Source organism: Stenotrophomonas sp. Steno-C17 (assembly GCF_056393165.1).
The window spans coordinates 1-55,829 of record NZ_JBWJPD010000010.1 but is presented as its reverse complement, the minus strand read 5'-3'; the positions used below and the strand labels follow the sequence as shown (position 1 = coordinate 55,829).

The following is a 55,829-nucleotide window of genomic DNA, read 5'->3' as shown; positions in this document are numbered from 1 at the left end:
CGGTACAAGCTGACGCGCGGCCTGCCATACCGGATTGAATGCATCCGGTGGATGCCGATGGCGGCCAGCGGCCGGCGCTCGCCGGCCGTGCCCCGCATCCGATTCACGCCGCCCTACTGCACGCGCCCCTTCACCTGCTCCTGCTGCTGCTCCTGCACGCGCTGGTTGAACTGGGCATCCAGTTCCGCGCTCTGCCGGGTGCTGGCTTCCACCGACTGCGACACCGCCTGCTGACGGTCCACGAAGGCGCGCTGCGCGGCCGGGTCGCCGACGTTGCCCTGCACCGCGAACAGGCCACTGCCATCCGGACGGGCGACCACATGGTCGATCTGGCGCATGCCGGCCACTTTGCTTTCGTAGGCCAGCTGGCCGGCGGCGCGCTCGGTTTCCTGTGCATTGGCGAACAGCGGGCACAGCCCGGCCTGCGCGCGCTGCTGCTGCAGCGCCTGCAGTTTTTCCAGTGCCTGGTTGAAACGCGGGTGCTCGGCGTGGCCGGCGTCACGCATGCTGGCTGCGGCCACGGCGGCGGCCGGTTCAGTGCGTACCGGGGCGGCCGATTGCGCGCCCGCCTTCACTGCCGCCGGGTCGGCCAGCCGCGCCAGGGTAAGACGACCGGCCTTGCCATCGTCGTCCAGGCCGTTGTGCGCCTGGAACTGCTTGACCGCCGCCAGCGTGTCCTTGCCGAAGATGCCATCAACGCCCAGCGCCTTGCCGTCGGCTGCGGTGTAGCCCAACGCCGCCAGCTTGCCCTGCAACGCCTTGACCTCGTCGCCGCGCTCGCCCTTCACCAGCATGCCATCGGCCATCGGCGCCGGTGGCGCGCTGCGTGCGGCCTGCGCGGCATCGGGGCCCTGCGCGTGGACCTTGCCGCCCAGGGTGATGCGGTCGTTGAGCATGTCGCCCAGGTAACGGCGGAACTGCTCAGGCTCCACTTCGATGTGCGCGTGCACCGCCTTGGTGCCTGCGTTGGACTGCTTCACCAGCGGCGCGCCGTACTCGACGAAGTCGCCGTTCTTGTACGGCGAGGAACCGACTGCGCCGTGCAGGACCTGGCCGACCAGTTCGCGCCGCGGATCGCCAGCCGGGTGGCTGTAGATGGCGATGCCGTTGGTGGGGTCCTTCAGGAACTGCACGTAGCCGGCCACCGGGTTGGGAATCATCACGTCGCGGTTGGCCAGGCGGTCGGTCAGGATCAGGTCCTTGCGCACCAGCGGAATGCCGTTCCTGTCGCCGCTGGTGCGGATGTTCTCCATTTCGCCTTCCACCATGCCCGACTGGCGGTCGGCCTTGCTGGCATCGCCGGTGCGCACGGCTTCGGCGTTGGTGTTGGGATGGTGGATCTTCAGCAGGCGGTAGGCCGCTTCCCCGCTCATGCCATGTTCCAGCGTGCGATTGCTGGTGACGTTGCCATACGGCTCGACCACGGTGATGCGGCCACCGCCCGGCGCGGCAGCGGCAGCCACGGCGTCGGCGGGCGCCTGCGCGTGGCTGCGCTCGGCCGCCGGCGCACGCGTCGGGCTAGCCGCGCCCAGCGCGGCCAGCGTATCGCGGCCGGCCTTGCCGTCTTCCTCAAGGCCATGTGCTTTCTGGAACTGGCGCACCGCGTGTTCGGTGTTGCCGCCGAAATCGCCATCCGGGTTCAGCGCCTTGCCGTCCTTGCCGGTGTAGCCAGCCTGCGCCAGCTTCTGCTGCAGGGCCTGCACTTCGGCACCCCGTTCGCCCTGCACCAGCACGCCGTCGGCCATCGCGGCGCGCGCGGCATGGCCGCCGCGTACGCGATGCAGCGGCTCGCCGAAGGCCTGTTCGTAGGTCTTGCCCTGGTAGTCCTGCGGGTGGCGGTTGACCTGCTCGTAGCGCGCCAGCCCGACCAGATCGGCCTTCTCGTTGAGCGTGCGTTCGCGTAGCGCATTCCATTGCGTGGGTGAACTTTCGAAATGCCGCTGCACGTTGTCGTGCTTGTAGTCCTGCACCGCGCGCACGATCTGTTAGTCGCTAAGCTCGGACAGCTTGTAATCGGCACCATAGGCCGCCTTCAGGCCGTTGACGAAGACCCCGCGGGTCATGTTGCGGTACTGCACCGACGTGCTCCACAGGGCATCCTGCACGGCCGGGCCTCGGCCCTGCAGATCCACACCCGCGTGCTTCAGACGGCCCAGCTGCTTGTCGTAGTACTGGTGCTGGATGAAGTCGTGCTGGTCGCGGGCGAAAGCGCCCTTGTCCCGTTCGGCGACGTCCTTCCAGCGATCGTTGAACGCCTGCGTGGCCGGCGTCAGCCCACGGAATTGGGCGCCGTAGCGCGAGCCCGCCAGGTATTCGTCCACCCCGCCCACGGCGCTGGCGAACTGGTAGGTGCCATAGGACACGCCGCCATGGTCACCCCTGCCGGAAGAGATCCAGCCGGGGCCGCGATTGCTGGTTTCGTAGCTGGCAGAGGTCTGACCACGATGCCAGCCGTCCATCGCCTTCTTTGCGTCGGTCACCACGTCCATGCTGCAGGTCTCCTTACGGTAGGCGGTTCGATGGGTTCAGTTCAGGGCTGATCGGTTGCCGCGTTCAACTGGTCCACGCGGTTGGCCACGCGGTTGATGCGGCAGGACTGCGCGTCCAGCATCTGGCCCTGGCCTTCGGTGCGCGGATCCCAGCTGCAGTAGCGGTCGGTATCGGCCCACCAGGCGGCCTGCACGTCCATCCAGTCATCCTTGGCCTTGCTGTCCGGGCGGGCCACCTGCTTTGCAACGATCTCGGCCAGCCGGTCTTCCTGGTAGCGCAGTTCTTCATCGCCGCAGGCCTGCAGCGCGGGCGTCACGCCGTCGGAGGCATCCACGCAGGCGGTGTACTGCGGGCGCAGCGTGGCCTTGTTGTACGAGTCATCCGGGCGCGGGGCCGGGAAGTCCTCCTCATCGGCGTCGGCCGCCGTGGCCGCGGCGGGCGCCGTCTGCGCCGTCTGCGCGGTCGGCCCGGGCGCGCTGCCTGCCTCCGCAGCGAGCGCTGGCGCGGCAGGCGCAGCCGGCGCTGCCGCGTCCGCCGTGGTGTCCTTGCAGGCGGCCAGGCCGAGGCCGGCGAGCAGCGCCAGCACAAGCACGCCACGGTTGCCAGGCAACGCGCGAAGGATGGCCGGGAAAAGGTTCATTGCCTGCATTGCTCATCTCTCCTGGAAACGGGACTGCAGAAGGCGTGGTGCCTTCGCTTACGGTTCGATCGGGTGGCCGCCTTCGGCCGCGGCCGCAACCGGCGCCAGGGTGAGCGCCTGCAGCTCGACGGCACGATTGGCGTAACGGTTGAGACGGCACGACTGCGCGTCCAGCATCGGCCCGACACGGTCACTGGCGGGCGCGCACCGCTTGTCGGTGTCCTCACCCCAGTAGGCCTGCTCATCCATCCAGCGATCCTTGGCCGGCCCGTCCGGGCCCGCCATCAATCGCGATACCTGTGCCACCAGCTGTTGCTCCTGGTAGGCGAACTCGGTGGCATCGCACGCCTCGAGCTTGTCATTCATGCCACGCGCATCCTGCACACAGCGGGTGAACGCTGCGCGCAGCGGTGCCTGTGTGAACGAGGTATCGGGCGGTCGGCTCTGCACCAGCAAGGCCTCGGCACGGTTGGCCACGCGCATCAGGCGGCACTCCTGCGCCCGCTGCATCACCTCCACATCCGCATCGGCGGCCGCAGTGCAGTAGCGATCAGTATCGCGGCGCCAATCGGCCTCGGTCGCCAGGAACGCTGCTTTGCCCGCGTCATCCAGCCCGGCCACGACCGTGCGGCTCGCTTGCTGCAGACGCTGCTGCTGGTAGGCCAGTTCTTCTTTGCCGCAGGCCTGCAGGATGCCCGCATCCTCGACGCCATCCACGCAGTAGCCGTACGCCGGGCGCACGCGACCTTCGCTGTAGGAGGCATCGGGATAGTGCGGCGCTTCGTGCGCGGACGGCGCGGGCGTCGCGGCGGGTGCGGCCGTTGCGTCGGCCGATGCCGTGGACGAGGACGAGGACGCCTGGCAGGCGCCCAGTGCCGCGCACAGCAGCAACGCTGCCCAGCGTCGGCCCGGCAGCACCTGTTCGTTGCCCATGCGGAGTGTCGTTGCCTGCATCACCTGCGTCTCCCTGCGAGTGGACGGCAGCTGCCGTACCAGGCGGGGCCGTCCATCGGCCCCATCACCCGGCCATGCTAAGGCAGCCCTCGCGGCCCGTGCCTGACTGGATTCATGTTGCGTGAAGGCGGTCGCAGATCCCCGTTCCAAGGGCAGCCGTCGCGGCGATCGTCCCGCGTTGACGACCCGCCCCGCGGCCAGCCGGTATAGTTCGGCGCTCGCCATGGAATGGATGCGTAGAACAGATGAAGCAGCACACGCGGATGAGCATGCCCCTGACCGCCCTGATGATGGCCGCCCTGGCCATCGGCACGGCCAGTGCGGCGCCGGCCAGCAGCGGCCTCAGCCCCACCTTCACCGCCTGCCGTGACAGCGCGCAGGGTGCGATTGAACAGGCGGCGTGCCTGTCGGCGGAAAGCACTCGCCAGGACCAGCGCTTGAACCAGGCCTACACCCAGCTGCAGGCCCGCCTGAGCGGCGACAACCGCACAAAGCTGGTGGATGCACAGCGCGCATGGCTGCAATCGCGCAGCCGCGACAGCGAGCTGGATACCGCCCTGTATGACGCCACGCAGGTCGGAAATTTGCAGGGCGAACTGAACGATGTGCTGCGCCTGAGCGCGCGGGCCGACCAGCTGCAGACGTACCTGCAACTGCTGGACTGAGCCGGCAGGGGCCGGGCGCCCAGCCTGGCGCCCGGCCTTCAATCGCTCAGCGTGCCCGCGGACGCCCGGAGTCGCCCCCGCGCGCGCGGCCGCGCCATTCGTAGTTCGTCTGCTTCCAGCCGCCCCCATCGGCAGCGACCCACAGCAGGGTCCAGGTCTCGACCAGGCCCCCCGGCCGTTCATGGGTCAGCGTGACCTGATCGCCGGGCACCGCGGAACCGGACAGCGGAACCGGCGAGCCCGCCGCCCAGCGTGCCCGGTAGGTCGCCCCATCCTGGCGCAGGCACAGGGTCAGCGTTGCCGGGTCCATCATGCGGCGATTGGCGTCGGGCACACCGTCCAGCCAGGCCAGGATCGCCGTCGCCTCGGGTGTTCCCGCACGGTGATGCGAAAGGTGTTCGACGGTGGTGGTCGTGGCGGCGGCGTCGGGCGCGGCGGCAACCGCGGCCGGCGCTGTGGCCAGGCCGAGGGCCAACAGCAGGGGAAGCGATCCGGCGTAGGCCTTGCGTGCAGTCATGGGTCGTCCTTGAGAGTGTGCGGTGTGGCACACGCCGATCATGGAAGGGGCGGCGGCGGGTTTCAATCAGGAAACCTGCATTGGGCTGCCGCCCCTGCCGTGGTCAGTGGCCGCCGCCGCGACCGCCCACCTGTTCGATCAAGGTCTGGCTGGCGGCATTGAGGCCCACCACGGTCACCCGTGCCCCGTGCGCCGCCAGTTTTTCCTGCGCGCGTTCCAGCGCGGCCACGGCGGTCAGGTCCCACAGATGGGCCTCGCGCAGGTCGATCTGCACCTTCGGCGCCACGTGCTGGTAGTCGAACGCGGCACCGAGCTGGCCGGCCGAGGCGAAGAACACCTGGCCACGCACGCGGTAGACCTGTTCGTCGCCCACGGTTTCACGCTGCACGTCCAGCATGCGGCCGACCTTGCGGGCGAAGAACAGCGCCGACAGCAGCACGCCGCTGAGCACGCCCTTGGCCAGGTCATGCGTGGCCACGGTGACCACCACGGTCAGCAGCATCACCGCCGAGGAACTGCGCGGGTGGGTGCGCAGGTCGCGCAGCGAGCGCCAGCTGAAGGTGCCGATGCTGACCATGATCATCACCGCCACCAGCGCGGCCATGGGAATCTGCCGCACCAGATCGCTGCCGTACACCACCAGTACCAGCAGCAGCACGCCGGCCACCAGGCAGGACAGGCGGCCGCGCCCACCGGAGGTCACGTTGATGACCGACTGGCCGATCATCGCGCAGCCGGCCATGCCACCGAGGAAGCCGGTGATCGTATTGGCCATGCCCTGGCCGACGCACTCGCGGTTGCGCTCACTGGGCGTTTCGGTGATGTCTTCGACGATCTGCAGGGTCATCATCGATTCCAGCAACCCGACCACGGCCAGCGTGGCCGACACCGGCAGCAGGATGCGCAGGGTTTCCCAGGTAAAGGGCACATCGGGAATCAGGAAGTGCGGCAGGCTGTCGGGCAACTGGCCCATGTCGCCCACGCTGCGCACGTCGATGCCGAAGCCGATGACCGCGGCGGTAAGCACCACGATCGCCACCAGCGGCGACGGCACCGCACGGGTGATGCGCGGCAGCAGGTAGATGATCGCCAGCGCCGCCGCGCACAGCACGTACACGGTGGGGCCGCGGCCGATCAGTTCCGGCATCTGCGCCAGTAAGATCAGGATGGCCAGTGCGTTGACGAAGCCGGTGATGACCGAGCGCGACACGAAGCGCATCAGCGAGCCCAGCTTGAACACGCCGGCCAGCACCTGCAGCAGCCCGGCCAGGATGCTGGCGGCGAACAGGTACTGCAGGCCGTGGTCCTTCACCAGATCGACCATGACCAGGGCCATGGCGCCGGTGGCGGCGGAGATCATGCCGGGGCGGCCACCGGCAATGGCGGTGACCACGGCGATCGAGAACGCCGCGTACAGGCCGACCTTGGGGTCGACGCCGGCGATGAGCGAGAAGGCGATGGCCTCGGGAATCAGGGCCAGGGCGACGACCATGCCGGACAGCAGGTCACCACGGATGTTGCCGAGCCATTGCTGGCGCAGGGGATAGGACGTTTGCATGGGAAAACTCCGCGCGCACGGGCATGGGGCCACGTGGCGCTGTCGATCGGGAGCGGTCAATAACGAGCAGTCAGTCACGAGCAGTCGACTGACAGTCGACTCTACCGGGGGGTAGGTACGTGGGAGGGGCGCAGTCTACGGGAAGCGGCGCGGAGGGGATAGCGCGGGCGTGGCCCGGCCCTACAATCGAACCATGGCCACCGACCGCCCACATTTCTTCGATCCCAGCAGCGAACAGGGCGTGCTGCGCCTGTCCATCGCCGCCTCGCTGCTGCTGGCCGCTGCCGCCGTGGTGTTCGGGCTGCTGGCCAATTCCTCGCTGATCATCTTCGACGGCATCTACGGCCTGATCGACGTGGTGATGACCTGGCTGTCGCTGCTGGTGACCCGGCTGATTGCCCTGTCCACCAGCACCGATGCACTGCAGTCGCGGCTCAACCAGCGCTTCACCATGGGCTTCTGGCACCTGGAACCGATCGTGCTGGGGGTCAGTGGCACGCTGATGATCGGCGCGGCGCTGTACGCGCTGGTCAACGCGGTGGATGCGCTGATGTCCGGCGGGCGGCATATCGCGCTGGGCCCGGCCATCATTTTCGCCGGCCTGTCCATCGTGGCCGAAGGCGCCCTGGCGTGGTTCATCGTGCGCGCCAACCGCCGCATCGGCTCGGAATTCATCGCGCTGGACGCGAAGAACTGGGTGATCGCGGCCAGCATGTCGGCCTGCTACCTGGTCGCGTTCCTGGGCGGGGTGCTGGTGCGCGGCACGTCGCTGGCATGGGTCGGGCCGTACATCGATCCGGCCATCCTTGCCTTCGTCTGCGTGCTGGTGATGGTCGCCCCGCTGGGCACGGTACGGCGGGCGCTGGCCGGCATCCTGCTGGTCACCCCGCCGGAACTGCAGGCGCACGTGGATGCGGTGGCGCGTGATGTGGTGGCCCGGCATGGCTTCGTCGAACACCGCAGCTACGTGGCCCAGGTGGGGCGTGGCGAGCAGATCGAGCTGTTCTTCGTGGTGCGCGAGGATGACCCGCCACGGCCGCTGGTGGAATGGGACCAGCTGCGCGATGAGATCGGCGATGCGCTGGGCGAGGCCTCGCCGGACCGCTGGCTGACCATCATGTTCACCACCGACCGGGAATGGACGATCTAGCACCACCGGACGATCTATCAATATTTGCGGACGCACTGTCACCCATCGTCCACGCAGAACGGGCAAAGTAGCTCCATCGCAACACCCACCCACTGACCAGGAGCATCCCATGTCCATCGAAAAGGTTCTGTACACCGCCCAGGCCACCTCCACCGGCGGCCGTGAAGGCCGTTCGGTCTCGTCCGACAACGTGCTGGACATCCAGCTGTCGACCCCGCGCGAACTGGGCGGCGCCGGCGGCCCCGGCACCAACCCGGAACAGCTGTTCGCCGCCGGTTATTCGGCCTGCTTCCTGGGCGCACTGAAGTTCGTGGCCGGCCAGGCCAAGGTCGCCCTGCCCGCCGACACCACCGTGACCGGCAAGGTCGGCATCGGCCAGATCCCGACCGGTTTCGGCATTGAAGCCGAACTGACCATCAACGTGCCGGGCGTGCCGCGCGAGCAGGTGGAAGAACTGGTGCAGAAGGCGCACATCGTCTGCCCGTACTCCAATGCCACCCGCGGCAACATCGACGTGACCCTGATCGTTGCCTGATGCAACGAAGGGGTCGGATCCCTTTGCCACCGGCAAAGGGCTCTGACCCCAGCGCAGGACCTCAGGGGTCAGAGCCCTTTCGCGTTGCGAAAGGGCTCTGACCCCAAAAAAATGGGCGGATGCCGGTCGAAACCGGGCATCCGCCCATCCCACCTCGGGTGGGCCCCGGCACAGGGCCGGGGACGCATTCGCTTATTTATCGCTGGTGATCAGCTGCACCACGCTGGAGAAATCCAGCTTGCCGCGGCCGGCCTGGTGGTTCATCGAGTACAGGTTGCGGGCCACTTCGCCCAGCGGGATCGAGGCGCCGACGCTCATCGCCGCCTCCACGGCCAGGCCCATGTCCTTCAGCATCAGATCGCTGCCGAAGCCGCCGCTGTAGCCGCGCGAGGCCGGCGCATTTTCCAGCACGCCCGGCCACGGGTTGCACACTTCGGTGGCCCAGCTGCGGCCGGTGCTGACAGCCATCATCTGCGACAGCACCTTCGGGTCCAGCCCGTGCGCCACACCCAGCGCGATGGCTTCGCCGGTCACCGCCATGATCACGCCCAGCGCCATGTTGTTGCACAGCTTGGCGACCTGGCCGGCGCCACTGGCACCCACGTGGAAGATGTTCTTGCCCATCGCCTGCAGCACCGGACGCGCGCGTTCCAGCGCGTCCTCTTCACCCCCGACGATGAAGGTCAGGGTGCCGGCCTGGGCACCGGCGGTACCGCCGGACACCGGTGCATCGATCATCTGCAGGCCGCGCGCGGCAGCCGCTTCGGAGACCTTGCGGGCGCTGGCCGGGGCAATGGTGCTGCAGTCGATGACCAGCGCACCGGCCGGGATCGCGGCGAGGATGCCGTCATCGCCCAGGTACACGCCTTCGACGTGGCGGCTGGCCGGCAGCATCGAGATCACGACCTCGGCATCGGCCAGGGTCTCGCGCGCCGACGCGGCGGCACTGGCGCCGGCATCCACTGCGGCCTGCACGGCGGCGGGCACCAGATCGAATACACGCACGCTGTGGCCGTTCCTGACCAGATTGGCGGCCATCGGGCCACCCATGTTGCCCAACCCGATGAATGCAATGCGGCTCATGCAAGGCTCCTTTCAGCAAGGGGAGTGCCCAGGTCGGCCAGCGGATGTGCGGCCTCGGACCAGGGCGAAACAAAGAAGGTGTCGGCCCACGCGGCGGTGGCCTCGGCCAGGGCGGCCGGGTTCCACTGCGGATTGCGGTCCTTGTCGATCAGCAGCGCGCGGATGCCTTCGGCGAAATCGCCATGGGCAGCGCAATGCAGCGCGGTGATGTATTCCAGACGGTACACGCTGGCCAGATCCTGGCCGGCGCTGCGCCGCTGCAGTTCAAAAGCCAGCCGCGCCGAACCGGGCGCACCGGCAGCCAGCGTCTTCTGCGCCGCCTGCAGCCAGGCATCGTCGCTCTGCAGGTGCGCGATGCGGTCGATGATCGCCACCAGCTCATCACCTTCGCACAGCGCATCGACCTGCGCGGCGTTGGCCAGCAGCGGGCCGATGGCCGCATCGCTGGCGTGCGACTGCAGCAGCTGGCTCAGGCGTTCGTGGTTGTGCGCAGCATCGGCGGACCAGGCCACCTGCAGCAGTGCGTCGAACACCGCAGAACGGCGTTCCTCGGCCACGTGCACATCGGCCAGGCCTGCGTAGATGGCATCACCGGGGTTCAGCAGCGCACCGGTCAGGGCCAGGAACAGGCCGCCCTTGCCCGGCACGCGCGGCAGCAGCCAGCTGCCGCCCACATCGGGGAACAGACCGACGGTGATTTCCGGGAAAGCCAGCTTGGAGCGCTCGCTGACCACGCGGTGGCTGGCGCCGGACATCAAGCCGATGCCACCGCCCATCACGATGCCGTGGCCCCAGCACAGGATCGGCTTGGCATAGGTATGGATGAGGTAATCGACGCGGTACTCGACGTCGAAGAACTCGGCGGCGTAGGCGTTGTCTCGGATATCGCTGCGGCCTTCTTCGCGGAAGGCGACCATGGCCTTGTACAGGCTGTGCAGGTCGCCGCCGGCGCAGAAGGCCTTCTCGCCGGCGCCCTGCAGCACCACCATGGCGATGCCATCGTCGTCGGCCCAGGCATTCAACTGCTTCAGCAGCAGGTGCGCCATCGGCAGCGAGAAACCGTTGAGCGTGCGCGGCGCGTTCAGCGTGGCGATGCCGATGCGCGTGCCGTTGCCGGCCACGCGCTCTTCGAACAGCACCGGTGCGTCGTCGGCAACGGTGTCGGTGCTCATGCGTTCTTCCACTGCGCGGCGCGCTTTTCCAGGAAGGCGGTCACGCCCTCGACCTGGTCGGCGGTGTCGAACAGGTCGACGAAGGCCTCGCGCTCGGCCACCAGCGCCGAGGCGTGGGTGCCGGTGCGGGTGGACTGCACCAGGGTCTTGCAGGCGGCAATGCTGGTCGGGCTCTGCTTGCCGGCCTTCTTTGCCCATTCCAGCGCCAGCGCCTTGGCTTCGCCCTTGCCGACCTTTTCTTCGGCCAGGCCGATGCGCAATGCGGTCTCGGCGTTGATGCGCTCGCCGAGCAGGATCATGCGCTTGGCCCAGCCCTCGCCAACCAGGCGCGGCAGGTTCTGGGTGCCACCGGCACACGGCAGCAGGCCGACGGTGGCCTCTGGCAGCGCGACCTGGGCGTGGTCTTCGATGATGCGCAGGTCGCAGGCCAGCGCGCATTCCAAGCCACCGCCCATGGCGTAGCCGTTGATGGCGGCGATCGACACGCCACGGAACGCTGACAGGGCTTCGAAGGCTTCACCGAAACGGCGTGCCGCTTCGCGTGCAGCGGCCTTGTCGCCGGATGCGAACTGGTTGAGATCGGCGCCCGCGGAGAAGAACTTCTCGCCGTCACCGGTGATCACCAGCGCGTAGATATCGCGGTCTGCGTTGAGCGCGCCCACCAGGTCGCGCAGCGCCGACAGACTGTGCACGGTCCAGGTGTGCGCAGGCGGGTTGTGCAGGGTGACCACGGCGGTGTGGCCATCGACCTCGACCTTCAGGCCCACGTGTTCCTGGGTACGCCAATCCTTCATCGCAGTTCCTCTTCGGTGTTGAGCAGGTGGCGGGCCACGATCACCCGCATGATCTCGTTGGTGCCTTCCAGGATCTGGTGCACGCGGCTGTCGCGCAGCAGGCGCTCGATCGGGTATTCGCGGATATAGCCGTAGCCGCCGTGGATCTGCAGCGCTTCGTTGCAGATCCTGAAACCGGCATCGGTGGCAAAGCGCTTGGCCATTGCGCACCAGACATTGGCATCGCTGGCACCGGCATCAAGCTTGCGCGCGGCCGAATGCACCATCTGCCGCGCGGCCACCAGCTCGATGGCCATGTCGGCCAGCTTGAACTGCAGCGCCTGGAAATCGGCCAGCGCCTTGCCGAACTGGCGGCGCTCGCCCATGTAGCGGCGTGCGGCATCCAGCGCGCCCTGCGCGGCACCCAGCGAACAGGCGGCGATGTTGATGCGGCCGCCGTCCAGACCCTTCATCGCCAGCTTGAAGCCGCCGCCTTCCTCTCCCAGAAGGTGGCTGACCGGCACGCGCACGTTTTCGAAGGTGATGCCGCGGGTGGGCTGGCTGTTCCAGCCCATCTTCTCTTCCTTGCGGCCATAGCTGATGCCCGGCAGGTCGGCCGGCACCGCGATGGCACTGACGCCGCCGGCACCGGCACCGCCAGTACGCGCCATCACCACCAGCAGTTCGGTGGCACCGGCGCCGGAGATGAACGCCTTGGACCCGTTCAGCACATAGTCGTCGCCGTCGCGCACGGCGGTGGTCTTCAGCGAGGCCGCATCGGAACCGGCACCCGGCTCGGTCAGGCAGTACGAGGCCAGCTTGCTGCCCGAAGACAGATCGGTGCCCCAGGCATCGCGCAGTGCGTCCTGGCCCCACTTGGACACCATCCACGAGGCCATGTTGTGGATGCTGATGTAGGCCGCGGTCGACGGATCGACGTTGGCGAGCTCCTCGATGACGACGGCGGCGTCCAGGCGGCTCAGGCCGCTGCCGCCGACTTCCGGGTCCATGTACAGACCGCAGAAGCCCAGTTCACCGGCCTTGGCGATCGCCTCGCGCGGAAAGATGCCCTCCGCATCCCATCGCGCGGCGTGCGGTGCCAGTTCGGCTTGTGCGAAGTCACGCGCGGCTTCGCGGTACGCCTGCTGCGCTTCTTCCTGGTCCGTCGTCATCGAGTGGCTCATGGCTGCTCCCGCCCTTACTTCAGGCTGATGGTGGTGTTGACGCCGTGGCTCAGCGTCTCGTCATCGAACCAGCGTGCGGTGACGGTCTTGGTCTGGGTGTAGAACAGCACCACCTGCTTGCCGTACGGGCCCAGGTCGCCCAGCTTGGACGCGCGCGAACCGGTGAACGAGAACAGTGGCACCGGCACCGGAATCGGCACGTTGATGCCGACCTGACCCACGTCGATGTCTTCCTGGAACTTGCGCGCGGCCGCGCCGGACTGGGTGAACAGTGCGGTGCCGTTGCCGTTGGGATTGCCGTTGACCATCGCGATGGCGTCTTCCAGCGTTTCCGCTTCCAGGATCACCAGCACCGGCCCGAAGATCTCTTCCTGGTAAATGCGCATGTCGGTGGTGACACCGGCAAAGATGGTCGGGCCGACGAAGTTGCCCTTCTCGAAACCGTCGACCTGCGGCTTGCGGCCGTCCAGCACCAGCTTGGCACCCTGCTCCACGCCCGAGGCGATCAGGCCTTCCACGCGCTCGCGGGCGCTGCAGGAAATGACCGGGCCGACATCGGTGCCGGCCACGGTGCCGCCGCTGACCTTCAGGGTCTGCGCCTTGGCCACCAGGTCCTGCACCCAACCGCGTGCCTCACCCACCAGCACCAGGGTGGAGGCGGCCATGCAGCGCTGGCCGGCCGCACCGAAGGCGGCGCCGACCATGGCGTTGAGGGTCTGTTCCTTGTTGGCGTCCGGCAGCACCACGGCGTGGTTCTTGGCGCCCATCATGCACTGCACGCGCTTGCCGGCCAGCGAGGCACGGTTGTACACGTGGGTGCCGACGCGGGTGGAACCGACGAACGAAACGGCCTTGATGTCCGGGTGGTCGCAGATCGCGTTGACCACTTCTTCGCCACCGTGGACGACGTTCAGCACGCCCTTCGGAATGCCGGCTTCCAGCGCCAGTTCGACCAGGCGCATGGTCACCATCGGGTCCTGCTCGGACGGCTTGAGGATGAAGGTGTTGCCGGTGGCGATGGCCATCGGGAACATCCACAGCGGAATCATCGCCGGGAAGTTGAACGGAGTGATGCCGGCGCACACGCCCAGCGGCTGCATGATCGTGTAGGTATCCACGCCATTGGCCACGTTGTTGGCCAGCTCACCCAGCTGCAGGTTGCCGATGGCGGCGGCGTGCTCGACCACTTCCAGGCCGCGGAACACATCGCCTTCCGCGTCCGGCAGGGTCTTGCCCTGTTCGGCGGTGAGGATGTGGGCCAGCTCGCTCATGTTTTCGCGGATCAGCTGCTGGTACTTCAGGAAGATGCGCGCACGGGTGCCGATCGGGGTCTTGCGCCAGGTCTTGAAGGCTTCCTTGGCGGCGGCCACGGCGGCATCCACTTCGCTGGTGGTGGCGAACGGCACCTGCGCCAGCACGTCCTGGGTGGCCGGGTTGACCACGTCCTGCCAGTGGGAGGTGGCCGATTCGATGAACTGGCCATCGATCAGCATGCGGATACGGGGCGCTGCAACAGTCATGACGACAATCCCACGGGCTCGAAAGATGCTTGGCATTATTCACAGCACCCACCTCGATTTCCGGCCTTAATCCGCTTAATCTGGCCAACACGCCAGACGATTCCTGTTAATTCTGTGAATTTCCAGCCTCCCCAACGCCAACTGGGCCTGCGCCTGCTACGGCTGCGCGAGCAGCGTGGCTTCAGCCAGATCGAACTGGCGCGGGCGCTGGGGCTGTCGGCCAGCTACCTGAACCAGATCGAGCGCAACAAGCGCCCCCTCACGGCCGCCGTGCAGCAGAAGCTGGGCGAGGTATTGGGCGACGTTTCTTCCCTGTTCGACGACGATGAGCCCGCAGCGCTGCAGGAATCGCTGGGGGAAACCCTGCGCGACCTGGGCCTGGCCGACGTCAGTGCCACCGAGCTGCGGACGCTGGCTGGCAATCTGCCGCAGGTCAGCCGCGCCCTGCTGGATCTGCACCGCCGCCATCTGGCCCTGCGCGAGCATGCCGCTGCCCTGGAGTTCCAGCTGGGCGAGCCTGGCGCCGGCAGCACCCTGCCCGCCGGCGACCAGGTGCGCGAGTTCTTCAACCGCATGCACAACCACATCCCCGAACTGGACGAGCTGGCCGAACAGCTGTTCGCCGAATGGGGCTTGGCACCGGGGCACGTAGCGCCGCGCCTGCGCCAGCTGCTGGCCGACCGCCACGGCGTGCTGGTGGAAGTGGCCGCGCTGCAGGCCGGGCGCGAAAAGCGCCAGTACGACGCCGGCACCCGCACGCTGTGGCTGCCGGACTATCTGGAGCCGGGCCAGCACGCGTTCCAGATGGCGGCCGAGCTGGCCCTGCGCGGCTACCTGCCGCAGATCGATGCGGTGGTGGCGCGCGCCGGCTTCCACGATGACGCGCGCATCGCCCAGGCACGGATCGGCCTTTCCAACTACTTCGCCGGCGCGCTGGTGATGCCCTACCTGCGCTTCCTGCGTGCGGCCGAAGCCAGCAGCTACGACATCGAGCTGCTGGCGCATCAGTTCGGCGTGGGTTTCGAGGCGGTGTGCCATCGATTGAGCACGCTGGCGCGGCGCAGTGCCCCGGGGCTGCCGTTCTTCTTCATCCGCGTGGACCGGGCGGGCAACGTGTCCAAGCGCCACTCGGCCACCGATTTCCATTTCTCGCAGGTGGGCGGTTCGTGCCCGCTGTGGATCGTCTACGAGGCGTTCAACCAGCCTGGGCGCATCCTCACGCAGACCGCGCGCATGCCCGATGGGCGGCGCCACTTCTGGCTGGCGCGGCAGGTCAGCAGCGGGCCGGTGGGGCATGGCCAGCCGCGCAAGACCTTCGCGGTGGCGCTGGGCTGCGACCTGCAGCATGCCGAGCGGCTGGTGTACTCGCTGGGGCTGGATGTGCAGAGCCCGGGCAATTCGGTATCGATCGGGCCGGGCTGCCGGGTGTGCCCGCGCGAGGACTGCATGCAGCGCGCGTTCGTACAGTTGCCGGGGCGGTAGGTATTTCTGCAGGGCTGCGCCCTGCACCCCTTGTAGAGTCGAGCCATGCTCGACTGAAGCAACGTCAAAAGCGGGCATTCCGTGTTTGGGCGGGGCGGTGTCGGATTGCGGGGACGCCGTTAACCCCTCCATGGGGGCTTGGCCGCGGCATCCATGCCGCGGACACCCCGCAATCCGACACCGCCCCACCCCTGACAGGTTCCTGCGATCTGATGGAGCAACACCGGGTCAGATCCCGTTGCGACGCAACGGGCTCTGACCCCATCCGGATGTCGCCATGGGTAGGTGCCCACTTTGTTGGACACGTTCTGGCCGTGCGCGGAATGCATCCACGCGTGGCGTGGATCTACTAATCCCAGTACACGGTCAGCACGCGGTGCCCTTCCGAGGGCACGGGGGCGTCGATGTGCTGGCCGTAGGGCCAGCCTTCGCCCACGCCGTCGCATTCCAGGCCCTGCAGCCAACCTTCTACGGTCCCGACGTCGGCGCGGGTCAGCACGTGCACGTTCTCGGCAGCAGGCCATTCGCTGTCGTCTTCCAAGGCGCTGCCCCAATCCTGGTGCAGACCCACGTACACGCCTTCGACTTCAGGCTTTTCGGCAATCGCGGCCAAGCGCGCGTACAGCTCGGCGATCGGCGGGCGGCCGTATCCCCATTGGTTGGGCGCGATGCATTCTTCGAAGTCGTTGCCTTCGAAGTAGGCGGCCAGTGGCACCACCGGCAGGTGCTCCGGGTCGCGGGCATCGAGGCGTTCAAGCAGATCCAGCAGTTCCTGGCGGGCAGACATCCACAGCTCCTTGCAGCATGAAGCACGATTGTATCGATCGCGCTCAGTAGATCGGCGTCACCTTCATCTGCGGCAGCGGGCGCGGTGCGCCGTCGGTCAGGTCCGGGCCCAGGTCTTCCCAGGTGCGGCCCTGTTCCACCATCAACCCCCACAACTGCTGCGACGCCTGGCGTTTGTCTTCCGACCCCAGCTTGTACGACGGCGGCACCGGTTCGCCGCGGGCAACCATGGAATACGCCGCGCGGTAGGCCAACACCTGCTGCGCCGGATCGTCGGTGCGCGCTACTTCCAACGTGTAGCGCTGGTAGGCAGATGCCAGGTTGCGCCAGCGGATCCAGTAGTGGTTCTCGAATGAGAACGTACAGAAGCGCGCGCCGGCCAGGCTGCCCTTGTCGGCAATGCGGGTCAGCACGTCCTGCGGCATGTCCAGGTTCATGCCACCTTCGTCGCCCTGCAGGCTGACGTGCACGATGCGGTCGCGGTAACCGGGCGCGCGCGCCTGCAGCAGATCACGCCAGTTCTGCATGGTGGCGACCACGGCGAACAGGAAACGGCCCAGTTCACCGGCAGCCAGGGGCGTGGCAATGGACTGGTAATGGCGCTGCCAGCCATGGCGGTTGCCGGTAGGCAGGAACACCGATTTTTCCAGCGAGGCCCGCGTACTTTCGCCATGGCTGACATCCTCGGCGTGCTGCGGGTAGACCAGGTTGATGGCGAACGTGGGCCAGCGCGGCAGCGCCGCGTCGAACAGATGGATCGGGAAGTTGCTGCTGATGCCGCCATCGGAAAACCAGCACACGCGGAAAGCGGTGATGACCGGGCCACACGCCTGCCCGGCGCTGGTCAGCCCTTCCATGCTGTCGGCCACGTTGTGGTCCTGCGTGGCCGGCGCTGCCGCCGGTTCGCAGCGGCGCTCGCGGCGGGCCGGTTCGTGCAGCGGTACCGCGCTGATCAGCAGCGGGAAGCTGAGGCTCATGCGCGTGGCCACCAGCACCGGCAACTGCGCGCCCTGCGGCAGATGGTAGTACTGGCGCCCGTCCACCTGCAGCGGCGCACCGGCCTGCTGCACCAGCCATTCCACCACGCTGGCCGGGAACAACTGGGCGAATTCCTCGCGCAGGAACCAGAACTGCGCCCCGCCCAGCGGCAGGGTGCGCGGCTCGTTGTGGGACACACAGGTGGTGATCATCTGCAGGCTGATGGCCTGCGGGCTGTGCGGTTCGCCGGCATAGCGCGGTGCATCATGCAGGTCGGCGAAGGTGAGCGGGGCGTCCAGCGGCTTGCCCGCCAACTGCTGCAGGCGCGCGTGCAGCCAGTCGGTCAATGCCGGGGTCTGCGCATCGCGCCCCAGCCCGCTGCACAGGCCCAGCAGGTTGCGCCGCGCCACCCGTGCCACGCGCAGCGCCGCGCCAGCCACGCCGGCGCCATAGGCGCACAGCAGCGACGGCAGCAGGGTGGCGGCCACACCGCTCCAGCCACCGCCCCAGCCGCCCAGCGCCAGCAGCAGGGCCAGCGACACCAGCACTTCCAGCGGTGCGATGGTGAACACCGCCGCGGCCAGGCACAGCAGCTTGCGCGGCCAGCGTGCCTTGCCGGTCAGCACCACCAGCAGCCGATAGGCCGAACGCGCACCACGCGCGGGCTGGAACAACCCGTAGATGAAACCGCGCCGCGACAGCTGCGCCGACACCGCCGACAGCCCGCCGTAGCCCGCTTCCCCGGCCAGCGTTTCGCCGGCCTGCTGGCGGCGATCGCCGTACGCGGCGGCAGCGGCCACCGCCGCGGCAATGGCCCCGGCCGAAGTGCCGCCAATGCTCTTGAAACGGTACTGCTGGGCCAGCGCCAGCACCGCATTCGGATACACGATGCCGCTGGTGATGCCGCCCTTCATGACCAGATCGCAATATTTGTCCGCCACTGCCCTGCCCCCGTGCATTCCGTCCGCCGCGTGGGTTCCAGTATCGCGCAGGGGCTTCTCAGGGCCTGAGAACCGCTGCGCAGTCAGCGTGATTCCCCCTTGGCCGGGTCGCGCGCCGCAGGCACACTGCGGCCAGGAAGCGGACTGCAGGGAGTGCCCATGACCACCCGACGCGCCTTCATTGCCGGCTGCGGCGCCGCTGCGACCGCGGCCGCCTGTTCACGCGGGCACGCGCCCACCGGCAACGACATCAGCCAGCTCGAGCCCACCGCCTTGGCGGGCATCACCCGCGTCGACGGTCAGCGCTCACTGGTAGACGCCCTGCAGCGCCACCGTGGCCAGGTCTGCGTGGCGGGTGGGCGCTTCAGCATGGGCGGGCAGACCAGCGCCGAGGGCGCGCTGCAGCTGGACATGACCGGCTGCAACCGCCTGTTGAGCCTGGATGTACCAGGCAAGGTGGCACGCGTGCAGGCCGGCATGCGCTGGCGCGAACTGCAGGCCCTGCTGGATCCGCACGACCTGTCGGTGAAGGTGATGCAGAGTTTCAGCAGCTTCACCGTGGGCGGCTCGGTCGGCGTCAACTGCCATGGGCGCTACGTCGGCAACGGCAGTCTGGCGGCGACGATCCGTGCCCTGCAGGTGGTGCTGCGTTCGGGTGAGGTCGTGGAAACATCGCGCAGCCAGCACCCGGAGTTGTTCGCCGCGGTGATCGGTGGCTACGGGCTGCTGGCGGTGGTGACCGAAGTGGAGCTGGATCTGGCCGACAACGCACGCATGGCCCGGCACATGCAGCGTGTCGCGCTGGCGGACTATCCGCAGTGGTTCGCCGACCACGTGCAGTCGCGCGACGATGCGCTGATGCACAACGCCGACCTGCTGCCACCGCGCTTTGATGTGCCGGTGACGGTGACCTGGCGACGCAGCGACGCCGCGCTGACCGACACCCTGCGGCTGGTGCCGGTCGGCGACCGCTACGCCTACGAACAGAACATGATCTGGGCCGTTTCCGAGCTGCCGGGTGGCGCACAGCTGCGCGACAGTTCGGTGGTGCAGAAGCAGCTGCAGCAGCCACGGGTGATCCACCGCAACCTGGAAGCGAGCCTGGACGTGGCCTCGCTGGAGCCGCGCACGCGCGCGATGTCCACCTACCTGCTGCAGGAGTACTTCATTCCGGTGCGCCGGTTCCACGCGTTCGCCACGCGCATGGCGGCCATCCTGCAGCAGCACCGCGTGGACGCGCTGAACGTGTCGATCCGCCACGCGCCGGCCGATACCACCTCGCTGCTGGCGTGGGCGCGCGAAGAAGTGTTCTGCTTCGTGCTGTACCACAAGCAGCGGCGCTTCCCCTGGAGCGATACGCTGGCCACGGGCTGGACCCGCGCGCTGATCGATGCCGCGCTGGACTGCGGCGGCAGCTACTACCTCCCGTATCGCCCGCATGCCACGCGCGCGCAGTTCCAGCGCGCCTATCCGCAGTGGCAGGCCTTGGTCGACATCAAGCGCCAGTACGACCCACAGACGCAGCTGGTGAACCACCTTTGGCAGCGCTACCTCGCGGCGCCGTAATGGGGTCAGAGCCCGTTGCGGTGCAACGGGATCCGACCCCGTGCCGTTCCGTCAAATCGCAGAAAACTGTCGAAGGCGGGGTGGGTCCGGTGGCGGGGGCGTGAGCGCCATGGGCCCGAGGCATGCCTCGGGCGGGTTGGGCAGGACGCCCAACCCCGGTCTTGCCGTGTGCGCAGGACAGCGCACACGAGCAAGCGGCGACCGAGGCTACAAGGACGTACTTGCGCCGTCCCCCGCCACCGGACCCACCCCGCCAACCCTCAGCACACCCGCTTTTGACGTTGACGTTGACGTTAGCGGGTGCAGGGCGCAGCCCTGCCGGCCCCCCCACACACTTGACCCCGCCAACCATCGGCGTAGCATCAGCGCCAAGCCAAGGGACAGACCCGCGGCCATCACAACGACATGAGGGATTCTCATGGAATTCGACTATCTCGTCTTCATCGGGCGTTTCGAGCCCTTCCACAACGGCCACGCCGCCGTTGCCCGCCTGGCCCTCAGCCGGGCCCGCAAGCTGATCTTTCTGGTCGGCTCTGCTGATACCCCCCGCAGCCTGCGCAACCCCTGGACCGTGGCCGAACGCGCGGTGATGATCCAGGCCGCCCTCGATGGCCATACCGATCGCCTGCTGATCCGCCCGCTGCGCGACCACCTGTACAACGAAGCGCAGTGGATCGCCAACGTGCAGCGCCAGGTGGCCGAGGCCCTGCGCAATGATGGCGCTGCCGCCGATGCCAAGGTCGGCCTGATCGGCATGGACAAGGATGCCTCCAGCTACTACCTGCGCGAATTCCCGCAGTGGCCCCTGGTGGACGTGCAGCACACCGCCACCCTGTCGGCCACCGAGCTGCGCCGTTACCTGTTCGAAGCCGGCGACATCGACTTCCACGGTGCGCTGCTGATGCTGCGTGGCAACGTGCCGGCGCCGGTGTACGACATGCTCGAAGCGTTCCGCAAAAGCGCGCCGGCCTATGGCCAGCTGGTGGCCGAGTACCGTTTCATCGAACAGTACAAGGCCGCCTGGAAGGATGCGCCCTACGCGCCCACCTTCGTCACCACCGATGCAGTGGTCGTGCATTCGGGCCACGTGCTGCTGGTGCGCCGACGTTCGGAACCCGGCAAGGGCCTGTGGGCGCTGCCCGGTGGCTTCGTCGGCCAGGAACAGAGCCTGCTGGACAGCTGCCTGCGCGAACTGCGCGAAGAGACCCGGCTGAAGATTCCGCTGCCGGTGCTGAAGGGCTCGCTGAAGAGCCAGCAGGTGTTCGACCACCCCGACCGCAGCCAGCGCGGCCGCACCATCACCCACGGCTTCCACTTCGAATTCCCGGCCGGTGAACTGTCAGCGGTGCGCGGCGGCGATGACGCCGACAAGGCGCGCTGGATTCCGGTAAGCGAAGCACTGGAAATGGGCCCGCAGCTGTTCGAAGACCACCTCCACATCCTGGAGTATTTCCTGGGCCGCGGCTGACCTGCCCGACCCTCCCCACCGGCGGATAGACCGCCGGTGTCACCCGACGCGAAGGAGCTTCCGTCATGCACTACCTCGATAACCTTCTCCTCAACACCGACAGCTACAAGGCCAGCCACTGGCTGCAGTACCCGCCGGGTACCGACGCCACGTTCTTCTACGTGGAATCGCGTGGCGGCCTGCACGACCGCACGGTGTTCTTCGGCCTGCAGGCGATCCTCAAGGACGCCCTGGCACGTCCGGTCACCCACGCCGACATCGACGACGCCGCCGCGGTGTTCGCCGCGCATGGCGAACCGTTCAACGAAACCGGCTGGCGCGACATCGTCGACCGCCTTGGCGGCTTCCTGCCGGTGCGTATCCGCGCGGTGCCCGAGGGCAGCGTGGTACCCACGCACCAGGCGCTGATGACCATCGAATCGACCGACCCGGCCGCGTTCTGGGTGCCTTCCTACCTGGAAACCCTGCTGCTGCGCGTGTGGTACCCGGTCACCGTGGCCACCATCAGCTGGCACGCGCGGCAGACCATCAGCGGCTTCCTGCAGCAGACCAGCGATGACCCGCAGGGGCAGCTGCCGTTCAAGCTGCACGACTTCGGCGCGCGCGGTGTGTCGAGCCTGCAATCGGCCGCGCTGGGCGGTGCCGCGCACCTGGTCAACTTCCTCGGCACCGACACCGTCTCGGCGCTGTGCCTGGCCCGCGCGCACTACCACGCGCCGATGGCCGGCTATTCGATTCCCGCTGCCGAGCACAGCACCATCACCAGCTGGGGCCGCGATCGCGAGGTCGAGGCCTACCGCAACATGCTGCGCCAGTTCGGCAGACCCGGCGCGATCGTGGCGGTGGTGTCGGACAGCTATGACATCTACCACGCCATCAGCGAACACTGGGGCACCACCCTGCGCGATGAAGTGATCGCCTCGGGCGCGACCCTGGTCATCCGCCCCGATTCGGGCGACCCGGTGGAGGTGGTGGCCGAGAGCCTGCGCCGCCTGGATGAGGCCTTTGGCCACACGATCAACGGCAAGGGCTACCGCGTGCTCAACCACGTGCGGGTGATCCAGGGCGATGGCATCAACCCGGACACGATCCGCGCCATCCTGCTGCGCATCACCGGCGACGGCTACGCCGCAGACAACGTGGCCTTCGGCATGGGCGGCGCCCTGCTGCAGCGGCTGGACCGCGATACGCAGAAGTTCGCGCTGAAGTGCTCGGCCGCGCGGGTGGACGGAGAATGGATCGACGTCTACAAGGACCCGATCACCGATGCGGGCAAGGCCAGCAAGCGCGGCCGCATGCGCCTGCTGCGGCACCTGGATGACGGCAGCCTGCATACGGTGGCATTGCCTCCCAGCGGTGACGAAACGCTGCCGGCCGGCTTCGAGGACGCGATGGTGACCGTGTGGGAGAACGGCCGCCTGCTGTGCGACCAGCGGCTGGACGACATCCGCGCGCGGGCGGCGGCGGGACGCTGAAGGTGCATAGCGACCGGGGTCAGAGCCCGTTGCAGCGCAACGGACTCTGACCCCAACCCCCTTGACCCGCGCCGCCAACGCGTCCACCGTGGGCGCGCCGAAGGTATCCCTCCAGGCGTTCACGCGCAGGGAGGGATTTAAACGGGAATCCGGTGAAGGCGCCTGGCGCGCCCATTCCGGAGCTGCCCCGCAGCGGTGAATGGAAACGAAGCCTGCCAAGAGCACTGGGCGCATGCCTGGGAAGCGGCAGGGAGTAGGTGGGCTGCGGCCCGTGTCCATCAGCCCGAATACCGGCCCCGGCCGGGGGACACGACCGTCCCCTGACTCGACCTGGACTCTCCGCGGGGAGGGTGCCGGGGCCATCGTCGTCCTGCGCGTGCGGGCGGTGTGGCCGCGTGCGTCCTGTTCACGGTGTCCGGCCCGATCCGTTCCCCACGCTGCCACGCACCCGACGATGACCGAGCTCCAACGCCCCACCCTGACCCTGCCCGCCGACGGCAAGCGCCTGCTGCTGCATTCCTGCTGTGCCCCCTGTTCGGGTGAAGTGATGGAGGCGATCACCGCCTCCGGGATCGACTACGCGATCTTTTTCTACAACCCGAACATCCACCCGGTGAAGGAGTACGAGCTGCGCAAGCAGGAGAACATCCGTTTCGCCGAGCAGCACGGCATTCCGTTCATCGACTGCGACTACGACACCGACAACTGGTTCAGCCGCGCCCGTGGCATGGAAAACGAGCCCGAGCGCGGTATCCGCTGCACCATGTGTTTCGACATGCGCTTTGAACGCACGGCGCTGTACGCACACGAGCACGGCTACGACACCATCAGTTCGTCGCTGGGCATTTCGCGCTGGAAGAACATGGCGCAGATCAATGACTGCGGCATCCGCGCTGCGTCGCGCTACGAAGGCCTGCAGTATTGGGACTACAACTGGCGCAAGGGCGGCGGCGCCAGCCGCATGGTCGAGATCAGCAAGCGCGAGCAGTTTTACCAGCAGGAATACTGCGGCTGCGTGTACTCGCTGCGCGATGCCAACCGCCACCGCCGCGAAACCGGCCGCGAGCGCATCAAGATCGGCCTGCTCTATTACGGGCAGGATGCGGAACCGGCCAAGGGCGATTGACGTGCACGCACGGGGCGGCCACGCTGGTCGCCCCCTTCTGTTGTAGTGGATCTGCCATGACCGCCCTGCCCGCCGATGTCGCCCTGCTGGTGATCGACCTGCAGCCGGACTTCATGCCTGGCGGCGCGCTGGCCTGCGCCGACGGCGATGCGCTGGTGGCGCCGATTTCTGGACTGCTGGCACAGCGCCGCTACCGCACGGTGGTGGCCACCCAGGACTGGCACCCGGCGGGGCACGCCTCATTCGCCAGCCAGCACCCGGGCACGCGTCCGTTCGAGACCATCCTGCTGCACGCGCAGCCGCAGACCCTGTGGCCCGACCACTGCGTGCAGGGCAGCGACGGCGCCGCGCTGCACCCGGGCGTGGACTGGAACGTGGCCGACCTGATCCTGCGCAAGGGCACCCGGCCGCAGGTGGATTCGTACAGCGCCTTCCGCGAGAACCACGGCCCGGACGGCGACCGCCCGGCCACCGGGCTGGCCGGCTGGCTGCATGAGCGGCGCATCCGCGAAGTGCACGTGTGCGGCCTGGCGCGCGACTACTGCGTGTTGTGGAGCGCGCAGGATGCGGCCAAGGCCGGATTCCGGGTGAAGTTCCTGTGGGAGCTGACCCAGCCGGTGACCGATGCCAACGACGCGATGGTGCGCGAGGCGTTGGCCAAGGCGGGCATTGCGATCATCTGACGCGCGACCGCCGGGCATGGCCCGGCGCTACCCAAGGTTATGGTTGGTAGCGCCGGGCCATGCCCGGCGGCCACGCCCCCCGCTGTCAGCGGAACACCACCGTGCGGTGCCCGTTGAGCAGGATGCGGTGCTCGACATGCCGGCGCACGGCGCGCGCCAGCACCTGCGATTCGGTATCGCTGCCCAGCCGCACCAGGTCGCGCGGGGTCATGGCGTGGTCCACGCGGGCCACGTCCTGTTCGATGATCGGGCCTTCGTCCAGGTCTTCGGTCACGTAGTGCGCGGTGGCGCCGATGATCTTGACCCCGCGTGCGTGCGCCTGGTGGTACGGCTGCGCGCCCTTGAAGCTGGGCAGGAAGCTGTGGTGGATGTTGATCGCACGGCCGGCCAGTGCGCGGCACAGCGTGGGCGAAAGAATCTGCATGTAGCGCGCCAGCACCACCAGGTCGATGCGTTCGCGGTCGACCAGATCGATGATCTGCTGTTCCTGCACCGCGCGCGTTTCCGCGTTCACTGGCAAATGGTGGAACGGCACCTGGTAGGACGCGGCCAGCGGCGCGAAATCGGCGTGGTTGGACGCCACCGCGGCGATATCCACCTTCAGCTGCCCGCTGTGCGCGCGGAACAGCAGGTCGTTCAGGCAGTGGCCCTGCTTGCTGACCAGCACCAGCAGGCGCGCGCGGCGGCGGCCGTCGTGCAGCTGCCACTCCATGCCGAAATCGGCGGCCAGCGCGGCCATGGCGCCATGCACCGTGTCCAGCGGCAGGCTGGCGTCGCGGTCGAAGTGCACGCGCAGGAAGAAACGGCCACTCTCTTCATCGCCGAACTGCTGGGCGTCGAGGATGTTGCAGCCGTGGTCGAACAGCAGCCCCGACACGCGGTAGACGATGCCGGTGCGGTCGGGACAGGACAGGGTAAGAATGGAATCGGGTCGCATGGCCCAAGTTTAGGGCAGCACCCTGCGGCGGTGCACAATGCTGTCAGATGCAACCGATCTTCAATGCGGATGCACCGTCAACGCCACCAGGCGCACCACCAGCGGGCGCACCAGCAGCACGCCGCAGAACGCCACCGGCATGGCCATCTGGTAGGCGGCCAGCACCCGCGCCAGATAGCCGCTGCCCAGCCCGGCGTTGGCGGCGGTGATGACCAGGCACATCAGCAGCGCCATCAGGCTGGCCATGAAGAAGGCGAACACGAAGGGCGTACTGCGGGCGTGCAGCTTCCAGCGGGGCGATCGGGGGTGGGCCATGGCACATCGCATCAGGTGAACAGGGCCGGCAGGCTAGCGGCGCGACGCCCCACGCACAGCCCCGCCGCGCTTGGTGCAGACCCAAGCCACGCTTGCCGGTTTCCGTGGCAAGCTGGGCGGTCATGAACCTGTTGCAGCTCATCCGCAGCTTCACCCGCACCGCGCAGACGGGCAGCATTGCCGCGGCCGCGCGCAGCCTGGGCATCAGTGCCACCGCCGTGGGCCAGAACATCCAGCGCCTGGAAACCCACCTGGGCGTGCGCCTGCTCAACCGCAGCACCCGGCAGTTGGCCCTGAGCGAGGCCGGGGCGCTGTACCTGGCCCAGGTGCAGCACATCGAGGCCGACCTGGCCCGTGCGCAGGCGCTGGTGACCGCCGACGACATCGTGCCCAGCGGGCCGCTGCGCATTGCCAGCAGCCGCGCCTTCGGCCGCCATGTACTGGCACCGCTGCTGCCGTCGCTGCAGCAGCGCTACCCGCAACTGCAGCTGGAACTGCGCCTGAGCGATCGCGCGGTACAGCACGGCCCGGAAACGGTGGACGTCAGCCTGCGCATCGGCGCGCAGCTGGAAGATGGGCTGGTGGCGCGGCCGCTGGCACGCATTCCGTTCCTGTTCTGCGCCGCACCGGATTACTTGGCCGCGCACGGCATGCCGCAGGAACCGGCCGAACTGCAGCAGCATCGCGGCCTGCTGCACCGCTTCCCCACCGATGGCCGGCCGCTGCGCTGGGGCCTGCGGCGTGGCGATACGCGGGTGGACGCGGCGCTGCCGCCGAGCATGGTCTGCGATGACATCGACGCGCTGGCCGAGCTGGCCGCTGCCGGCGCCGGCATCACCCGGCTGGCCGCCTTCGTGGCCGACCCGTACCTGCGCGATGGTCGGCTGCAGGCGGTGTTCGGCCCGGCCAGCGCGTGGCATCCGGAGCCGATGGAGGTGTTCTTCTGCGTAAGCGACCGGCGCGATTTCACCGCCCGCATCCGCGCATTGTTCGAGCACCTGCAGGCCGGCCTGCCGCCGGCCTGGCAGGTGTGACCGGCCTCAGCGCGCGCGGAACACGTTGCGGGCTTCGCGCGGTTCGCAGCGCAGGTACTGCGGCGCCGGCACCACGCTGTCACCCAACGCGGCAGCGGCATGCCACGGCCAGCGCGGGTCGTACAGGATGCCGCGGGCCAGGGCGATGGCATCGGCCTGGTTGTGGCGCAGGATCGATTCGGCCTGTTCCGGTTCGGTGATCAGGCCCACCGCGATGACCGGCATGCGCAGCTTCTTGGCCTTGATGGCCGCGGCGAACGGTACCTGGTAGCCCGGGCCCACGCTGATCTTCTGGCGCTCGTCCAGGCCGCCGCTGGACACGTGCAGGAAGTTGCAGCCACGTGCGTCCAGCACCTGTGCCAGGGCTTCGCTCTGCACCACGTCCCAACCACCTTCCACCCAGTCGTTGGCGGAAATGCGCACGCCCACCGACACCTTGTCCGACACCGCTTCACGCACCGCGTCGAACACTTCCACCAGCAGGCGCAGGCGGTTCGGCAGCGAGCCGCCGTAGCCATCCGTGCGGCGGTTGCTGAGCGGCGACAGGAACTGGTGCAGCAGGTAGCCGTGCGCCGCGTGGATTTCGATCAGTTCGAAGCCCAGGCGCTCGGCGCGCACGGCGCTGGCGGCGAAGGCGGCCACTACCTCGGCAATGCCGGCTTCATCCAGCGCCTGCGGGGCCGGGTCGTTGGCGTGGAACGGCAGCGGCGACGGCGCCACGGTGGGCCAGCCACGGGCATCGTCGGCCGGCAGCTGGCGGCCGCCATCCCACGGCCGTGCGGTGGAGGCCTTGCGGCCGGCGTGGCCCAGCTGGATGCCCAGCGGCATCGGCGACCAGCGCCGCACGCTGGCCAGCACCTGCGCCAGCGCCGCTTCGGTACCGTCGTCCCACAGCCCCAGGTCGGCATAGCTGATGCGCCCGCGCGGTTCCACCGCGGTCGCTTCCAGGATCAGCAGGCCGGCACCGGACTGCGCCAGGCTGCCCAGGTGCTGGGCATGCCAGTCGCTGGCGCGGCCATCTTCGGCGGAGTACTGGCACATCGGCGCGATCACGATGCGGTTGGACAGGGTAAGAGGGCCGAGGGTGACCGGCGAGAACAACTGGCTCAAGGCGATAGCGACATGCGGAGGGGGTGCGTATTGCACCGCTGCACGGCCTGCGGATCAACCGTCTGGATGGATCGCTGTTTCGCGGGGGCGGGTGGACGGTAGAGTCGACTGTCAGTCGACTGCTCCTGGCGGTACGGCTGAACGCCCCGCGCTGCGCGCGATAGTCGACTGACAGTCGACTCTACCGGGCCGGATACCCGCTGACGAAGCCGGCCAGGGCCTTGGCGCAATCGCGTTCATCCTTGAACTGCAGCAGGTCGTCGGCGCGGGTGCGACCGCGGTTCAGCGCCGCCACCGGCAACCCGGCCCGGGCCGCGGCCTGGACGAAGCGGAAGCCGGAATAGACCATCAGCGAGGAGCCCACCACCAGCACCGCATCGGCCTGCTGCAGGTGCTCATGCACCGCCGCTACCCGTTCGCGCGGCACGTTTTCGCCGAAGAAGACGACATCTGGCTTCAGCAGGCCGCCGCAGTACGGGCAGTCCGGTACCACGAACGCGGAAAAATCGGTCTCCAGATCCGCATCGCCATCGGGGGCGATGCCGGCCTCCAGCGCGTCCCAGCCGGGGTTGGCGTCCAGCAGGCGCTGCTGGAAATCCTCGCGCCCGCTGCGGCGCTCGCAGCCCATGCAGCGCACCAGGTCCAGCCGACCGTGCAGATCGATCACGTTCGTGCTGCCGGCACGCTGGTGCAGGCCGTCCACGTTCTGGGTCAGCAGCACCTGCAGCGTGCCACGCGCTTCCAGCGCCGCCAGCGCCTGGTGGGTGCCGTTGGGCAGGGCCAGGCCGAAGCGCGGCCAGCCCAGCAGGCTGCGCGCCCAGTAGCGCTGGCGGGTGGCGGCCTCGCCCATGAAGGCCTGGTAGGTCACCGGCGGCGTGCGCTTCCACTGGCCGTCGGTATCCCGGTAATCGGGAATGCCCGAGGCGGTGCTGCAGCCGGCGCCGGTGAGCACGAACAGGCGCCGGGCGCGGTCGATGAAGTCGGTCAGCGGCAGGGTCATGCCCAGCAGATGGGGGCGCGGCGGCGCCCCCGCAAGCGCCGGTTCAGACGGCCTCGGGCAGGCGCGGCACGGCGGTCGGCTGACCGTCTTCGCCCAGCGCGATCATCACGAAGTGGCCGCGCGTGCACAGCTTGCGCTCACCGCTGTGCAGGTCTTCGGCAATCAGCTCCACCTCGACCTTCATCGAACTGCGGCCGACTTCGACGATGCGACCGATGGTTTCCACCATCTGGCCGATACGGATGGGCAGCTTGAAATCGACCTGGTCGCTGCGCGCGGTCACCACGGTGCGGCGCGAATAGCGGGCGGCGGCCAGGAAGGCGGCCTTGTCCATCCAGGCCAGCGCCTGGCCACCGAACAGGGTGCCCATGTGGTTGGTGTGGTTGGGGAAGACGATTTCGGCCATGCGCACTTCAATGGGCGGCACGGTTTCGACGATGGGGGTCATGGCGGTGGCCAGGGTGTGGGGGTGCGGCAATTGTAAGACCGGGGCCTTGGTAGAGTTAGTCGAGCATGGCTCGACTCTACAAAAGCGAAAAACCCCGGCATTGGCCGGGGTTCTTCGTTGCAACCGGGGTGACCGCTTCGATCAGAAGTTCATGTCGAAGGCGACTTCGCCCTGCACGCCCACCTGGTAGGCCGAGACGCGGCGTTCGAAGAAGTTGGTCAGTTCCTGCACGTCCTGCAGTTCCATGAACGGCAGCGGGTTGCGCACGTTGTACTTCTTTTCCATGCCCAGCTTGGCGAAATGCTGGTCGGCACAGTGCTGCAGGTACTGGCGCATGTCGCGGGTGGAAATGCCGGCCACGCCGCCGGACAGCACGTCCTCGGCGAACTGCACTTCGCACTCGATGGCTTCGGCCAGCATGTCATAGACCTGCTGCTTCATTTCCTCGTCGAACAGGTCCGGCTCTTCCTCACGCACCACGCGCACCGATTCGAACGCGAAGTCCATGTGCGCGCTCTCGTCGCGGAACACCCAGTTGGTGCCCGAGGCCAGGCCCGGCAGCAGGCCGCGCGAACGGAAGTAGTACACGTAGGCGAAGGCGGCGAAGAAGAACAGGCCTTCGATGCACGCGGCGAAGCAGATCTGGTTCAGCAGGAACTGGCGGCGCTCGGCACGGGTCTCGATGCGCTTGAGGTCCTGGATCGAGTCGATCCACTTGAAGCAGAAATCGGCCTTCTTCTTGATCGAGTCGATGTTCTCCACCGCGGCGAAGGCTTTGACGCGCTCTTCCGGGTCCGGCAGGTAGTTGTCGAGCAGGGTCAGGTAGAACTGCACGTGCAGCGCTTCTTCGTACAGCTGGCGCGACAGGTACATGCGCGCTTCGGGCGCGTTCAAGTGCTGGTACAGGTTCAGCACCAGGTTGTTGGACACGATCGAATCGCCGGTGGCGAAGAACGCAACCAGGCGGTGGATCAGGTGGCGCTCACCCGGCGACATCTTGCTGTGCAGGTCGGTGATGTCGATCTGGAAGTTGATCTCTTCCACCGTCCAGGTGTTCTTGATCGCGTTCCGGTACATGTCATAGAACTGCGGGTAGCGCATCGGGCGCAGGGTCAGTTCAAAACCGGGATCGAGCAGCATCTGCTTGGGCTTGTCGGCCATGGGTGTTTCCTTGAATTCTCGGGTCAAAACGCCGGGCATGGCCCGGCGCTACCTTGGTGTTTCCGTGGTGCAGTCGAGCATGGCTCGACGCTACAGAGGGGCGTGCCGGCCAGAAGCCGGCACGGCCGCTCTTATTGGCACGCCTCGCAGGCTTCTGGGTTTTCCAGCGAGCAGGCCACCGCTTCGGTCGGGGTGTACGTGCTGACCGTGGTCTTGGCGATCTTGGTGGCCGGACGCGAGCGCAGGTAGTAGGTGGTCTTGACGCCCTGCTTCCACGCGTACATGTACATGGACGACATCGCACCGATGTTCGGGCTTTCCATGAACAGGTTGAGCGAGGCCGACTGATCGATGAAGGCGCCACGCTCGGCGGCCATGTCGATCAGCGAACGCATCGGCAGTTCCCATGCGGTGCGGTAGACCTGGCGCAGGGCTTCGGGAATCTGCGCCACGCCGGCAATGGAACCTTCGGCCAGCTTGATGGCATCGCGCATGTCGGCGGTCCACAGGCCCAGCTTCTTCAGCTCGTTCACCAGGTAGCGGTTGACCTGCAGGAAGTCACCGGACAGGGTTTCGCGCTTGAACAGGTTGGAAACCTGCGGTTCCACGCACTCGTAGCAGCCGGCGATCGAGGCAATGGTGGCGGTCGGGGCAATCGCGATCATCAGCGAGTTGCGCAGGCCGTGTTCCTTGATGCGCTCGCGCAGGGCGTCCCAGCGGGCGGTATCTTCGGGCACCACGTTCCAGGCGTCGAACTGCAGTTCGCCGCTGGCGGCACGGGTGTCGTTGAACGACGGGTGCTTGCCGCGTTCCTGGGCCAGCTCCGAGGAGGTTTCCAGGGCGTGGAAGTAGATCGTTTCGGCGATCTTCTTCGACAGGGCGCGGGCTTCGGCGCTGTCGAACGGCAGGCGCTTGCGGAAGAACACGTCCTGCAGGCCCATGCAGCCCAGGCCGACCGGGCGCCAGCGCAGGTTGGCGCGGCGGGCGGTTTCGATCGGGTAGAAGTTCAGGTCGATCACGCGGTCGAGCTGGCGCACGGCCAGGCGCACGGTCTCGGCCAGCTTCTCGAAGTCGAACTCGTTGTGCTCGTCGAAGTGGTTGCCCAGGTTGATCGAACCCAGGTTGCACACCGCGGTTTCATCGTTGGACGTGACTTCCAGGATTTCCGTGCACAGGTTGGACAGGTGGATCACGTTGCCCGGGCGCAGGGTCTGGTTGCTGGCGCGGTTGCACTTGTCCTTGAAGGTCATCCAGCCGTTGCCGGTCTCGGCCAGGGTACGCATCATGCGGGCGTACAGCTTGCGCGCCGAGATGGTGCGGTTGGCCTTGCCCTGCGCTTCGGCCTGCACGTAGGCCTGCTCGAAGGCTTCACCGAACAGGTCGGTGAACTCCGGCACGACGCGCGGATCGAACAGCGACCATTCCTGGTCGGCCTCGACGCGCTTCATGAACAGGTCCGGCACCCAGTTGGCCAGGTTCAGGTTGTGGGTACGGCGGGCTTCGTCACCGGTGTTGTCACGCAGCTCCAGGAAGTCCTCGATGTCGGCGTGCCAGGTTTCCAGGTACACGCAGGCCGCGCCCTTGCGCTTGCCACCCTGGTTCACCGCAGCCACCGACGAATCCATGGTCTTCAGCCACGGCACGATGCCGTTGGAATGGCCATTGGTGGACTTGATGAGCGAACCACGCGAACGCACGCGGGTGTAGCTGACGCCGATGCCGCCGGAGAACTTGGACAGCTGGGCGATGTCGCCGTACTTGGAATAGATCGATTCCAGCGAGTCCTGCGGCGAATCCAGCAGGAAGCACGAGGACAGCTGCTCGTGGGTGGTGCCGGAGTTGAACAGGGTCGGGCTGGACGGCAGGTAGTCCAGGTTGCCCATGCGCTTGTACAGCGCCAGGGTCTCGGACACGTCCTCGCTCAGCGCGCTGGCGATACGCAGGAAGAACTGCTGCGGGGTCTCGATCACCTTGCGGGTGTGCGGGTGGCGCAGCAGGTAGCGGTCGTACAGGGTACGCAGGCCGAAGTAATCGAAGTTCAGGTCCAGCGAGATGTCGATGGCATCGTTGAGCTTGCGCGCGTTGGTCTGCACGAAGTTCAGCAGGCGATCGTTGATCAGGCCCACTTCGTGGCCACGGCTGACCGACTGCGAGAAGGCGTAGATTTCCTGGCCCGACACTTCCTTGGCGATGTAGTTGGCCAGCAGGCGCGCCGCAAGGCGGCCGTACTCGGGCTCTTCACCGATCAGCAGGGCGGCGGTGCGGATGGACAGTTCGTCCAGTTCGCGGGTGGTGGCGCCGTTGTACAGGCCGGAAATGGTACGGGTGGCCACACGCATCGGATCGACCGCGTGCAGGCCTTCGGAGGAACGCTGCACCGCGCGCACGATCTTGTTCAGATCCACCAGCTCGGTCGTGCCATTGCGCTTGGTCACGCTCATCGCGTTGGACGTCGGCGGCGACGTCAACAGGAATTCGCTTTCCTTTTCGATGGTGGCGCTGGGTTCGGTGGTCACGGCGTGTGTCCTCTTGGCGTGATTGGGGGTGCTCGATGCATCGGGTGACGCGACCTGGGACCTGACGCCCCAGAGTGGCAGGAGGGCGTCGCAGGGATTGAGACCCTGCGCCTGCCACTGCCGGTGACGGTCGCGGAACGGTACTGCCGGGGACCCCGGCACTTGGGGTCGCTGCGACCGACGGCCACAAGATAGTGGGGGTAGAGGGGGCCGTCAACGCCAAATGTAGTGAAATCTGGTAATCCCTTGCGGCGCAAGGATCATGCCGTCGGCGCCGCGTTTAGACGCTTCGGACCTGCCGGAAGCGGCTGCGCAGTCAAGCCCGAAAGGCGTCACAAGGGCGGTACAACGTGCTGCGCAAACGGAACAATGACAGCTTCACATGACAGTGATGAAGCTGGCTAGGGACAACCCTGTGGATAGGTGGTGGGCAAGCCGGTATGGCGCGCCGGGAACCGTAGAGTCGAGCTTGCTCGACTGCTTTCCGCGCGGTGCCAGGAGCAGTCGAGCAAGCTCGACTCTACGAAGCCGGGTGGCCAGGGCCGGTCGGGGTGGGTCGGTCGGGGCCGAGCGGGGCCGGCCCGCGCCACGGCTTACGCCCGGTGCGGGGTGCCCAGGTACTCGGCGCTCTGCATTTCGATCAGGCGCGAGGCGGTGCGCTCGAAGGCGCCCTGCAGGCGCTGGCCGCTGTACAGCTCGATGGGCGAGGTGCTGGCGGTGCAGACCAGGTTGACGTGGCGGTCGTACAGTTCGTCGATCAGGTTCACGAAGCGGCGCGCGGCATCTTCGTTCAGGCGGTCGAAGGCGGGAATGCCGCCCAGCAGCACCGTGTTGAACTCGTGTGCGATCTCGATGTAATCGGACGGGCCGCGCGGGCCTTCGCACAGGGCGGCGAAATCGAACCAGGCAATGCTCTTGCCCCGGGCCCGCACCGGAATCTTGCGGCCCTCGATCTCGATGTTGCCGGCCTTGGCCGCCTGCCCACCGCTCAGCTCGCCCCAGCGGCTGCCCAGCCACTGATCGCTGTCAGCCGCCAGCGGCGCGCGGTACACCGGCGAACGGGTCAGCGCGCGCATGCGGTAGTCCTCGGTGCCTTCGGCATACAGCTCCACGCAGAAGCGCTGCAGCAGGCCGATGGCCGGCATGAAGCTCTCGCGCTGCAGGCCGTTCAGGTACAGGTTCTCCACCGCGGTGTTGGAGGTGGTGACCAGGGTCACGCCCTCGGCGAACAGGCGCTCCAGCAGCCGCGCCAGCAGCATGGCATCGCCGATGTCGGTCACGAAGAACTCGTCCAGCACCAGCACGCGCAGGTTGCTGCGCCATTCCTGGGCGATCTTCGCCAGCGGGTCGCTCTGCCCCTGGTGCTCGCGCAGGCGCTCGTGCACGCTGCGCATGAAGCGGTGGAAGTGGGTGCGGTACTTCTGCTTGATCGGCAGGCCGTCGTAGAACAGGTCCACCAGGAAGGTCTTGCCGCGCCCCACGCCGCCCCAGAAGTACAGGCCCTTCACCGGCTCGGGCTTCTTCCAGAACGAGGACAGGCGGTCCAGCCAGCCGTCTTCGGCACTGTCCAGCAGGCCCAGGTGGATCCGGTCCAGCTCGGCCAGCGCCGCGTGCTGGGCCGGGTCGTTCTGCCAGTCGCCGCGGGCCACGCCGGCGGCATAGCGCTGCGAGGGGGTCTGCACCGCCTCGTTCATGCCGCCGCGCCCAGCCAGTGCTTCACCCCGTGGGTGAGCGCGCCGCGCAGGTCGATCAGCTTGCGGTGGAAGAAGTGGCTGGTGTCGGGCATGCGCACCAGCTCATGCGGTGCGCCCAGGGTGTCCAGCCACTGGTAGACCGCCTGCGGGTCGACGATTTCATCCTGTTCGCCCTGGATGACCAGCCAACGCGCCGGCGGCTGCACGCCGTCGAAATCCCAGCGGCCAGCCGGCGGTGCGATCGAGATCAGCGCCTCCGGCTGCAGCTCACCTGCCGCCTTCAGCGAAACGAACGACCCGAAGCTGAAGCCGGCCAGCCACAGGCGATCCTGCGGGCGCTGGCTGCGCACCCAGGCGGCGACGGCCTTCAGGTCGTCCTGTTCGCCGTTGCCATGGTCGAAGTCGCCGGCCGAACCGCCCACGCTGCGGAAGTTGAAGCGCACCGTGGCGATGCCCTGCTCGCGCAGGGTGGTGGCGGTCATGGTCACCACCTTGTTGTGCAGGGTGCCACCTTCGGTGGACAGCGGGTGGCAGACGATGGCCACGATCGGCTGCGCCGGCACGTCGGCCTTGGGCAGGTCGACCACCACTTCCAGCGGACCGGCCGGGCCGTCCAGTTCAAGACAGGCGGTTTCGCCGGGAGCAACGGGGAACGAGGGATTGCGCATGGCAACATGATACCGTCCCCCGCCCCTGCCCTGTGCCTGCCCCATGCTCTACCTGTCCCTGGCTGTGATCTGCAGCGTGCTGGTGTCGGTGCTGTTGAAGCTGGCCGGCCGGCGCGCGCTGGACGTGCCGCAGATGGTCACCTGGAACTACCTGGTGGCCGCCACCCTGACCGCCGTCGTGCTGCAGCCGCCACTGGATGCCCTGCGCGCGCCGCATGCGCCGTGGGGCGCGCTGCTGGCGCTGGCGGTGGTGCTGCCGACCATCTTCCTGGTGCTGGGCCGCGCGGTGGCGGTGGCCGGCATCGTGCGCAGCGATGTGGCGCAGCGCCTGTCGCTGCTGCTGTCACTCGCCGCGGCCTTCCTGTTCTTCGGCCAGACCGCCACGCCGTGGAAGCTGGCCGGGCTGGCGCTGGGTCTGGTCGCGATGGTGGCGATCAGCCTGCGCCCGCGTGGGCCGGCCGTGGCGGCCTCGCCCGGCGGCTGGGGCTGGCTGCTGGGGGTATGGGGCGGGTTTGCGGTGGTCGACGTGCTGCTGAAGCAGGTGGCGCTGTCCGGTACGCCATCGATGGCGGCGGTGCTGGCCAGCTTCAGCGTGGCCTTCGTGCTGATGCTGGCGCTGCAGCTGTGGCGGCACTACAGCGGCCGCAGCCGGCTGGCGTGGCGCAACCTCGGCGCCGGGGCGCTGCTGGGCCTGCTCAACGGCGGCAACATTCTTTTCTACGTGCACGCGCACCAGTCGATGCCGGACAGCCCGGCCACGGTGTTCGCCGGCATGAACATCGGCGTGGTGGTGCTGGGCGCGCTGGTGGGTGTGTTTGCCTTCGGCGAGGCCACCACGAAGTGGAACCGCGCCGGCCTGGCGCTGGCGGTGCTGGCGATCGGCTTGATCGCCTGGGGCTGAGGCACGCGCCGGGGTCGGATCCCATTCCAACGGAATGGGCTCTGACCCCTGCGTCTCCCCAAAGCAGTCGAGCATGGCTCGACTCTACAGAAAGCCGCCGGGCGTGCCCCGGCGAACCTTATTTATCGAAGCCCAGCAGCAGCGGGTCGTGGTCGGAACTGCGCCACGGGCCCTGCACGTTGCGGCCCTGGTAGCCGCTGGCATCCTGCTCGTCGGCATTGCTGTGCCATTCGGCGGCGCCGGCCAGGCGCTGGGCCATGCTGGCGCTCAGCAGCGCGTGGTCGAGGCGGCCGCTGTAGCCGTTGTAGACGTAGCTGTAGGGGTGCTCGACCTTGGCCACCTTGAACGCATCCTGCCAGCCCAGGTCGTGCAGGGTGCGGATCGGGTCTTCCATCGCGTAGGCATTGAAGTCGCCCAGCAGCACGATGTCCTTCACCTTCAGGCGTGCGGCTTCGGCGTTCACCCACTGGTTGAGCTGGCGCGCCGATTCCACGCGGGTGGCGTTCCAGCAGCCCTGCCCATCGTTCTGGTCGGCGTCGGCAGCGCTGGCATCGCGGCAGCCCTTCGACTTGAAGTGGTTGGCCACCACCATGAACGTCGCACCCCTGCCCTGGAAGGCCTGCGCCAACGGCGCGCGGCTGTGTTCGGCGAACGGGCCATCGACCTTGGTCAGCGGTCGGCCCAGCGGCTTGAACGCACCGCGCCTGTAGATGATGCCGACCCGGATCGGATTGCTGCCCGGGCCTTCGCCGGCGTCAACGAACGCCCAGTGCTGCGTGGCGGGCAGGGCGGCGTTGAGCGCGTCCACCAGTTCGGCGATGGCCGAGTGCGGACCGTAGCCGTCGTTTTCCAGTTCCATCAGCGCGGCGATATCGGTGTCCAGGGCGCTGATGGTGGCCACCAGCTTGGCCACCTGTGCCTTGTGTTCGTCCAGCGTGCGCGCGCCGCGCAGGGTCGGGAAGCCGCCGCCCTGGCCGTCGCCGTTGAAGAAGTTTTCCAGATTGAACGCGGCGATGTGCAGGCTGCCCGGCACCTGCGGCACGGCCGGGCGCTGCAGTTCCGGCACCTGCAATGTGCCGTCCACCTGCAGGCGGGCGCGGCCCTGCGCGTCCACGCGCACGGTGCCCTCCACGTTGCGCAGCTGCATGCCGGTGCGCAGCACCGGATTGCCCGGCAGGTAGGCCACGCTGCCGGGGTCGCGGGCATCGCTGCCGTCGTCCAGCAGCAGGCGGCGGCGCTGGTTGTCGGCCATCACCTGCTCACTGCCCGCGGTACCCGGTGCGGCCACTTCGCTGGGCTGCCACAGGCGGCCATCGAAGGCCACGGTCAGCTCGCCGAAGCGTTCCAGGCCGTCGGTGCCGGCCAGGGTGAGCGGCGCGGCGATGCGCACGTGCTGGCCCTGCAGGGTGCGCCAGTCGGCCGGTGCCGCGGTAAGCACCACGGTGGCGCTGCTGCGCGGGGCCGGGCTGGCGGCCGGAGCCGGCGTGGCCTGCGGCTGGGCCTGGGCGAACGCAGCGGCCGGCAGCAACAGGGACAGAGCAAGGGCGAGGGAACGGCGGCGCATCGACTCACGACTCCATGAATTGAGGCGCACAGACTAACCCTGAAATGCGAAACCCCCGCGACGCGCGCGGTTTTGGCCTTGGCCGGCAAAGCCGGTGGGGGTACGACGGGGGCAAGCCGGGCGGTCGGGGGCCGCCCGGGGCCGTCGGGGCACCCGGCGGGTAGAGTCGACTGTCAGTCGACTATCGCGCGCAGCGCGGGCGTTTCGCTGGCTTCGGGAAGAGCAGTCGACTAACAGTCGACTCTACCGTTCACCCGTTCACCCGTTCGCCCGTTCGCCCGTTCGCCCGTTCGCCAGTTCGCCCGTTCGCCCGTTCGCCAGTTCGGCCGTTCGGCCGTTCGCCGGCTACTTCAGGTTGCCCAGCATCCAGTCCACGGTGGCGTGGATCTGCTCCTCGGTCAGCGCCGGGTTCCCGCCCTTGGGCGGCATGATGCCGCCATCCGGGCCGGTGTAGCCCTCGATGGCGTGCTTGTAGAGGGTGTCCTTGCCCTGGGCCAGGCGCTGGTCCCAATGCGCGTGGTCCAGGGTGGGGGCCTGGCCGACACCGGTGGTGTGGCAGGCGGTGCACAGGTTGTCGAAGATGACCTTGCCATCGGTGGTGCCGCCATAGGCCACCTGGGCGGCGGCCTTGGCCAGCGCGGCAGCCTTGGCCGCGGCCTGCGCGGCCGCGCCGGTGCTGCCGGCGTACACCGCACCGGTCGGTGCGATGCGCTGTTCGGTGCGCTTGGCGGCGGTGGGCGACACTTCAGGCGGAATACGCGTGTGGATGTACGCGGCCAGCAGGATCAGGCCCAGAGTGATGGCAGCCAACAGCGCGATCACCATGGAAAAGCGTTTCAGGAACTCCAGATCGTAATTCCGCACTCTTCGTTACCCCTGGCTGGTAGTCGTGGGACCACGGCTGAGCGACTGCGTGTAGGGGCGAGTATAGAACGCGCTTCGCACGCGACAACAGGCGCCCGTGCTGGTGCGGCGCAACATGCGGCCGCGGCCGCCTCGCCTTTGTAGAGTCGAGCCATGCTCGACTGCGTTTGCCAAGCAGCGCGGCAGAAACCGTCGAGCAAGAGCAGTCGAGCATGGCTCGACCCTACAAGAGCGGGGCGCCGACGGCGCGCAGGCAGAAGCTGCAGATCGCGTCCACCAGTGCGTCTTCGTCGCGGTGTGCCTCGCGGCTGGGCGCGGTGGGGCCGACCATCGCTTCGGTGAACGCCCCCACCAGGCAGGCGGCGGCGGCATGGGTGTCCTGCGCCGGCAGTTCGCCGCTGGCCACGCCTTCTTCCAACAGGCGCAGGAACACATCGCCGAAGGCGCGGCGCCCGCGCATGCGCTCGGCTTCCACGTCCGGGTCCACCGGCTCGACGATGAAAGCATGGGCCAAGCCCGGGCCGGCCAGGGCGCGGCGCACGAAGGCAGTGATGGCCAGGCGCAGGCGCTCGCCCACCCGGCCCGGCTCGGCGGCAATGCGCTCCATGATCGCCACTTCATGGGCCACGGCCGCGTTCAGTACTTCCACGAACAGGTCGGCCTTGGACGGGAAATGCCGGTAGATCAGCCCGGTGGACATGCCGGCCTGGGTCGCCACGGCGGTCACCGGGGCGTTGCGCCAGCCGCCAGCGGCCACCAGCGCACGGGTGGCCAGCAGGATCCGTTCACGGGCCCCGGCCAGGCGTTCTTCCATCAATGCAGAGCGTTTGTAGGCCATGTTCTGATTCTAGTTTCAATTTTTGAATTTGTATTCACTTCTTCATCGAACCCCGCTACGCTGGGCCCGAATCGCCCGTGCGGGGCCTGCCTTCAACAGGCCCCGCTCCCCCTTCACGGGTGCGTCCATTCCCCACCTTCCCTCGTGGAGCCACCGCAATGCACGTGCCATCCCTGAATTTCGATCTTGGTGAAGAGATCGACCTGCTGCGCCAGAGCGTGGCCCATTTTGCCGCCGCCGAGGTCGCTCCGCTCGCCGCCGAGGCCGATGCCAGCAACCAGTTCCCGCTGGCACTGTGGCCGAAGCTGGGCGAACAGGGCCTGCTGGGCCTGACCGTGGAAGAAGAATACGGCGGCACCGGCATGGGCTACCTGGCCCACGTGGTGGCGATGGAAGAGATCTCGCGCGCTTCGGGTGGCATCGGCCTGTCCTACGGTGCGCACTCCAACCTGTGCGTGAACCAGCTGCGCAAGAACGGCAGCGAGGAACAGAAGCAGCGCTTCCTGCCCGACCTGTGCAGCGGTGCCAAGGTGGGTGCGCTGGCGATGAGCGAGCCGGGCGCCGGTTCGGACGTGGTGTCGATGAAGCTGCGCGCGGACAAGCGCGGCGACCGCTACGTGCTGAACGGCAACAAGATGTGGATCACCAACGGCCCCGATGCCGACGTGCTGGTGGTCTACGCCAAGACCGACATGGAGGCCGGCGCCAAGGGCATCACCGCCTTCCTGGTGGAAAAGGGCATGAAGGGCTTTTCCACCGCGCAGAAGCTGGACAAGCTGGGCATGCGCTCCTCGCCCACCTGTGAACTGGTGTTCCAGGATTGCGAAGTGCCCGAAGAGAACGTGCTGGGCGCCATTGGCGGCGGCGTGCGCGTGCTGATGTCCGGCCTGGATTACGAGCGCGTGGTGCTGTCCGGCGGTCCGCTGGGCCTGATGGCCGCGGCCATGGACGTGGTGATGCCCTACGTGCACGAGCGCCACCAGTTCGGCGAGGCGATCGGCAGCTTCCAGCTGATCCAGGCCAAGATCGCCGACATGTACGTGGGCCTGGGCGCCTGCCGCGCCTACGTATACGCGGTGGCGCGCGCCTGTGACCAGGGCCGCACCACCCGCCAGGATGCCGCCGGCGCCATTCTGTATGCCGCCGAAAAGGCCACCTGGCTGACCGGCCAGGCAATCCAGATCCTGGGCGGCAACGGCTACATCAACGAATACCCGACCGGCCGTTTGTGGCGCGACGCCAAGCTGTATGAAATCGGCGCCGGCACCTCGGAAATCCGCCGCATGCTGATCGGCCGCGAACTGTTCCAGCGCACCCTGTAAGGCCACTGCGATGACCGTACTGAACACCCAGCTGCAACCGGGCAGCGACACGTTTGAAAGCAACCGCGCGGCCATGCAGGCCGTGGTCGACGATCTGCACGCCACCCTGGCGCGCACCGCGCTGGGCGGCAGCGAGGCGGCACGCGCCAAGCACACCGCGCGCGGCAAGCTGCTGGTGCGCGACCGCATCGACGCCCTGCTCGACCCGGGCAGCGCCTTCCTGGAGATCGCGCCGCTGGCCGCGCACGGCATGTATGACGATGCCGTGCCCGCGGCGGGCGTGGTGGCCGGCATCGGCCGGGTGAGTGGCGTGGAGTGCGTGATCGTGGCCAACGACGCCACGGTGAAGGGCGGCACCTACTACCCGGTCACGGTGAAGAAGCATCTGCGCGCACAGGAAGTGGCCGAGCAGAACCGCCTGCCCTGCATCTACCTGGTCGATTCGGGCGGCGCCTTCCTGCCGCTGCAGGACGAAGTCTTCCCCGACCGCGATCATTTCGGCCGCATCTTCTACAACCAGGCCAACCTGTCGGCGCAGGGCATTCCGCAGATCGCCTGCGTGATGGGCAGCTGCACCGCCGGTGGTGCCTACGTGCCGGCCATGAGCGATGAAACGGTGATCGTGCGCGAACAGGGCACGATCTTCCTGGGCGGTCCGCCGCTGGTGAAGGCTGCCACCGGCGAGGTGGTGAGCGCCGAAGAACTGGGCGGCGCCGACGTGCACACGCGCATTTCCGGCGTGGCCGACCACATGGCCGACAACGACCTGCAGGCGCTGGCACGGGTCCGCGCGATCATCGCCCAGCTGAACTGGCGCAAGCCGGAACCGGCGATGGCCGTGCAGGCACCCGAAGAACCGCTGCTGCCCGCGCAGGAACTGTATGGCGTGATTCCCGCCGATACGCGCAAGCCCTACGACGTGCGCGAAGTGATCGCGCGCCTGGTGGACGGCTCGCGTTTCGATGAATTCAAACCGCGCTACGGCGCCACCCTGGTCACCGGCTTTGCCCATCTGAACGGCTACCCGATCGGCATCATCGCCAACAACGGCATTCTGTTCTCCGAATCGGCCCTGAAAGGCGCGCACTTCATCGAACTGTGCACCCAGCGCAACATCCCGCTGGTGTTCCTGCAGAACATCACCGGTTTCATGGTTGGCCGCAAGTACGAACAGGGCGGCATCGCCAAGGATGGGGCCAAGCTGGTGATGGCGGTGGCCTGCGCCAAGGTGCCCAAGTTCACCGTGGTGATCGGTGGCTCATTCGGTGCCGGCAACTACGGCATGTGTGGCCGTGCCTATTCGCCCAACTTCCTGTGGATGTGGCCCAACGCACGCATCGGCGTGATGGGCGGCGAGCAGGCCGCCAGCGTGCTGGCCACGGTGAAGCGCGATGGCATCGAAGCCAAGGGCGGCCAGTGGCCGGCCGAAGAAGAAGATGCATTCAAGGCGCCGATCCGCGAACAGTTCGAACAACAGGGCCATCCCTACTACGCCAGTGCCCGCCTGTGGGATGACGGCGTGATCGATCCGGTCGATACCCGCCGTGTGCTGGCTCTGGCGCTGTCAGCCAGCCTGAACGCCGCCCCGCAGCAGACGCGCTTCGGCGTGTTCCGCATGTAACCCATGCCATGACCGAGCACGCTCCCATGAAGCCCGTTGCCATGTTCACCAAGATCCTGATCGCCAACCGTGGCGAAATCGCCTGCCGCGTGATCGCCACCTGCCGTCGCCTGGGCATCGCCACCGTGGCGGTGTATTCCGATGCCGACCGCACCGCGCGCCACGTGCGCCTGGCCGACGAGGCCGTGCATATCGGCCCGGCCGCCGCGCGCGAGAGCTACCTGCGCGGCGACGTGCTGCTGGACGCGGCGCGCCGCACCGGTGCGCAGGCCATCCATCCCGGATATGGCTTCCTGTCCGAGAATGCGGACTTCGCCGATGCGTGTGCGGCTGCGGGCATCACCTTCATTGGCCCGCCGGCCAGCGCCATCCGCGCGATGGGTGACAAGAGCGCGGCCAAGGCGCTGATGGCCCAGGCGGGTGTGCCGCTGACGCCCGGCTACCATGGCGACCAGCAGGAACCGGACTTCCTGCGCGCGCAGGCCGATGCCATCGGCTACCCGGTGCTGATCAAGGCCAGCGCCGGCGGCGGCGGCAAGGGCATGCGCAAGGTCGAACGCAGCGATGACTTCGTCGCGGCGCTGGCCAGCTGCCAGCGCGAGGCCGCCTCGGCCTTCGGCAACGACCACGTGCTGGTGGAAAAGTATGTCGAGCGCCCGCGCCACATCGAGATCCAGGTGTTCGGCGATACCCACGGCGATGCGGTCTACCTGTTCGAGCGCGACTGCTCGGTGCAGCGCCGCCACCAGAAGGTGCTGGAAGAAGCACCGGCACCGGGCATGAGCGCCGAGCGCCGCGCAGCCATGGGCAAGGCGGCCGTCGATGCCGCGCGCGCGGTGGGCTACGTGGGCGCCGGCACGGTGGAGTTCATCGCCGGCCCGGAGGGCGATTTCTACTTCATGGAAATGAACACCCGCCTGCAGGTGGAGCATCCGGTGACCGAGTTCATCACCGGCACCGACCTGGTGGAGTGGCAACTGCGCGTGGCGGCCGGCCAGCCGATGCCGCTGCGCCAGGAGCAACTGGCCATCCATGGCCACGCCATCGAGGCGCGCCTGTATGCCGAAGATGCCGACCGCGGCTTCCTGCCGTCCACCGGCACCCTGCGCCGCCTGCGCCTGCCGACGCCGTCGGCGAACGTGCGCGTGGACACCGGCGTGGAGGAAGGCGACAGCATCACCCCGTACTACGACCCGATGATTGCCAAGCTGATCGTCTGGGACGTGGACCGCGATGCCGCGCTGCGCCGCATGAGCCAGGCGCTGGCCGACTGCCAGGTGGTGGGCGTGACCACCAATGCCGGCTTCCTGCGCCGGCTGGTGAACACCGATTCGTTCGCCAACGCCAAGCTGGATACCGCGCTGATCGAACGCGAGCAGGCCGCACTGGATGCGGTGGGCGATACCGATGACGATCTGTGGCAGCTGGCGGCCGTCGCCGCCGTGGCCAGCGCCACGCGTGCGGGCAGCGATGCCCGCGATCCGCATTCGCCCTGGCAGGCGCAGGATGGCTGGCGCCTGGGTGCCGCCGCAGCGCGCGTGCTGCCGCTGCAGCAGGGCGAGCGCACACGCACGCTGAAGGTGTGGACGCAGGCCGACGGCTGGCGCGTGCAGTGCGATGACGCGGCGCCGGCAACGCTGATCGGCACCGCCGATGCACAGCAGCTGACGTTGCAGGTGGGTGGCCAGCGCCGGTCGGCGCAGCTGCTGCGCGACGGCGGCCAGCTGTTCCTGTTCGATGCAGCGGGCCAGCACCGCTTCACCCTGCACGATCCGGTTGCCGAATCGGACACGGCCAGTGCCGACGCTGGCAGCCTGCTGGCACCGATGCCGGGCAGGATCGTGGCCACCCTGGTCGAGGCCGGGACGCAGGTGAAGCGCGGCACGCCGCTCGTGGTGCTGGAAGCCATGAAGATGGAGCACACCCTGCAGGCGCCCGCCGATGGCACGGTGAAGGGCTACCGCGCCAAGGCCGGCGACCAGGTGGGGGATGGTGCGGTGCTGGTGGATTTCGAAGCGGGTTGAGGTCGGGTGGGCGCGTGCTCAGTTGGCGCGCGTCCATACCTGGCCGGCTGGGTCCAGCTCAGCGGCGTGCATCGTCGCCCCACGCCATCCGAACCCACAAATGGCCAGCGCGCCTTCCGTCAGTGGATCCAGAGCGAACACGCGCTCCAGCGGGCGCTCATTGATCGCGCCGGTAATGAAGGCGCCCAGCCCCAACTCCGTGGCCGACAGATACAGAGTCTGGGAAATGTGGCCAGCCTCGAGGGTTATCACACGATAGCCTTTGTCGTGCCGCCGGTACTTCCAGAAGGTGCGCTCGAACGCGGCCACCAGCACGACCAGGCAGTGCGCGTTGGCGAACCAGTCCTGCTGGCTGACTGCTTCCAGCGCCAGCGCAGGCAGCTCCGCGGCGTCGAAAGGCAGTGCCACCAGCTGGTGGCTGTCTGCGAGGTAGCGGTAGAGTCCCGGCGCGATACCTTCAACGTTCTGCACGATCAGGCACGCCGATGTCGGGTGCAGCCCTCCTCCAGAGGGTGAATTCTTCTTGTCGAATACCAGGCCACCACGCTGCACCCGCGCCTGCACGCCAAACGTGCGTGCCAGGAGCGTGGAGAACAACGACAGCGGCAGCGCGCGCGCTGCATCGAAATTGCGACACGTGGCCCGTCGATGCAGCAGGGCATCAAATTCAGTCTGCAGGGCCGCCGGCAGGTCGCGAACCTCAGCGGCATCGGGCACGACCCGATCAGGAGGCGGCTCGCCGTGGCGTTCCCGCAGGCCGGCGGCCGTGTCGATGCCGGCCGTGCGAGCATCGGCCACCGAGTCCACGCCATTCCAACGTGTGAACGCGTGCAGCAGCGCTGCCAGCGGGTGCCAATGCACACGCCGCAGGCGGGCATCATCGAATGCAGCGGCGGGAACCGCAGTCGAGGCGCCCTCGTGGCCAGGAGTAGTGTCCTGCACCACCAGACCCTTCCCGATCAGTGCCTGGAGATTCGCATCCTCTGCCAGCGCACTGTGTTCGGTCCATTGGCTGGGGCTGAGGCTGCCCAGCAGGTCACGCGCGGATGCGCTGATTTCCACTGGGGCCGGCAGGTGCGGGGCCAACGCATACCAGCGCAGGGTACGGGTGACGCCTCCTCGTCCGGACAGCAGCTCTGCCAGTGCGAACGCAACTTCCTCACGCGGCTCGAAGAACAGGATGGCACAACGTCGAATACGCATGGGGTCACGCCACCTTCAAGAGATTGCCTTGGCTTGCCGATAAGTTCGCCAACATGCCGCGCGCGCTTCTGCGTGCGGATTCAGTCGACAGGGGAACATCCGTGAGCACCGAAGGCAACAACCCGCAGTCCCATCCGGCCTTTACGACCGAATTCGCCAACCATCTGCTGGATCTGCTGTCCAGCGATGACGCGTTCCGTGCACTCTTCGCAGATGATGCGCACGCAGCCCTGCTGCAGGCCGGGCTGAGCGATGCGGAAGCTGACGCCGCCCTGGTGGGTGACAGTTGTCTGCGCCCGGAAACCTTGGCCAGCAAGGAAGAGATCTCAGCAGCGCGCGATGCGCTACTGGAAAGCATGACGTCGCAGACCGCCCACACTGTTCCCTTCTGCCTGCTGACCTGACGTTTCCCTGGCCACTGTCGCCGGCGCTGCAGGCACGTCTGCAAGGTCGGCGACATTCATCACCATGAAAGCCTGCGCTGCAATCGGATCGCCATAGGCGCGTCCGCGGTTCTGCAGCAGCCACTGCTGTTCACGCGCGGACTGCTTTGCCTGGCCCAACGCCTTCCGTGCATCGCGCATGGCCACATGCCACTGCACCAGGTCCTGCCCCTCTGCCAACGCCTGCAGCAGCTGTACGCTGCCCTGTGCATTGTTCTGCAAGCGCAACTGGTCGGCCCTGACGATATTCCACAGCGCGTCGTTGCGCGGGTGGCCGGATGCCTCCACGACCTGCGCCAATCGGCGTAGCTGGGTGGCATCAAGCGCGAAACCCGCATACCGCTGCTGCAATCGGGCGGCAGCCAGGGCGATGCCTGCCAGGTCGTCGCGTTCCTCGCCCGTTGCACGGGAGGCCGAGCGCAGCGCCTTCTGCAGCAGCGCATCGGCCTGCTGCCGCGACGGTGCCTGACCGGCACGGTAGCGAGCCACCATTGCGCCCAGCTTCAGCGGTACCGACATCACGTCTCCCTCTGCGGCAGCCTTGCTGATGCCTTCGTCGGCGACAACGATCGCCTCGTCCGCATGGCCAGCGCCAATGAGCGTCGCCGCCCAGTCCAGGTGCAGCAGGAAATCCTCCGGATGCGTGCGCGCCCGCGCCTGCGCCATTCGCAATGCCTGTTCGGTCCTGCCCAGCGTGGCCAGCACTGACACGTGGCGTCGATTGGGCGAGGTGGACCCGATGCGTTCGGATTCGACCAGGTCGCGGAGAGCGCCTTCGTGGTCCCCCATCTGCTGGCGGATACGCGCGGCCAGCTCACGCGAAAAGTGGCGCGTGGCCTCCTTCGCCTGGGCGGCCTGATTGGCCGCGCGCAATGCATCCTGCGAGTGGCCCTGCACGAACATCGCCCAGGCGTAGTTCTGCTGCGCCGCCGGGATATCCGGATAGACCTGAGCCAACAGGCGCCATTTTGCGGGCGCATGCAGCGCCGGCTGCTCGCCGAACTCGGCCTGCCAAGCGTCGATGTACAGACGATCGCGTACAGGCAGGTGCTCACGAAGTGCTGCAGCCTTCTGCATCCACGGCTTGGCCTGTGCGGCTTCGCCTTGTGCCATGTACGTCAGCATCACGCCCACGTAGGCCAGCGCGAACTGCGGGTCCACGGCCAGCGCCTGCATGTGGAGCGTACGCGCGTCGTCCATGTCGCGCGCGACGTACGCCTTCCGGGCAAGCGCATAGATCTTCAGCGCGTCCAGGCTGGAAGTGGCGACTGCAGGCAATGCATCGCCGCGTGCCTGCATCGCACTGGAAGCTTCACCCAGCTTGTCGCGCACTTCGCGGGAGACGCCGTCAACAGCCTCCAACAGGTCGTCCACCCCCCTCGCGTCGCGTGCAACCAGGTACACGGTGCGCCTGTCGGCCGGATCGACGACTTCGGCGGACACCCGCAGACGCCCGCCCACCTCGGCCACCACCGGCAGGATCAGGGCACGTGCGCCGTCCCGCACGGCAATTTCACTTCCCAGCGCACGATCAACCCTGGCGGCGCTCGGCTGCTGCATGCGTTCCAGCGCCTGACTCACCGCCACGTCGCTGATGATGTTCACGTGCTTGGACTGTTCCAGACTGATCAGGAATGCCTGGTCCAGAGAATCGTCAAGAATGTGGTTCCCGGTGAGGTTGCGGAAGCCACCCACCACCACCCAATCGCGTTCGGCGAAGGCAATGGCCGGCTGCGGCCGGGTCAGGAACCAGCCCCCCACCAGCAGTGCGGCGACCACGCCGACCTGTGCGGTCATCACCAGCGGCTGGCGCCAGAGCGGTATGTCCCGCGTTGCCTTGCCACTCTGCCGCGGGCGGCCGGGGGCCACCGCAGTCGGGTCCTGCAGGCCGAACACTTCCATCGACTGCGCCACGCCCTTGAAGCGCCAGCGCCCGTACGACTTCCATTTCAGCCCCTGCCCGGCATCGCCCAGTTCATGCACGGCGCGGCGCGCCATCGACTCTGCCGCGGCCGACATCAGCAACTGCCCCGGGCGTGCCAGCTGCATCAGGCGCGCGGCCATCGGCTTGGCCAGCCCCTCCACTTCCACCGGCTTGGCGCCGAGCGCAATCGACTCGGCGCTGTTGTTCCACAGCAGCACTTCGCCCACGTGCAGGCCCATGCGCGCGCGCAGCAGGATCGAGCGCTTGCCACCCAGCGCCTGCAGCCCGCGCTGGTAATCCAGGGCGAAGCCCAGCGCATCCACCGGCCGCTCGAACAGCATGAACAAGCCGTCGGAGCGATCGATCTGCTGGCCGTTCCAGCGCTGCTGCAGGGCCATCACCAGGCGGTCGTGGTCCTGGAACAATTCGGCGGCGGCGGTATCGCCCATCCGCTCCACCAGCTCGGTGGAATCACACAGATCAGTGAACAGCAGTGCCCGCAGTTGCGTGGTGTGCGGGGTCGACGTTCCGGTGTCGCCGTTCATCACCTGGGTCTCCGCTCATTGTCCGTCCGGGCCGTGGGCCCATCGCAGGCAGTTTCCGCCGGCACGTTTGGCTTCGTAAAGCGCCCGATCGGCACCGGCATACCACTCGCTCCAGTCGGCCTGCGCTACCAGCATGCTGACGCCAATGCTGGCCAGGCTGACGTGCGGGGTACCGTGGCCGCGTTCCAGCAGGCCGTGCACGGCGCTGAGGATGAACTCGGCGGCGTGCTGGGCGGCCTCGCGGTCGGCGCGGCGCAGGATCAGGCAGAACTCATCACCGCCCAGGCGGCAGGCCAGATCGTGTTCGCCGGCCATCGAACGCAGGATGTTGCCCATGCTCTGCAGCACGCGGTCGCCGGCCTGGTGGCCATGGCGGTCGTTGATCTGCTTGAAATGGTCGCAGTCGATCAGCAGCAACGCCTGCGGCGGGCCGTCCGGGTGCGCGCGCGATTCCTTCAGGTACAGGGTCAGGCCGCGGCGGTTGTGCAGTCCGGTCAGTTCATCGGTACGCACCAGCTCGCGGGTATGGGTGAGCTGGTGGGTGGTGATGTACAGGTTGTCCAGCGCGGTTTCCAGGTCGTGGTTGCGCCGCCGCAGCTGGCTGATCAGGGCCTGTTCGTTGGCCAGCACGCGCATGATCGTGCGCCGCAGGAACTGCGCCACCAGGCCGGGGTCGGCATCGACCAGGCGCTGGAACGCATCCGGGCCCAGTTCCAGCACCGTGCAGTCGCTCATCGCGCGGGCGCCGGCGCTGCGGGCGTGGTTGCCCATCAGCAGGCCCAGTTCGCCAAAGAACTCGTGGCGGCCCAGGGTCTTCACCAGCAGGTCCTCGCCGAAGTCCAGTTCGATCTGGCCTTCCAGGATGACGTACATGCTCTGCCCGGGGTGCCCGCGCAGGAACAACCACTGGCCGGCCGGCAACGGGCGCAGCTGGGCAAACTGCGCGAACAGGGCCACTTCAGCGTCGGAAAGCACGGCATGCGTCATCCCGGCCATCGCCGCAGCGGCGATACCGGATGTGATGTCTGATGTCTCGGCTGAACCCCTGCCGGTCATTCCCTGCCGCCAGCGTCCCCTGGTGAGCAGCGGAGCATAGCACCGCTTGAAACTGTGCGCCGCTTCTCATTTTGCGTCAAATCGCCGCAGATCCCGGTCGGCTCCCCCGCGCAGCGCCTATTCAGCTGACACAGTGCTCAGTTCGCTTACAACAACGCCGGCAGGTCCCCCGACCTGCCGGCGTCGTCTGGCCCTTCCCTGGCCACCCTGATCGGGGGTCGTAGGCCGGTGTCGCCCGGTTTACGTCAGTCGAGCAAGCTCGACTCTACGGACCGGGGCCGGCCGGCTTCGGCTCAGGCCGCGCGTTCGCTGCGCCCACCATGGAACTGCTCTTCCTCGGTCGAGCCGGTCAGCGCGGTGGTCGAGGACTGCCCCTGCTGGATCGCCTGGGTCACCGCATCGAAATACCCAGTGCCCACTTCGCGCTGGTGCTTCACCGCGGTGAAACCACGCTCTGCGGCTTCGAATTCGGCCTCCTGCAGCTCCACGAAGGCACTCATCTGGCGGCGTGCGTAACCGTGGGCCAGGTTGAACATGCCGTAGTTCAGCGCGTGGAAGCCGGCCAGGGTGATGAACTGGAACTTGTAGCCATAGCTGCCCAGCTCGCGCTGGAACTTGGCGATGGTGGCGTCGTCCAGGTTCTTCTTCCAGTTGAAGCTGGGCGAGCAGTTGTAGGCCAGCAGCTTGCCGGGGAACTTCGCGTGGATCGCTTCGGCGAATTTCCGCGCGAATTCCAGATCCGGCTTGCCGGTCTCGCACCACACCAGATCCGCGTAGGGAGCGTACGCCAGGCCACGGCTGATCGCCTGGTCCAGACCGTTGCGGGTCTTGTAGAAGCCTTCCACGGTGCGCTCGCCGGTGGTGAACGGGCGGTCGTTGGCATCGATGTCGCTGGTCAGCAGATCGGCCGCTTCGGCATCGGTGCGCGCCACCAGCAGGGTCGGCACGCCCAGCACGTCGGCGGCCAGGCGCGCGGCGTTGAGCTTCTCGATCGCTTCGCGGGTCGGCACCAGCACCTTGCCGCCCATGTGCCCGCACTTCTTCACCGACGCCAGCTGGTCTTCGAAGTGCACGCCCGCCGCACCCGCTTCGATCATCGCCTTCATCAGCTCGAACGCATTGAGCACGCCACCGAAACCGGCTTCGGCGTCGGCCACGATCGGCTGCAGGAAATCGATCTCATCCTTGCCTTCGGCATGGTGCAACTGATCGGCGCGCAGCAGGGTGTTGTTGATGCGCTTGACCACCGCCGGCACCGAATCGGCGGGGTACAGCGACTGGTCCGGGTACATCTGACCGGCCAGGTTGGCATCGGCGGCCACCTGCCAGCCGGACAGATAGATCGCCTTCAGCCCGGCCTTGACCTGCTGCATGGCCTGGTTGCCGGTCAGCGCGCCCAGCGCATTGACGAACTCACGCTCGTGCAGCGACGCCCACAGCTTTTCCGCACCCAGCCGGGCCAGCGAATGCTCGATGTGGACGGTGCCGCGCAGGCGCACCACGTCGGCGGCGCTGTAGTTGCGCTGGATGCCTTCCCAGCGCGGGTGGGTGTCCCAGTCGTGCTGGATCTGTTCGGCAGTGGGCAGCGTGCTCATGTCTTTCTCCAGTTCGGTTCGTGCAGCGGTTGCAGCGGGGAAGGAAGCGGCGTGGGAGCGCGTGCAGCGGTCAGTCGATGCGCGCGTAGGCCGGCAGGGTCAGGAAATCGGTCAGGTCGTTGCTGCGGCTCAGTTCGCCCAGCAGGGTGATGGCTTCGGCAATGCGGCTGCCGCCGGGCAGCGCGCTGGTATCGCCCAGTCGTGCCGGCAGCTGCGCCAGAGTGGTGTCGAGCAGGCCCAGGTCGATGGCGGTGCCATCGTCCAGCTGCTGCCCCGGCGTGTGCAGCCACTGCCACAGCTGGCTGCGGCTGATCTCGGCGGTGGCCGCGTCTTCCATCAGGTGGTGGATCGGCACGCAGCCGTTACCGTCCAGCCAGGCGGCCAGGTAGCGCACGCAGACTTCCACGTTGCCCTCGAAACCGGCGCGGGTGATGCTGCCCGGCGGCCGTGCGATCAGTTCATCACGGCCCACGCGCACGTCCTGGCGCAGCACGCCGTGCTGGTTCGGGCCCGGCATGTGTTCGTCGAAGATCGCCTGCGCCACCGGAATCAGCGCCGGGTGCGCGACCCAGGTGCCATCGTGGCCGGCGCTGACTTCGCGCAGCTTGTCGGCGCGCACGCGGGCCATGGCCTGTTCGTTGGCGGCCGCATCGTGGTTGATCGGAATCTGCGCGGCCATGCCGCCCATCGCATGCGCACCGCGGCGGTGGCAGGTCTGGATCAGCAGTTCCGAATAGGACTTCAGGAACGGCTGGGTCATGGTCACCTGGCCACGCTCGGGCAGCACGCGGTCGGCGTGGCGGCGGAAGGTCTTCAGGTAGGAGAAGATGTAATCCCAGCGCCCGCAGTTCAGGCCGACGATGCGGTCACGCAGCGCGTGCAGGATCTCGTCCATTTCGAACACGGCCGGCAGCGTTTCGATCAGCACGGTCACCTTGATCTGCCCGTGCGGCAGGCCCAGCATCCCTTCGATGTGCGACAGCGCGGTTTCCCACAGCGCGGCCTCCTCCATGCTCTGCAGCTTGGGCAGGTAGAAGTACGGGCCGCGATCCTTGGCCTGCAGCGCGCGGGCGTTGTGGAAGGCAAACACAGCCGCGTCGAACAGGCCACCGGCCAGCGGCTGGCCGTCCACGGCCACGTGCTTTTCGTCCAGGTGCCAGCCACGCGGGCGCACGATCAGCACCGCCTGTTCGTTGTAGGGGCGCAGGGTGTAGTGCTTGCCATTGGCGGCGGTGAATTGCAGATCACCACGCACGGCGGCGGCCAGCGACTGCTGCCCGGCCAGCAGGTTGCGCCAGGTGGGCGAAGTGGAATCCTCGAAGTCGGCCATGAACACCTTGGCGCCGGAGTTCAGCGCGTTGATGACCATCTTCGGATCGGTCGGTCCGGTGATCTCGACGCGGCGGTCCTGCAGCGCGGCCGGCAGCGGCGCCACGGTCCAGTCGCCACTGCGGATGCCGGCGGTGTCTTCGCGGAAGTCCGGCAGGCCGCCCTGGTCGAAGAACGCCTGGCGCTCGCGACGGGTCTGCAACCGCGCCTGCCGACCCGGTTCCACCGCGCGGTGCAGCGACACCAGCAGGGCCAGCAGCGGCGCCGGCAGCACGGTGTCCTGGCCGGCCACGCGGGTCGCCAGGGCGATGCCGGGGGTGGCCTTGGCCGGAGTGGAGGGAACGGCGGAAGCGACGGCGGACATGGGGCAACTCCAGCGGTGGGGGAACGTCCCCAAGGTGCCGCCCGGCTCCAGTATTTGGCAAAACAGTTTTTGCAATGCTTTACATAAAACGTGCTAATACTTATGACGCCATGCCCACACGCAGCCCGCCAAGTCCTCGTTTTTCCTACAAATCCGACCGGCTGAAGCCGCTGCGTGCGTTCTGCCAGACGGTACGCCTGGGCTCGGTCTCACGGGCAGCTGAGGCGCTGTTCGTCAGCCAACCGGCCATCAGCCTGCAGTTGCAGGCGCTGGAACGTGAGTTGGGCGTGGCGCTGTTCGAGCGCAGCGGGCGGCGCCTGGTGCCCAGCCGCGAGGGTCAGCTGCTGTATGAGATGGCGCAGCCGCTGGTGGAAAGCCTGGACGGGCTGGAGGCGCGCTTCCGCGACAAGGTGCGTGGGCTGGACGCGGGCGAACTGAACATCGCCGCCAACAGTTCCACCATCCTGTACCTGCTGCCGAAGATCGTTGAACGCTTCCGCCAGCACCACCCCGACGTGCGGCTGACCCTGCACAACGCGATCAGCGCCGACGGCACCGACCTGCTGCGCGAGGATGCGGCCGACCTGGCCATCGGTTCGATGACCGACGTGCCGGCCGACCTGACCTATGCGCCGGCCTATCGCTTCGAACAGGTGCTGATCGCCCCGCACGATCATCCGCTGGCCGCGGGCGGCGAGCTGGAACTGGCCGATATCGCGCGCTACCCGCTGGTGCTGCCGCCGAAGCGGCAAATCACTTACCGGCTGGTGGACCAGGTATTCCAGCGCCACCGCATTGCGTACACCGTTGCGCTGGAAGTGGGTGGCTGGGAAGTGATCAAGCAGTACGTTGCAATGGGCATGGGCATTTCCATCGTGCCGGCGCTGTGCCTGCATGAGAGCGATCGCGAGCGGCTGGCGGCGCGGTCGATGAAGCGCTGGTTCCCGGAGCGAAGCTACGGGGTGATCGTGCGCCGGGGCAAGGCCTTGTCGGCGCAGGCGCGGGCGTTCATCGACCTGGTGCAGCCGGAGCTGTTCAGCCCGCGCGATTACGACCAGAGCGGGCATTCGGAGCGGTAGGGGGTGTCGGGCAGGGCTGCCGCCCTGCACCTGCTCGAAATCAACGGCAACGGCAACGGCAGAAGCGGGCATTCCGTGGGATGGCGGGGTCGGATCCCGTTGCGATGCAACGGGCTCTGACCCCATGGTGATGTGCCAGTAGATCCACGCCATGCGTGGATGCGCTTGATCAATCGGGGTCAGAGCCCGCCGCTTTGCAGCGGGATCTGACCCCGGCGGCGGGATTCGGCGATGGCGAGCCATGGGGCGAAGGCGGTGTCGAAATCGCGTGGCTGCAGGTCACTCCAGCTGCGCTGGTAGATGCGCTGCTCAGAACGGACGTCGAGAATCTCGGCGTCACACTCGCCCGCGCTCCAGTAGGTGATGCGGGCGATGACGTGTTCGTTGTCGATATCGAGCGTGGCCGCCGGGTTGGCGGTGGGGCTGCAGCGGCGTGCACTGCCGTGTGCGGCGGCCCATGCCAGGAAGGCATCCAGGGCCGGGGGGCCGATCGTCTGCTCGCGGGTCATGGCGCTCCGGCCGTTGCGGGTTCCTGCCCGTAAGATAGGCAGGCCGACCGGGCGTGTCACCCGTCATTGCTGCATGTCCATCGAACTCCGCCACCTGCGTTACTTCCTGGCCGTTGCCGATACGCTGCACTTCGGCCAGGCGGCCGAGCGGCTGGGCATGTCGCAGCCGCCGCTCAGCCAGCAGATCCGGCAACTGGAAGAACTGATCGGGGCGCGCCTGTTCGTGCGCAGCCATCGCCGGGTGCAGCTGACCCCTGCCGGTGAGCTGCTGCAGGAGCGCGCGCGGGCCATCGTGCAGCAGGTGGAAAGCGCGGTGGAGGAAGTGCAGCGCGCGCAGCGCGGCGAGCAGGGGGAACTGCACATCGGCCTGACCCGGGCCACGCCGCTGTCGCCGCAGATTCCGCGTTCGATCCTGCAGTACCGCCAGCAGTACCCGCAGGTGCGGCTGCAGCTGAGCGAGATGAATACCCTGCAGCAGATCGATGCGCTGCTGGACGGCAGCCTGGACGTGGGCATCATCCGCAAGCGCACCTTGCCGCCGGAACTGGTGGCGCACAGCCTGTTCGTCGATCCGCTGGCGCTCATCGTGCATGCCGACCACCCTGCCCTGCGCCGACTGTCGAAAAGCGGCGCGCTGTCGCTGCGCGATTTCGCCCAGGAACCCTTCGTGGCCTTCCGCCGCAGCGCCGGTGCCGGTATCCACGACCACATGATCGCGCTGTGCGCGGCGGCGGGCTTCACCCCGCGCATCGTGCAGGAGGCGGGCGAAGCGTCGACCCTGATCAGCCTGGCCGCCGCGGGCCTCGGTGCGGCGATCCTGCCGGCGTCGTGCGATCACATCCGGGTGGAAGGCGCGCGCTTCGTGGCGCTGGCCGACGCCGGCGCGCATTCGGAAGTGCAGTTGGCGTGGCGCCGCGAAGGGGTGACGCCGTTGATCCGCAATTTCGCCGGATTGTTGCGCGGGGCGTTCGCGGCGGAATGAGCGCGTCGCACATCCCCCGCCGGGCATGGCCCGGCGC

The 55,829-nt window shown here is 67.8% G+C and carries 49 protein-coding genes and 1 riboswitch (1 of these 50 running past the window's edge); of the genes, 18 read left to right on the top strand and 31 right to left on the bottom strand.

Going from position 1 to position 55,829, the window contains the following annotated elements:
* Positions 1-38, top strand: the final stretch of a protein-coding gene (locus AC06FA_RS10780; RefSeq protein ID WP_478068278.1) for an addiction module antidote protein. Its footprint begins 271 nt before the window's first position; 38 of the gene's 309 nt are visible here — the last part of the coding sequence; its start codon lies beyond the left edge, outside the window; its stop codon occupies positions 36-38.
* A 75-nt stretch (positions 39-113) separates the two neighbouring features.
* Here the strand turns inward: AC06FA_RS10780 and AC06FA_RS10775 are convergent, their stop codons facing one another.
* From AC06FA_RS10775 to AC06FA_RS10760, 4 genes are read right to left on the bottom strand one after another with little or no spacing between them, the layout of a single operon-like run.
* The gene (locus tag AC06FA_RS10775) at positions 114-1,979 is read right to left on the bottom strand and encodes a peptidoglycan-binding protein (protein ID WP_478068277.1); all 1,866 of its coding nucleotides are present in this window, start codon (positions 1,977-1,979) and stop codon (positions 114-116) included.
* Positions 1,980-1,985: 6 nt separating this feature from the next.
* The gene (locus AC06FA_RS10770) at positions 1,986-2,489 is read right to left on the bottom strand and encodes a VgrG-related protein (protein ID WP_478068276.1); all 504 of its coding nucleotides are present in this window, start codon (positions 2,487-2,489) and stop codon (positions 1,986-1,988) included.
* 41 nt (positions 2,490-2,530) lie between these two features.
* A complete protein-coding gene (locus tag AC06FA_RS10765; RefSeq protein WP_478068275.1) occupies positions 2,531-3,130 on the bottom strand; it encodes a lysozyme inhibitor LprI family protein in 600 nt (199 codons plus the stop codon).
* Positions 3,131-3,187: 57 nt separating this feature from the next.
* A complete protein-coding gene (locus AC06FA_RS10760; RefSeq protein ID WP_478068274.1) occupies positions 3,188-4,063 on the bottom strand; it encodes a hypothetical protein in 876 nt (291 codons plus the stop codon).
* 284 nt (positions 4,064-4,347) lie between these two features.
* On the opposite strand from AC06FA_RS10760, the gene AC06FA_RS10755 reads away from it, so the two are divergent.
* Positions 4,348-4,749, top strand: a complete 402-nt coding sequence (locus AC06FA_RS10755) for a lysozyme inhibitor LprI family protein (protein ID WP_478068273.1) — start codon at positions 4,348-4,350, stop codon at positions 4,747-4,749.
* Between the two features lie 46 nt (positions 4,750-4,795).
* On the opposite strand, the gene AC06FA_RS10750 is transcribed toward AC06FA_RS10755, so the two are convergent.
* Both AC06FA_RS10750 and AC06FA_RS10745 read right to left on the bottom strand, forming a co-directional pair.
* Positions 4,796-5,266 (bottom strand): hypothetical protein, encoded by a 471-nt coding sequence (locus tag AC06FA_RS10750; RefSeq protein ID WP_478068272.1) that lies wholly within the window; start codon positions 5,264-5,266, stop codon positions 4,796-4,798.
* A gap of 103 nt (positions 5,267-5,369) precedes the next feature.
* Positions 5,370-6,824 (bottom strand): SulP family inorganic anion transporter, encoded by a 1,455-nt coding sequence (locus AC06FA_RS10745; protein ID WP_478068271.1) that lies wholly within the window; start codon positions 6,822-6,824, stop codon positions 5,370-5,372.
* Positions 6,825-7,017: 193 nt separating this feature from the next.
* Here AC06FA_RS10745 and AC06FA_RS10740 point away from each other — a divergent pair, with 193 nt between their 5' ends.
* Positions 7,018-7,974: a cation diffusion facilitator family transporter gene (locus AC06FA_RS10740; protein WP_478068270.1), complete on the top strand. Its 957-nt coding sequence runs from the start codon at positions 7,018-7,020 to the stop codon at positions 7,972-7,974.
* Positions 7,975-8,083: 109 nt separating this feature from the next.
* Entirely contained in the window at positions 8,084-8,509 is a 426-nt protein-coding gene (locus AC06FA_RS10735) for an organic hydroperoxide resistance protein (RefSeq protein ID WP_004153735.1), read from the top strand.
* Positions 8,510-8,701: 192 nt separating this feature from the next.
* Here AC06FA_RS10735 and mmsB read toward each other — a convergent pair whose 3' ends face one another.
* The 5 genes from mmsB to AC06FA_RS10710 are packed head-to-tail and all read right to left on the bottom strand — an operon-like array spanning position 8,702 to position 14,241.
* On the bottom strand, positions 8,702-9,592 hold the full coding sequence (mmsB, locus tag AC06FA_RS10730) for a 3-hydroxyisobutyrate dehydrogenase (protein ID WP_478068269.1): 891 nt from the start codon (positions 9,590-9,592) through the stop codon (positions 8,702-8,704).
* On the bottom strand, positions 9,589-10,764 hold the full coding sequence (locus tag AC06FA_RS10725) for an enoyl-CoA hydratase/isomerase family protein (protein WP_478068268.1): 1,176 nt from the start codon (positions 10,762-10,764) through the stop codon (positions 9,589-9,591). Before AC06FA_RS10725 ends, mmsB begins: the two co-directional genes overlap by 4 nt.
* Positions 10,761-11,558: an enoyl-CoA hydratase gene (locus AC06FA_RS10720; RefSeq protein ID WP_478068267.1), complete on the bottom strand. Its 798-nt coding sequence runs from the start codon at positions 11,556-11,558 to the stop codon at positions 10,761-10,763. Before AC06FA_RS10720 ends, AC06FA_RS10725 begins: the two co-directional genes overlap by 4 nt.
* A complete protein-coding gene (locus AC06FA_RS10715; RefSeq protein ID WP_199932537.1) occupies positions 11,555-12,721 on the bottom strand; it encodes an acyl-CoA dehydrogenase family protein in 1,167 nt (388 codons plus the stop codon). Before AC06FA_RS10715 ends, AC06FA_RS10720 begins: the two co-directional genes overlap by 4 nt.
* Before the next feature lie 14 nt (positions 12,722-12,735).
* The gene (locus tag AC06FA_RS10710) at positions 12,736-14,241 is read right to left on the bottom strand and encodes a CoA-acylating methylmalonate-semialdehyde dehydrogenase (RefSeq protein WP_108751851.1); all 1,506 of its coding nucleotides are present in this window, start codon (positions 14,239-14,241) and stop codon (positions 12,736-12,738) included.
* A 114-nt stretch (positions 14,242-14,355) separates the two neighbouring features.
* On the opposite strand from AC06FA_RS10710, the gene AC06FA_RS10705 reads away from it, so the two are divergent.
* Positions 14,356-15,723 (top strand): helix-turn-helix domain-containing protein, encoded by a 1,368-nt coding sequence (locus tag AC06FA_RS10705; protein ID WP_478068266.1) that lies wholly within the window; start codon positions 14,356-14,358, stop codon positions 15,721-15,723.
* 349 nt (positions 15,724-16,072) lie between these two features.
* On the opposite strand, the gene AC06FA_RS10700 is transcribed toward AC06FA_RS10705, so the two are convergent.
* Positions 16,073-16,510 (bottom strand): hypothetical protein, encoded by a 438-nt coding sequence (locus AC06FA_RS10700; RefSeq protein ID WP_478068265.1) that lies wholly within the window; start codon positions 16,508-16,510, stop codon positions 16,073-16,075.
* Between the two features lie 43 nt (positions 16,511-16,553).
* A complete protein-coding gene (locus tag AC06FA_RS10695; RefSeq protein WP_478068264.1) occupies positions 16,554-18,446 on the bottom strand; it encodes an RpoH suppressor in 1,893 nt (630 codons plus the stop codon).
* Between the two features lie 141 nt (positions 18,447-18,587).
* Between AC06FA_RS10695 and AC06FA_RS10690 the strand changes: the two genes are divergently transcribed.
* The 5 genes from AC06FA_RS10690 (at position 18,588) to pncA (ending at position 24,746) form a co-directional block, all read left to right on the top strand.
* On the top strand, positions 18,588-19,994 hold the full coding sequence (locus AC06FA_RS10690) for an FAD-binding oxidoreductase (RefSeq protein WP_478068263.1): 1,407 nt from the start codon (positions 18,588-18,590) through the stop codon (positions 19,992-19,994).
* A 418-nt stretch (positions 19,995-20,412) separates the two neighbouring features.
* Entirely contained in the window at positions 20,413-21,462 is a 1,050-nt protein-coding gene (locus AC06FA_RS10685) for a bifunctional nicotinamide-nucleotide adenylyltransferase/Nudix hydroxylase (RefSeq protein ID WP_478068262.1), read from the top strand.
* 65 nt (positions 21,463-21,527) lie between these two features.
* Positions 21,528-22,937, top strand: a complete 1,410-nt coding sequence (locus tag AC06FA_RS10680) for a nicotinate phosphoribosyltransferase (RefSeq protein ID WP_478068261.1) — start codon at positions 21,528-21,530, stop codon at positions 22,935-22,937.
* 102 nt (positions 22,938-23,039) lie between these two features.
* Positions 23,040-23,233: riboswitch (cobalamin riboswitch) on the top strand.
* A gap of 158 nt (positions 23,234-23,391) precedes the next feature.
* The gene (locus AC06FA_RS10675) at positions 23,392-24,063 is read left to right on the top strand and encodes an epoxyqueuosine reductase QueH (RefSeq protein WP_478068260.1); all 672 of its coding nucleotides are present in this window, start codon (positions 23,392-23,394) and stop codon (positions 24,061-24,063) included.
* A gap of 56 nt (positions 24,064-24,119) precedes the next feature.
* Complete coding sequence (gene pncA / locus AC06FA_RS10670; RefSeq protein ID WP_478068259.1) at positions 24,120-24,746, top strand: bifunctional nicotinamidase/pyrazinamidase; 627 nt, start codon at positions 24,120-24,122, stop codon at positions 24,744-24,746.
* 85 nt (positions 24,747-24,831) lie between these two features.
* Here pncA and purU read toward each other — a convergent pair whose 3' ends face one another.
* Together purU and AC06FA_RS10660 are read right to left on the bottom strand one after the other, a co-directional pair.
* A complete protein-coding gene (purU, locus tag AC06FA_RS10665; RefSeq protein WP_478068258.1) occupies positions 24,832-25,683 on the bottom strand; it encodes a formyltetrahydrofolate deformylase in 852 nt (283 codons plus the stop codon).
* 60 nt (positions 25,684-25,743) lie between these two features.
* Positions 25,744-25,998: a DUF2798 domain-containing protein gene (locus tag AC06FA_RS10660; RefSeq protein WP_478068257.1), complete on the bottom strand. Its 255-nt coding sequence runs from the start codon at positions 25,996-25,998 to the stop codon at positions 25,744-25,746.
* A 122-nt stretch (positions 25,999-26,120) separates the two neighbouring features.
* Between AC06FA_RS10660 and AC06FA_RS10655 the strand changes: the two genes are divergently transcribed.
* Positions 26,121-27,032, top strand: a complete 912-nt coding sequence (locus AC06FA_RS10655; RefSeq protein ID WP_478068256.1) for a LysR family transcriptional regulator — start codon at positions 26,121-26,123, stop codon at positions 27,030-27,032.
* Between the two features lie 6 nt (positions 27,033-27,038).
* Here AC06FA_RS10655 and AC06FA_RS10650 read toward each other — a convergent pair whose 3' ends face one another.
* The 7 genes from AC06FA_RS10650 to AC06FA_RS10620 all read right to left on the bottom strand — a co-directional run bounded on the left by AC06FA_RS10650 (position 27,039) and on the right by AC06FA_RS10620 (position 35,629).
* Positions 27,039-28,142, bottom strand: a complete 1,104-nt coding sequence (locus AC06FA_RS10650; protein WP_478068255.1) for an NADH:flavin oxidoreductase/NADH oxidase — start codon at positions 28,140-28,142, stop codon at positions 27,039-27,041.
* 181 nt (positions 28,143-28,323) lie between these two features.
* Positions 28,324-29,142, bottom strand: coding sequence for an NAD-dependent protein deacetylase (locus tag AC06FA_RS10645; protein WP_478068254.1), 819 nt, complete (start codon positions 29,140-29,142; stop codon positions 28,324-28,326).
* A 43-nt stretch (positions 29,143-29,185) separates the two neighbouring features.
* A complete protein-coding gene (locus AC06FA_RS10640; protein WP_049433141.1) occupies positions 29,186-29,590 on the bottom strand; it encodes an acyl-CoA thioesterase in 405 nt (134 codons plus the stop codon).
* Between the two features lie 141 nt (positions 29,591-29,731).
* On the bottom strand, positions 29,732-30,751 hold the full coding sequence (locus tag AC06FA_RS10635) for a ribonucleotide-diphosphate reductase subunit beta (RefSeq protein ID WP_049433139.1): 1,020 nt from the start codon (positions 30,749-30,751) through the stop codon (positions 29,732-29,734).
* 131 nt (positions 30,752-30,882) lie between these two features.
* Complete coding sequence (locus tag AC06FA_RS10630) at positions 30,883-33,267, bottom strand: ribonucleoside-diphosphate reductase subunit alpha (RefSeq protein ID WP_478068253.1); 2,385 nt, start codon at positions 33,265-33,267, stop codon at positions 30,883-30,885.
* Between the two features lie 593 nt (positions 33,268-33,860).
* On the bottom strand, positions 33,861-34,961 hold the full coding sequence (gene zapE / locus AC06FA_RS10625) for a cell division protein ZapE (RefSeq protein WP_478068252.1): 1,101 nt from the start codon (positions 34,959-34,961) through the stop codon (positions 33,861-33,863).
* Complete coding sequence (locus AC06FA_RS10620; RefSeq protein ID WP_312709968.1) at positions 34,958-35,629, bottom strand: alpha/beta hydrolase; 672 nt, start codon at positions 35,627-35,629, stop codon at positions 34,958-34,960. Before AC06FA_RS10620 ends, zapE begins: the two co-directional genes overlap by 4 nt.
* A 43-nt stretch (positions 35,630-35,672) precedes the next feature.
* Between AC06FA_RS10620 and AC06FA_RS10615 the strand changes: the two genes are divergently transcribed.
* Positions 35,673-36,530, top strand: a complete 858-nt coding sequence (locus AC06FA_RS10615) for an EamA family transporter (RefSeq protein ID WP_478068251.1) — start codon at positions 35,673-35,675, stop codon at positions 36,528-36,530.
* A 118-nt stretch (positions 36,531-36,648) separates the two neighbouring features.
* Here the strand turns inward: AC06FA_RS10615 and AC06FA_RS10610 are convergent, their stop codons facing one another.
* The 3 genes from AC06FA_RS10610 to AC06FA_RS10600 form a co-directional block, all read right to left on the bottom strand.
* Complete coding sequence (locus AC06FA_RS10610) at positions 36,649-38,094, bottom strand: ExeM/NucH family extracellular endonuclease (protein WP_478068250.1); 1,446 nt, start codon at positions 38,092-38,094, stop codon at positions 36,649-36,651.
* 345 nt (positions 38,095-38,439) lie between these two features.
* On the bottom strand, positions 38,440-38,958 hold the full coding sequence (locus AC06FA_RS10605; RefSeq protein ID WP_108755108.1) for a c-type cytochrome: 519 nt from the start codon (positions 38,956-38,958) through the stop codon (positions 38,440-38,442).
* A gap of 223 nt (positions 38,959-39,181) precedes the next feature.
* A complete protein-coding gene (locus AC06FA_RS10600; RefSeq protein WP_478068249.1) occupies positions 39,182-39,796 on the bottom strand; it encodes a TetR/AcrR family transcriptional regulator in 615 nt (204 codons plus the stop codon).
* Between the two features lie 158 nt (positions 39,797-39,954).
* Here AC06FA_RS10600 and AC06FA_RS10595 point away from each other — a divergent pair, with 158 nt between their 5' ends.
* The 3 genes from AC06FA_RS10595 to AC06FA_RS10585 are packed head-to-tail and all read left to right on the top strand — an operon-like array spanning position 39,955 to position 44,763.
* Positions 39,955-41,118: an isovaleryl-CoA dehydrogenase gene (locus AC06FA_RS10595; RefSeq protein WP_478068248.1), complete on the top strand. Its 1,164-nt coding sequence runs from the start codon at positions 39,955-39,957 to the stop codon at positions 41,116-41,118.
* A gap of 10 nt (positions 41,119-41,128) precedes the next feature.
* A complete protein-coding gene (locus AC06FA_RS10590; RefSeq protein ID WP_312709962.1) occupies positions 41,129-42,739 on the top strand; it encodes a carboxyl transferase domain-containing protein in 1,611 nt (536 codons plus the stop codon).
* 8 nt (positions 42,740-42,747) lie between these two features.
* The gene (locus AC06FA_RS10585; protein WP_478068247.1) at positions 42,748-44,763 is read left to right on the top strand and encodes an acetyl/propionyl/methylcrotonyl-CoA carboxylase subunit alpha; all 2,016 of its coding nucleotides are present in this window, start codon (positions 42,748-42,750) and stop codon (positions 44,761-44,763) included.
* 18 nt (positions 44,764-44,781) lie between these two features.
* On the opposite strand, the gene AC06FA_RS10580 is transcribed toward AC06FA_RS10585, so the two are convergent.
* Positions 44,782-45,966, bottom strand: a complete 1,185-nt coding sequence (locus tag AC06FA_RS10580; protein ID WP_478068246.1) for a putative peptide maturation dehydrogenase — start codon at positions 45,964-45,966, stop codon at positions 44,782-44,784.
* A 101-nt stretch (positions 45,967-46,067) separates the two neighbouring features.
* On the opposite strand from AC06FA_RS10580, the gene AC06FA_RS10575 reads away from it, so the two are divergent.
* Entirely contained in the window at positions 46,068-46,370 is a 303-nt protein-coding gene (locus AC06FA_RS10575; RefSeq protein ID WP_478068245.1) for an NHLP-related RiPP peptide, read from the top strand.
* Here the strand turns inward: AC06FA_RS10575 and AC06FA_RS10570 are convergent.
* From AC06FA_RS10570 to aceB, 4 genes are all read right to left on the bottom strand, one after another.
* Positions 46,311-48,878, bottom strand: coding sequence for a putative peptide modification system cyclase (locus AC06FA_RS10570; RefSeq protein WP_478068244.1), 2,568 nt, complete (start codon positions 48,876-48,878; stop codon positions 46,311-46,313). The two genes, AC06FA_RS10575 and AC06FA_RS10570, sit on opposite strands and share 60 nt — an antisense overlap.
* Positions 48,879-48,893: 15 nt before the next feature.
* Complete coding sequence (locus AC06FA_RS10565) at positions 48,894-49,934, bottom strand: GGDEF domain-containing protein (RefSeq protein WP_478068243.1); 1,041 nt, start codon at positions 49,932-49,934, stop codon at positions 48,894-48,896.
* Positions 49,935-50,227: 293 nt separating this feature from the next.
* Positions 50,228-51,529: an isocitrate lyase gene (gene aceA, locus AC06FA_RS10560; protein WP_108748104.1), complete on the bottom strand. Its 1,302-nt coding sequence runs from the start codon at positions 51,527-51,529 to the stop codon at positions 50,228-50,230.
* A gap of 70 nt (positions 51,530-51,599) precedes the next feature.
* Entirely contained in the window at positions 51,600-53,222 is a 1,623-nt protein-coding gene (gene aceB / locus AC06FA_RS10555; protein ID WP_478068242.1) for a malate synthase A, read from the bottom strand.
* A 110-nt stretch (positions 53,223-53,332) separates the two neighbouring features.
* Between aceB and AC06FA_RS10550 the strand changes: the two genes are divergently transcribed.
* On the top strand, positions 53,333-54,301 hold the full coding sequence (locus AC06FA_RS10550) for a LysR family transcriptional regulator (RefSeq protein WP_478068241.1): 969 nt from the start codon (positions 53,333-53,335) through the stop codon (positions 54,299-54,301).
* 179 nt (positions 54,302-54,480) lie between these two features.
* Here AC06FA_RS10550 and AC06FA_RS10545 read toward each other — a convergent pair whose 3' ends face one another.
* Positions 54,481-54,810, bottom strand: coding sequence for an immunity protein TriTu family protein (locus AC06FA_RS10545; protein ID WP_478068240.1), 330 nt, complete (start codon positions 54,808-54,810; stop codon positions 54,481-54,483).
* Between the two features lie 73 nt (positions 54,811-54,883).
* On the opposite strand from AC06FA_RS10545, the gene AC06FA_RS10540 reads away from it, so the two are divergent.
* The gene (locus AC06FA_RS10540) at positions 54,884-55,792 is read left to right on the top strand and encodes a LysR family transcriptional regulator (RefSeq protein ID WP_478068239.1); all 909 of its coding nucleotides are present in this window, start codon (positions 54,884-54,886) and stop codon (positions 55,790-55,792) included.
* Positions 55,793-55,829 lie beyond the last annotated feature (37 nt).

What these genes read in the sequence shown, in the direction of transcription:
- AC06FA_RS10770 (WP_478068276.1), bottom strand. Translation starts at nt 2,489, where the DNA reads ATGGACGTGGTGACCGACGCAAAGAAGGCGATGGACGGCTGGCATCGT.
- AC06FA_RS10765 (WP_478068275.1), bottom strand. Translation starts at nt 3,130, where the DNA reads ATGAACCTTTTCCCGGCCATCCTTCGCGCGTTGCCTGGCAACCGTGGC.
- AC06FA_RS10760 (WP_478068274.1), bottom strand. Translation starts at nt 4,063, where the DNA reads ATGGGCAACGAACAGGTGCTGCCGGGCCGACGCTGGGCAGCGTTGCTG.
- AC06FA_RS10755 (WP_478068273.1), top strand. Translation starts at nt 4,348, where the DNA reads ATGAGCATGCCCCTGACCGCCCTGATGATGGCCGCCCTGGCCATCGGC.
- AC06FA_RS10750 (WP_478068272.1), bottom strand. Translation starts at nt 5,266, where the DNA reads ATGACTGCACGCAAGGCCTACGCCGGATCGCTTCCCCTGCTGTTGGCC.
- AC06FA_RS10745 (WP_478068271.1), bottom strand. Translation starts at nt 6,824, where the DNA reads ATGCAAACGTCCTATCCCCTGCGCCAGCAATGGCTCGGCAACATCCGT.
- AC06FA_RS10740 (WP_478068270.1), top strand. Translation starts at nt 7,018, where the DNA reads ATGGCCACCGACCGCCCACATTTCTTCGATCCCAGCAGCGAACAGGGC.
- AC06FA_RS10735 (WP_004153735.1), top strand. Translation starts at nt 8,084, where the DNA reads ATGTCCATCGAAAAGGTTCTGTACACCGCCCAGGCCACCTCCACCGGC.
- mmsB (WP_478068269.1), bottom strand. Translation starts at nt 9,592, where the DNA reads ATGAGCCGCATTGCATTCATCGGGTTGGGCAACATGGGTGGCCCGATG.
- AC06FA_RS10725 (WP_478068268.1), bottom strand. Translation starts at nt 10,764, where the DNA reads ATGAGCACCGACACCGTTGCCGACGACGCACCGGTGCTGTTCGAAGAG.
- AC06FA_RS10720 (WP_478068267.1), bottom strand. Translation starts at nt 11,558, where the DNA reads ATGAAGGATTGGCGTACCCAGGAACACGTGGGCCTGAAGGTCGAGGTC.
- AC06FA_RS10715 (WP_199932537.1), bottom strand. Translation starts at nt 12,721, where the DNA reads ATGAGCCACTCGATGACGACGGACCAGGAAGAAGCGCAGCAGGCGTAC.
- AC06FA_RS10710 (WP_108751851.1), bottom strand. Translation starts at nt 14,241, where the DNA reads ATGACTGTTGCAGCGCCCCGTATCCGCATGCTGATCGATGGCCAGTTC.
- AC06FA_RS10700 (WP_478068265.1), bottom strand. Translation starts at nt 16,510, where the DNA reads ATGTCTGCCCGCCAGGAACTGCTGGATCTGCTTGAACGCCTCGATGCC.
- AC06FA_RS10695 (WP_478068264.1), bottom strand. Translation starts at nt 18,446, where the DNA reads ATGCACGGGGGCAGGGCAGTGGCGGACAAATATTGCGATCTGGTCATG.
- AC06FA_RS10690 (WP_478068263.1), top strand. Translation starts at nt 18,588, where the DNA reads ATGACCACCCGACGCGCCTTCATTGCCGGCTGCGGCGCCGCTGCGACC.
- AC06FA_RS10685 (WP_478068262.1), top strand. Translation starts at nt 20,413, where the DNA reads ATGGAATTCGACTATCTCGTCTTCATCGGGCGTTTCGAGCCCTTCCAC.
- AC06FA_RS10680 (WP_478068261.1), top strand. Translation starts at nt 21,528, where the DNA reads ATGCACTACCTCGATAACCTTCTCCTCAACACCGACAGCTACAAGGCC.
- AC06FA_RS10675 (WP_478068260.1), top strand. Translation starts at nt 23,392, where the DNA reads ATGACCGAGCTCCAACGCCCCACCCTGACCCTGCCCGCCGACGGCAAG.
- pncA (WP_478068259.1), top strand. Translation starts at nt 24,120, where the DNA reads ATGACCGCCCTGCCCGCCGATGTCGCCCTGCTGGTGATCGACCTGCAG.
- purU (WP_478068258.1), bottom strand. Translation starts at nt 25,683, where the DNA reads ATGCGACCCGATTCCATTCTTACCCTGTCCTGTCCCGACCGCACCGGC.
- AC06FA_RS10660 (WP_478068257.1), bottom strand. Translation starts at nt 25,998, where the DNA reads ATGGCCCACCCCCGATCGCCCCGCTGGAAGCTGCACGCCCGCAGTACG.
- AC06FA_RS10655 (WP_478068256.1), top strand. Translation starts at nt 26,121, where the DNA reads ATGAACCTGTTGCAGCTCATCCGCAGCTTCACCCGCACCGCGCAGACG.
- AC06FA_RS10645 (WP_478068254.1), bottom strand. Translation starts at nt 29,142, where the DNA reads ATGACCCTGCCGCTGACCGACTTCATCGACCGCGCCCGGCGCCTGTTC.
- AC06FA_RS10640 (WP_049433141.1), bottom strand. Translation starts at nt 29,590, where the DNA reads ATGACCCCCATCGTCGAAACCGTGCCGCCCATTGAAGTGCGCATGGCC.
- AC06FA_RS10635 (WP_049433139.1), bottom strand. Translation starts at nt 30,751, where the DNA reads ATGGCCGACAAGCCCAAGCAGATGCTGCTCGATCCCGGTTTTGAACTG.
- zapE (WP_478068252.1), bottom strand. Translation starts at nt 34,961, where the DNA reads ATGAACGAGGCGGTGCAGACCCCCTCGCAGCGCTATGCCGCCGGCGTG.
- AC06FA_RS10620 (WP_312709968.1), bottom strand. Translation starts at nt 35,629, where the DNA reads ATGCGCAATCCCTCGTTCCCCGTTGCTCCCGGCGAAACCGCCTGTCTT.
- AC06FA_RS10615 (WP_478068251.1), top strand. Translation starts at nt 35,673, where the DNA reads ATGCTCTACCTGTCCCTGGCTGTGATCTGCAGCGTGCTGGTGTCGGTG.
- AC06FA_RS10610 (WP_478068250.1), bottom strand. Translation starts at nt 38,094, where the DNA reads ATGCGCCGCCGTTCCCTCGCCCTTGCTCTGTCCCTGTTGCTGCCGGCC.
- AC06FA_RS10600 (WP_478068249.1), bottom strand. Translation starts at nt 39,796, where the DNA reads ATGGCCTACAAACGCTCTGCATTGATGGAAGAACGCCTGGCCGGGGCC.
- AC06FA_RS10595 (WP_478068248.1), top strand. Translation starts at nt 39,955, where the DNA reads ATGCACGTGCCATCCCTGAATTTCGATCTTGGTGAAGAGATCGACCTG.
- AC06FA_RS10590 (WP_312709962.1), top strand. Translation starts at nt 41,129, where the DNA reads ATGACCGTACTGAACACCCAGCTGCAACCGGGCAGCGACACGTTTGAA.
- AC06FA_RS10585 (WP_478068247.1), top strand. Translation starts at nt 42,748, where the DNA reads ATGACCGAGCACGCTCCCATGAAGCCCGTTGCCATGTTCACCAAGATC.
- AC06FA_RS10580 (WP_478068246.1), bottom strand. Translation starts at nt 45,966, where the DNA reads ATGCGTATTCGACGTTGTGCCATCCTGTTCTTCGAGCCGCGTGAGGAA.
- AC06FA_RS10570 (WP_478068244.1), bottom strand. Translation starts at nt 48,878, where the DNA reads ATGAACGGCGACACCGGAACGTCGACCCCGCACACCACGCAACTGCGG.
- AC06FA_RS10565 (WP_478068243.1), bottom strand. Translation starts at nt 49,934, where the DNA reads ATGACCGGCAGGGGTTCAGCCGAGACATCAGACATCACATCCGGTATC.
- aceA (WP_108748104.1), bottom strand. Translation starts at nt 51,529, where the DNA reads ATGAGCACGCTGCCCACTGCCGAACAGATCCAGCACGACTGGGACACC.
- aceB (WP_478068242.1), bottom strand. Translation starts at nt 53,222, where the DNA reads ATGTCCGCCGTCGCTTCCGCCGTTCCCTCCACTCCGGCCAAGGCCACC.
- AC06FA_RS10550 (WP_478068241.1), top strand. Translation starts at nt 53,333, where the DNA reads ATGCCCACACGCAGCCCGCCAAGTCCTCGTTTTTCCTACAAATCCGAC.
- AC06FA_RS10545 (WP_478068240.1), bottom strand. Translation starts at nt 54,810, where the DNA reads ATGACCCGCGAGCAGACGATCGGCCCCCCGGCCCTGGATGCCTTCCTG.
- AC06FA_RS10540 (WP_478068239.1), top strand. Translation starts at nt 54,884, where the DNA reads ATGTCCATCGAACTCCGCCACCTGCGTTACTTCCTGGCCGTTGCCGAT.